We start from the raw sequence: 57671 nt of genomic DNA, 5'->3' as shown, positions 1-57671 counted from the left end.
CGTGAGTGATCGCCCCGTCGAGTCCTTCGGTGCTCCCGGAGGTGGGTGGATGGACGTCGATCCCGATGATGACGGGGGCGAACGCGTGCAGCTGCTCCGGTGGTCCAACGCGTATAACGGCGGTCAGTCCGACGCCGAAGCCCCGCTTTCCGCCGCCGCTGGCATCTTGATGCACGGTGGTGGAGTGCTTGTCTCGGGAGTAGTAACTGCCGAAGTATGCGGCTCCGCGCTGTTTGTCGGGTTTTATCCCCAGCCCAGCTGAGGGGCCGGCGAGGTCGAAGATCGTCTCGTCGGCCACGATGTCACCGACGGCCTCGGGTGGCTGCGGATCGACGATGGACCCGAAGACGATGCGATTTATGACCGTTCGCAGGCGTTCGGTGGCTTCTCCGCTCGCTGCGAGTTGTTCGGTGCTGCGGTGGGCGATGATGCGGCGGTGTTCGGCGTTGGTGATTCGTCGTGCTGGTTGGTCGGGGCTGGGATCCAGTGGTGCGAGGCGGCGGTTGAGCCAGGCGACGAAGCGTGTCCGCTCGCGGCGTTGCTCGGCGCGGTCGGCGAAGATGCGGGAGGTGTCTTGCCCTCCCATGCCGACTTCGGCGAGTTGTCGCGCGGTGAGGTCGCCGATGGCCTGTTGGATGGCCTTGTAGGTCGGGGTTCGCCCCAGCATCAACAGTCCCAGGGCTGCGACGAGCACGGCAGAGATGGTGTAGCGGATTCCGGTGCAGTCCTGTCCGCCGGCACCGCGATGTTGGGCAAAGAAATCGTCGATCATCTCCGCCGCTAGTGATCGCTCGATGATGACCTTGGCTTCACGAAAGAGGTTGTCTGACAGTCGGTATGAGCTTTCGAAGTCCGTGATCATGGTTCAGCCTTCCGTCATGAGGGCGATCGCGCGATGGATGCTGTAGATGGGGAGTTGGGTACGTTGATCGGCGAGGACCTGAACGTCGACCACGTCGGCGAGTTGCAGCAGAAGTGCTGCTGGGACGCGGTCGGCCAGGTCGAGGATCCAGCGGTTACGCAGCGCGGCCGCGCTGATGCTGCCGTGACCGCGGGCGCGGAGTTGCTCGCCGATGCGGTTGGTCGCGTTGCGCTCCACTTCTCCCTTCGCGGCCGGTAACAGGTAGTCAGATCCCTTGCTTTGGGCAAGGGTCAGCAGCCGGCGGGAGATGTCGGGATCGGTTACCGGAACGAGCCGTGTCCCGCCAGCTGTGTTCTGCAAGCGCACGATCGCGATGGGTCGACCCTCGATGGTCTCGCTCGTGATGGATGTGCCCCTCAAGACCTTGAAATCGGGCGGCCGCGCGCCGGCGCCGTAGCAGAGATCGAGTAGGAGAGTGAGGCGTCGTCGGAGCCACTTCGGCAGGGTCGGAGCCAGGGCGTACCAGTGACGAATGTCCTGCTGTGCGGCCGCGTCGATTCTTTTGCAGCGTGGGGCCGGCAAGGTACGTGCCTCCGGGTACTCCCGGGGGTGCACGAGTCGGCCGGCGTCATAGAGAATCCACCTGATGGTGCGCATGGACCGGTTGGTCTTCCGGGTGGCGATGTCCATGAGATGTCGGTCGACGTTGGCTCGGCGCAACGCTGTTCGGTAGTCGAAGGTGCCGACCCGTTCGGCCTCGAACGCCAGATAGCGGGCCAGATGCGCCACCGAGATGCGGTCGGTGGACAGCGCGAAGTCGCCCAGACGGCACCACAGGCGTTTGGCTGATTCCAGCGCGGGCACCAGGTAGCGCGGATCGACGCCTCTGATGGTGAGGCCCGCCAGCGCTCGATAGCGGTCCTCGTTGACGTCGTGGTGAAACGGCGCGAGTACGTGGCGTTGGCTGTCGGCCCGGTCGTGGTTGGCCCGCGCCACCGGCTTCGCTGGCTCCGGGTCGTCGGCGGCCGACGCCATGGCGGCGTGGCGGCCCATCAGCACACGCTCCGCGACACACCGGCGAAGCCGTTGACATGCGCATGCGAACACGATGAAATGAACAAAGTTCCTCCTGAGTGGATCTGGTGAAGGTTCCAAGGGAACGAGGTCGCCGCGAATTTGCGGCGGACGGAGAGCCGGGTTGCCGCCCGGCTTTTCCCGTTTCTTACGGGTTTCCGACGAAAAGTGCCTTACGTCAACAGTTTCTGGAAGCTTCTCCTCCTCACTTCGCGACTTCTGGATGGATCCTGGGCGCACCGCGGGCGGCGGCGCGATCTAGCGGCACAGGTCTATAGCGTCCTTGTCGCAGCCGTCGTGGCCGATCTGGATAAGACGTGACCCGGCCTCGGACAGCGAGACATCCCAGTGCTGCGCACGGTCGTAGATCATCTGGGCCACATGGGGTGGCAGCCGCAACTCGACCCGGACCCGCTCCCGCACTCTGGTGGGTGGTCTGTCCATTGCCCGCCTCCGCTCGATTGCCGGTAGAGCACCGGCACGGCCTGAAGCTAAACCGGTACTTGCGATAATCGCGGTAGCCAGCATCTGCGCGTGTCTGGGCATCCGGCGCATCCTGAACTCAAAGCGGCACCCGCCAATTTCCCTCTGCAGGAAAGGTTTCCACTAAAGGTAATGTCGGCAGCAGGCTGACGTGCAGCGGAGTCGAAAGATGCCGGTTACGAAATGCAACACTGCCCGCCGCAGCAGAAGCGGGACCCGGAGATATCAGATCCCAGCACCGCCGCCATAATGTGTTGTACATCACACTATGGTCAGTAGGGTCACGCGCCAACGGTTTTCCGCGGAGAACCGCCCTGTCCTAGACGCGTAGCCCCTCAGTTCCCGTTAGCGTCGCACAATCATCAACGCTGCTGATCGACCGTCATCCACAGCAGCACGTCAAGGATCCGCAGATTCGACACCGCAGCAGGCACATTCGGGACAGCGCTGCGGATCTGAGTCAACCAGGTCCATATCGCGCGATCGTCGGCGGCGAGGACCGCTTGGAACTGTCGCCAGTAGTCAGAGGTGTCCAGTCCGGTGGCCTGCTCGACGAAGCTGTCCCAGATGGGTATAAGCCGTGGACGTTTGGCTGCGATCAGCTTGCTGGTTCGGGTTCTGCCCATTCCGTCGTTGCCTCGGCGGAGCAATTGCCACAGCAGGCTGGCAGGCCCACCGGGCACAAGGTCGTTGGGGTCGATGGTGATGATGTCGACGTCCACCGGGATTTGGTGCAGCAGAGCGGTGATCTCGTTGGCGTCGCGGCTCAGGAGGCGGATCGCCGCTTGGGCAGGGATGTTCACGCTGAGCATCGAGGCGGCGGTGAAGTCCGCGGGTCCAATCGAATTGGGATCGCTGTTCAGCGCGGCCATTGCCTCGAACTGCGACCCTGAATAGGCCGGTCGTCCGGCAGCAGTGACAGCGTAGTAACGCGTTAACAGTTCGACGGCGTCGTCGGTACGGCGCTGCACCACAACTTCGGGCCACCGATGACGCCACTGCGTGTATTCGAACTCTGCCATTCTGGTTCTCCCCACAGACAACGCTCCGGTGGTAGGTAACCACGGCGGGCCGACACTGACGGGTCGGTTGCGTCCAGCAGAGTGGTGTACGAGTCGGACCTGATCAGCGGTACCGGCGTGTCGTAGCCGAGTGATTGAAGGTCATCGCGTGATTCTTCGAGGGACCGACCAAAGTCACTCGAGCAAAGAAGGAACACACGCGATGACCACTGCCCACAATATCGACCTGCCCACCGTGCTGGCCGAACGACTCACCACCACCCACCCCGACGTCCTGCGCGAGCTGCTCGCCACGTTCATCCACACCCTGATGGGCGCCGAAGCCGACGCCCTGTGCGGCGCCGGATACGGCGAACGCAGCACCGACCGCACGAACTCCCGCAACGGATACCGGCACCGCCAATTCGACACCCGCACAGGCACAATGGACCTCGCGATCCCCAAGCTGCGGCAGGGTTCCTACTTCCCGGAGTGGCTGCTGGAACGCCGCAAGCGCGCCGAGCGGGCCCTGACCACGGTCGTGGCGACCTGCTACCTGCTCGGGGTGTCCACCCGGCGAATGGACAAGCTCGTCGAAACCCTCGGCATCACCAGCCTGTCGAAGTCGCAGGTCTCGGTGATGGCCAAGGAACTCGACACCGCGGTCGAGGCGTTCCGCACCCGACCACTGGACGCCGGCCCGTACACGTTCGTCGCCGCCGACGCCCTGGTCCTGAAGGTCCGCGAAGGCGGCCGCGTCGTCAACGTGCACGCGCTGATCGCCGTCGGGGTCAACAACGAGGGCCACCGCGAAATATTGGGCATCGACGTCAGCACCGCCGAAGACGGCGCCGGCTGGCTCACGTTCTGGCGATCGCTGACCGCTCGCGGCCTCTCCGGGGTCAAGCTGGTCACCTCCGACGCTCACGCCGGGCTGGTGGCCGCGATCGGCGCCACCCTGCCCGGAGCTGCCTGGCAGCGCTGCCGAACCCATTACACGACCAACCTGATGGCGCTGACCCCGAAGTCGTCGTGGCCGTGGGTGCGTACCTTGCTGCACTCGGTGTTCGACCAACCCGACACTGAATCGGTTGCCGCACAATATGATCGGATCATCGACGCGCTGTCCGACAAGCTCCCGAAAGTCGCCGACCACCTCGAAGCTGCCCGCCCGGACCTGCTCGCATTCACCGCGTTCCCCAAGGCGATCTGGCGCCAAATCTGGTCGAACAACCCCCAGGAGCGACTCAACAAGGAAATCCGCCGGCGCACCGACGTCGTGGGCATCTTCCCCGACCGCAACGCGCTGATCCGCCTCGTCGGCGCCGTGCTGGCCGAACAACACGACGAATGGGCCGAGTCCCGTCGCTACCTCGGCCTGGACGTCCTGAGCAAATCCCGAGCCGCCCAGAACTCACCGACCGAACAGGAGGACGTGCCAGCGGCCCTGACCGCCTGAACCATCACCTCGAAGAATCACACGACGACGTCGTACACCACGTCCCGGGACTTGACCGACGGGTCTTTTCCTCATCGGCGCTGCGTCATGGTGATTTTGTTGCCCTCGGGTCCGAGGTGCGCACGAAGTTCGGCAGGTCGCAGGTCCACGGCGCTCCGACGGCGTCCAGCCGCGTAACGGTGGCCGAAATATCCTCGACCACGAAGCCTAGTTGCAACTGGCTCACCGGGCGCCGCGCAGTCGCCGGCCACAGCTGCAGCCCCAGTTCGCCGTCGTAATGGCGTGGCTGTTCCGGCTCCTCGAGGCAGTACAACGCCAATCCGATCGCTTCGTAGAATCGTGCGGCCGCATCGACGTCGCTGACGAACAGCGTCAGTTTACGAAGATCAACGGCCACGGGCGATGCTGAACCACTCGATCCGATAGCAACGGGGATTCACTTCAGGGTTCCCCTGTCTGCCGATCGCGATCGAGCAGCTGCCAATCGCTGGTCCAGGAAATCTTGGGCTGCTGATCCGCGTACATGGTTGGCGATCGCAGCCACCTCGCCCACTAGTGCCAGCGCCACCGCTTTCCACCGTCCAGCAGTGTCTATCTCGTCGACGACGGCGACGAAGTTGTCCACAGCACCGCAATGAAATGCCGACACCAACCGTCGTGCGGCGCTCCAGTCATCCCGCATCGGCGCCCCCTTTCCCCAGTGACCGCATCGGGCACCGTACCGGCCAGGACCGACAGACCTCCGAGCTCAGCTTTGCCGCGGTTGCTGCCTTGCGAGATATGCCTTGACTGCTGCACTACGACGATGGTCAGCCGGAACTACCCTGCCTGCCAGCTTGGCCGAGGCTTTCGTGGCTCGGCGGCCAGCGTTCCGAAGGGCCTCGTCCGACACGACCACCTTCTTCGGTGTTCGTTGTGCCACACAACACCTCTGTGAGTCAGTAGGAAGAGCCGACGTTACCCCTCGCGAACGAGCCCCGCTGCCCGACGGCACTCGTCAAGGACTCATTAGTCAAGGACTCATTACGAGTCACTCACTGAGCACCGCAATGGATTGCGGCTCACCGGCGATGCGTCTGACCGTCGCCCGCTGCGCTTCGGTCAGCATGTCCTCGGTATAGCCGTCGATCGCGAGAGCCCACCAGACCGTTGCGACGTTGGGGCAATTCGGGCAACAGCGGGGGCCGACGACGCCGAACTGGCCCATCCGCGGTGGATAGTCCCACCCGAGGTTGAATGCATCACCCGAGGTCAGGATTTCCTCGACCCCGCATACTTCGCAGATGTGCCGCCACTGCGGTTCGCTGTCACTCACATGCGTCAGTCTCACCCGCAGGGGTGACACGTGAAAGGCAGCGGCCGCAGCCCCCTGCTGTTCGCCATCCGGGTTCACGGCACGATCTGAATATCCGACTCGTATCTCCTACTCTCACAGCGGGATACTCGCTTGGCCTGTCGCGATAGTCTATCCCCGTCCGGTTACCTAAGGGCGGTAACACATCGCAACGACCGCCTCGCGCGACCAACGCCGGTACCCTGGGTTTCGGTTGAGGCAGTCACGAGCTAAGTCAGAAGGAGGTGGGGACGATGGCGTCCGAAACGCCTCCGACATCACGCGAGTGGCGGACATGGCCTGACATAGCCGAATTATTCGATGGGCCAGAAGATCCCGGCTGGAACGTAGACCATGACCGGGTTGATCACGACGTCCGCGATCCAGATAGCGACCATCGAAGCGGCACTTAATTGCGTTAAGTGACGCGAAGATGCTGTCACGGCCGTCGGTCGGTCCGTTGCGTCGACGTCGGCCATCCAGCGCACGTGGGCTCAAGACCCGGGGGCAGAATTGTGAAAGGCCTGTCGCCCCGGTAGTACAACGCAGTTCCGCGCGCAGCAAGCACCTCGTTTCGCATCGCTGTCGACAGTGGCCGTGGTGTGGTCACTGCGTGAACTTCGGGTATCGGTAGACGCTGGACCGCAAGACACAGGCTGTGTGGACGATTCGGGCTCGTGGAGTGTCTGCTTGGACGCCGACGGAGTCGACGCGGAAGATCATCCGCCCGCAATCCAGCAGTCTGGCCAGCCCAGGTCGACCGTCCCGCGCGCCCGGCATCTGATCAATCCAGATACGTTCCTGCGACATAAGGCATAGGGCGGACAGCTGCATCTTTGGTGACTGATGGAGGTTGGAAACGCGGGCGAATCACAGCAGTGCCATCGAAGCGTCACTTTTCCAGATATGTCGTTTGCTCTGCCCACATTAGAGCCTTGGCGGGTCAGATTTAACTCTAGCGCGTCTTGTTCGTAGGTCGGGCAACTGGTGGAGCGGATAGTTCTGAATCTCGCCGCGACGCGGTATACGCTCGGACCGACTGCTCGCAGCTTCACCAAGGACGTGCGAAACCTGAAGGGCGAGTGCGGGCGTCACCCCAACGTGAGCGCCTCAACTCCTCGACTAACAAGTCATAGCCGACGACCACCTCCGAAGTAGGCCGCGGCTCTTGACGGCGCAGCACCACGTCTGCGCTGTGCATCGGAGGCGCGCCAAGAAAGGCGTGAATTCGGGCCAACGTGGATGCCTTGTCTGAACAGATGTCCTCGTAGGTCACCTCTAGCATCCTGTCCCCGAAATCCGTTCGCACCTTGCTGATGAAGGCCGCAACGTTGTCGAAGTAGTCGAGGCACTCAGCCGCGCTGAGCGCGACGACAGGAGGGAGGGCGTAGTCCGCATCCAATAGGACCTGCCATACCCCTGTCGCTTCGGCCTGCTTCTTGGATCGAAGAGAGTCGAGCATGTTGGTCCTGACCAACAGGACCACCCTGAGGTTCGGCGTGGCCGACAAGTGATGCCACAGGTTAACTTCTGGCAGCATCTGCTCATCCAAGATTTTTAGACCGCGAGCATAGACCTCCCCCTTCTGGCCTCGGCCAGGTGCACGTCTCAAGGCCCAACGGACGAGAGCCCACGCCGTTGCGCCTGCAGGACGAGAATCGGGGGGCCAGCTGGTGTCGTCATTGTTGAGCACCTCCCCGTTGCTGATGATATTCGGGTGCCTGTTAAGTAGTTCCACCAAGTGCCATGATCCAGTTCGAGCCGTTGCGAGCACAACGAAAGGAACCGGAACCACCATGACCTCCTGCTCGATGTCTGACCCAGCGTGCTGATATGACAGGTTCAGCCAGGTCTGGCGGATACAGCATCCGAGCCGAGTGCCGCGTGATGCGGTATGGATCACACGTCGCGTTGTATCTCGTAGGCACGTTGCAGGGTGACATTAGCGACGTCGATGCCCTCGACCTCCGCCTCGGCGGCGTGGAACACAGCGTTCGGATTTTCGTGCCCCCGCATCATCTCGCAGACTCCATTCGCGACGACGAAGGAGCCGGCTTCCGCCTTGCCGCCTCGCTGCAATCGATTTCCGCCACTGACGGCGCCGAACTCGTAGTGCGCGTACGAGGGGGCCACAGATACTTTATCGATCTGAATATCACGCTGCCTACTTACCAGGACGCTGACGACTCCGCCGGAGCCATACCAATGGCAGCACATCGCGGTCGAACGCGTACTGAGAGCACCGTTAAAGTAGCCGTGGTTCCCCACGCCGAGGGGCCCGGCGGAGCCCAGTGGTGGCTCGGAGAAGTCACACGCCGACTCAGGACCGTTCGAGGAGCCGAAGTATGTGAGCTGCCACCATCCAGGGGCCCCGGAGGAGAGCTAGGCCTCTACGCTGCGCGAACCGATGCCGACTTCGCCGAAGCTGTCCGGCGCGCGACACGCGGGCTTGAACGCGCAACGCCCGATCTCGTCCTTATCAATACTATCGAGGGCTTGGCCACCGCGGAGGCATGCCGCCGGCTTGGCGTGCCGTACGCCTGGGCCATCCATGAGAGTTATTCCCCGCCCGTGCTTTGGTCGTCGGTTTTCGAGTTCGCTCCGCCCGGACCGACCGCAGTCAGAGCTTTAGACGAAAGCCTCGCCGGGGCCAGCCGACTACTATTCGTCTCGTCGGAGACTCGCGACCGGCTTTCCGCACGGCACGGTCATGCGACGGTTGTGAGGTTCGGGGTCGCAGCTCCAAAATTTCCGCACGCGCGTGTGGAACGTCAAGTGTGGGGGGTGCCTTCCGACGCTATTCTTGTTTTATCCGTGGGCACTATCGAAGAACGCAAGAACCCCGGTCTTCTCATCGCAGCCATGGGCAGGGCACGTCGAGCTCTGCCGAAGCTTCACCTACTTCTGGCAGGTCCCGGATCGATGGAGTACGGCATGTGGTTGAGAAGCTCCGCGGACCGAGTCGGTCTCGGAGACGGGTACACCCAGGTGCGCCAAACCGTGAGCGTGCAGGAACTCTTGCCGATGGCTGACCTTTATGTGTCGGCATCAGACGTGGAGTCTCGGCCCGTAGTCCTGCTGGAGGCAATGGCGGCGATGGTCCCGGTCGTAGCTGCCAACGCCTGCGGTGTGGCTGAAATCATTGAGGACGGCGTCGGCGGAGTCATCACTCCCCTCGGCGATCTCGGCGCCCTAGCCCGTGCAATCGTCACCCTCGGTTCTAACCAAGCTCTCCGCTACTCGCTTGCTTTCGAGGCCTATAAAAGGTCTCGGTCGATCCCGGCAGACTGGGCCGACAAAACTGTGGCAGCAGTCATGTCTGCGGTCGAGTGATGATCAGGAATCGACTGGGCGTTCGCGCCCAGTTCCGCCGTCGCCGTCGCAGGCTGGCCCTGGCCCTCCGCGTACTTGCGGTGCGGTGCCGAGTAAGGACACTGAAGCGGCCAGGGAAGAATCGCCAGCGTTCGAGAGTGAACGTCGCCGTCATTGTCAGGGACGGCGAACACTTCCTTGACATGTTCTGCGACCACTATTTACAGCTCGGAGTGGACCGCATCACCGTACTCGACAACGGCTCGGTCGACCAGACCGTGGCACTTGCCTCCCGCGCAGGCGACCGCGTCGAGGTGTTGCGCTGCCACCTCCGGTTCTCAAGCTGGGAGACAGCCATGAAGTCGTACCTGCTGAGACGCGCGGGGCGGAACCGAAACTGGGTCCTGCTCGTGGATATAGACGAGTTCTTTGACTATCCGGGAAGCGACGTCCTTCCACTCACGGACCTAGTGACCGAGCTGGAGTCGAAAGGATTCAGCACCATGACGACGCATCTGCTCGACGTTTACCCTGACGAGCTCAACCCTAACGACACCCGCGTCGACCCCGCGACGCACAGCAACTATGAGCTCCAGGATGTGGTCTCGGTGGACTACTCCGAGTTCGCCATCAAACATGAGTTGTGGGTCGACGACTCGAGAGCAGGCGGCTTGGTTTTCCAACTCAACGGGTTCAGGCACAAATTGCTGAAATTCGACCGCCCACTGTGGCTTACGAAGCACGCGCTCGTGCACCCGGTAGCGCGGGTCTACCTCAGTCATCCTCACTTGGTTCAAGGGGCCACAGTCGCGCCGACCAGTGGCGTTCTCGTCCATTACAGCCTGACCGGAGGCACGGTTGAGAAAGCGAGAGCAGCCATGGAACAACGCCGATACGGTTGGAGCGCGCAGGACGAATATTCTCATTATTTGTCTGTTCTCGACAGCCAAGACCGAGTACAGCTACGAAGTCGGTCCAGCAAGGTCTACGCGAGCGCTGACCAATTGGTGAGCGATCAATTCCTCCAGCTCGGAGTAGATACCGACGCGCTCATCCAAGAGCGCCGAGCCAACCAGGTACGAGACGAAGGAGAGCGCACCGATGGTTGACGTAGGTTTCCTCGGAGCCGGATACATCGCTCGTCGACACGCCGCTGCCGTCACGGCAGCGGGGGGCCGTGTGGCCCTAGTGCACGACGTGGACGGTGCGCGCGCCCGGTCCTTCGCCGACGCCCACGGAGCAGCAATCACCCCCTCTCTCGAGAACCTGATCGAGTCGGCACCCGACGCCGTGTTCATTTGCGTACCACCCGACAGCCACGGCGCATCTGAGAAGCTACTTGCCGACCACGGCATTCCCTTTTTCGTCGAGAAGCCCCTTGCTCCAGATATCGAGACGGCCAGCGCGATCGCGCTATCGGTAAAAGATGCAGATCTCCTCACCTGTGTCGGCTATCACTGGCGGCATATCGACAGGTTGACCGAGGTTCGTTCGCTGCTCGCAGAACGTCCGGCACATCTAGCCGTGGCACAGTGGCACGACGGATTTCCCCTCGTACCATGGTGGGGCTCACGGGCAAGATCCGGCGGTCAAATGGTCGAGCAAGTCACTCACCTGGTGGACGCTTGCAGGCTGCTCCTCGGAGAAGTGACGACGATTAGGGCCATGGAGTCCCCGGCATCTCCTGAGGCAGGGCGGCCGGCGGGGGCTGACGTGGCGAGCTCATCTGCCGCGCTGGCGAAGTTCGCCGGTGGGGCCATCGCGGTCTTCGCAAGCTCATGCACGATGCCCCGACGGCACAACGTAGCCATTGAACTCTTTTGCGAGGGACGCTCAATCTCCCTCTCAGAGGAAGCGGTGACGATCTCCGAGGGAGCGCAGAGGACCCAACTGACCGTGGACAACGATCCCTTCCTCACTCAGGCCGAGGCGTTCTTGGCTGCGGTCGGAGGTGGTCCGCGGGACTCTCTTGTGTCCTACGGCGAGGCCCTCCTGTCTCATGAGGTGGCGGTCATGATTTCGACCGCTGCTCAGGAGTAGATCGCGTGGAGATCGATACCGAATATGTAGTCGTGGAGGGACCAGGCAGGGTCGGCATTCACGCGGCCTCTGTTAGCACTTCACCTTCGACCATCCTCGTCACGACGTCCTTAAGTGGCATCTCCCTTGGAACCGAACTGGCGATCGTGTCGGGGGCACATCCAGCACACACCAGAGGGTACGACTGGCGTCGGGGTCTGTTCGGGGCGTCAGAAACTGTGGCGCCATACCCGATCGCCTCACTGGGCTACATGCAAACGGGAGTTATCACCTTGTCCGGCGACAGTGGCCTAGCCGTCGGTACTCGGGTCGCCATGGCCAGCGGTCACCGAACGGCCCACTTGGCGGTTGACGCCACGGGCCTTACGCCTCTACCAGATGAGTTGTCGAACGAAGCGGGCCTATACGTGTCCACACTCGGTCCTGTCGCAGCCAACGCTCTCCTCCATGCGGCGGTTGTCGAAGCTGGAAGGTCGGTCGACGACCTGGGGCGGGGCGTCAAAGGAAAACGAGTCGTCGTCCTTGGGGGCGGCGCGGTCGGCATCTTCGTGGCGTTGATGTCGGCCGAGCACGGCGCGTTGTCGGTTGTCGTCGTCGAGCGTGACCAATGGCGGAGGTCGGTGATCGAGTCGCTCGGGCTGGAGACCTTCGATGACTCTAATGCCGACGCTGGTGGTGAGTTCCGTACACGCTGGAGCAAGCACGCCGACACCCCGGGAGGGGCGGATGTCGCCTTCCAGACTCGTCCGATAGCGACGAGCGTTGGCGCGGCCCTCCGCTCCGTGAGGCCAGCGGGACTAGTAGTGGATCTCGCCTTCCACACCGGTTCCGCATCTGGGTTGTTCCTCGGAGAGGAGTTTCATCACGGATCGATGTGGCTGGTCTCCGCGCAAATAGACCGACTTCCCTACGGCACGGAGACCCTCTGGTCGCGCGGCCGCCTGGCGCGCGAGACTCTTCGGTTCCTCGCAGCTCATCCCGCGGCCGTTTCGGGACTCATCACTAAGCGCGTGCCGTTTGCTGAAGCTCCGGCCCTTTTTTCCGAGCTGTCGGCCAACAGCACACGCCAGTTGACGCCGGTGCTCACGTTTTAACCGCTCGGTGGATGATCGCGTCGAGCTCACCGAGCATGCGTTCGACCGTGAATTCTGAGGCGACACGCGCCCGTGCCGCCTTCCCACGCTTCCGGGCCTCGCTCCCGTCATCCAACACCTGGTCGATCAACGCCGCCTGAACTTGTGGACTGTGGACGGGATGTATCCAACCTTCTAATCCGTCTCTCACCAGATCGGGATTACTGGCCGCATCGGATGCGACGATCGGCTTGGCGGCCGCCATCGCCTCGAGGAGGGCGAAGCTCGCACCTTCAGCGATCGTCGGGTGCAGGACAATGTCTGCGCTCGCGATGAGGCCGTCGACGTCTTCGCACTGCCCGAGAAACCGGACCTGGTTCTCCACGGACAGCTCTCGGGCGAGATTTGACAACCTCTCGCGGTCGTATCCCTCGCCAGCGAGCCACAGCACCGACTCGTGCTGCAGCAGAGAGAGCGCTCGGATCGAGTCCTCTTGCGCTTTCCAACGTACGAGCCGTCCGATTTGGAGCAGGACGGGACGGTCGTGGGGCCGCTTGGCGGCGGCAATGTGAAGTACTTTCGTCCCGTTGGGAATCCACGTGATGGCGTCAATCGGGATGTCAAAGGTCGTTGCCAAAGCACGACGGTTCTGCTTCGACACCGCTACCCATTTCTGGTCGTACGAATTCAACAAATGGTGGGCGCGGTTACGCGCGGCGACAGGGAGCAACTCTTCCAGGTGCGCAAGCTGGAACACCACGGTGGTGGGGGCTATCGCTGCGGCGGCCTCCAAAAGGTCGAGAGGTTCAGGCCCCCCAGGCTCTGCGATAGGCATGGGAAGCACTACGACTACCTTGTCGGGCGCCAAATTGGTGAACAATTTACGGAACCGGCTGATCGGGTCGCGGCTGCCCTTTACGACGTCGAACAGCGCCCGCGGCAGCGGATCCAGGAGCGTACCCATCGTCGAGTCGATTACCGACTGGTGTGCGACAGTCACTTCTGCGCTCTGAGCAATGTGGAACGCAACTGACGCTACGTAACGTTCGCAGCCGCCTACACCCAATGATGGAACCACGATAAGAATGCGCACGATGCGAGGGTATCGGCGCTGAGTTTGCGGGGCGCGCCACCAGAGAGGAAGCCAACGAATGCCCAGCGGGGCTACTAGATTCGATCGATCGACTTCGATGCTTGGGATGGAACCACTCGTGCTCGTTGAGCCGAACATCGACCTAGGCAACGGCCACTGGGCAGACACGGTCGCGATGCTCGCGGCCTCAGCAGTGCAGCAGGGCCGAGCGGTCTTCGTCACAGCACCACGCCCTCCCATTGCGCCGCTAGCAGAGAAGCTGGAGCAGCTCGGCGTCCCGGTGACGACGCCGACTTCGCTCGGGACCCGAGGGCGTCTGTTAGGCCGGGTGGAGGCGTGGTTAGGCCGCCGCGAGGCTGTTCGCCGCAGCCGCGGTAGGCACGGCGCTGCTGAAGATCTCTGGCTAGTGCGCGTCTTAATCGACGAAATCCTGTCCTTACGGCTGGCCCGACGAGTTGGACCCAGCGACGCCACGGTCGTGCTGCTCACCGGTAGTAGTGCGTACGTCAGCCTCGCGGCCTTCATGTCTCGATGTCGACACGTGAGAGTGCTGCATGAGGTACGCACTCCGGTCGGCCGCTGGGGTGCGTATCTGTCCGCGTTGCGTCTCGACGTTGAGGCTCATGTCGGGATCGTCTGTCCGACCCACGGAGTCGCGGCCTCGCTTCCGGCCGTCCTTCGAGGATGTCGAGTCAGCGTTCGGCCCTTTGCTCTCAACGCCGCGGATCTCTACGTCACTGCCGAGGAGCGTGCGCATGAGAGGTCTCGGCGCGGTTTCAGCGACGGTGACCTCGTCGTCGCGGTCGTCGGAGGCTGGTGGCCCGCGAAAGACATGGACATCGTTATCGATGCTCTGTCCAAAGCAGCTCGACCAGTCCGAGCCGTGGTTGTTGGCCACCCTATCGACCGCCAGAAGCTAGAGCCAGTGGCGCGACACATGGGAGACCGCCTCTCGGTTGATGTTCGTCCCCTTCGGTTGGGGGATCTCCGTTCGGTCTACGCCGCGGCCGACGTCACTGTTGTCAGCAGGCACCCCGGAGTCGTCAAGGAGAGTGGCCTGGTCCTGGATAGCCTGCGCTACGGAGTGCATCTCGTCGTAAGTGACCACGACCCCGCCCTCACCGAAGCGCTGCACGGGCTGGATCACGTTACGCTCTTCCGAGCTGGCGACCCTGCGGATCTGGCGACTGCCCTCGACCTGCTTGCCGAAACGGGTACGCGGCGACCTAGCCCCAACGCGGCGACTCGGTTCGGACTCCTGACCGCCGCCGAAGCTATCGCCGCGTTCTGCTCATGGTCGGTTCGTGACAGGAATATCCACTCCGTACCTCCTCCGGACTACCTCGGCGAGTCCATGGAGCGCGAGGTCACATGAGCCTCGATCTTTACGACGAAGCTTACGCCTCGTATGAACGGTCACCCGTTGCGAGGAACCTGTTTAGCAGTGTGCTCGATCCCGATCTCCCGCCCGGAATCGAGCCGTACTCCTTCCTGACTCGTCTGACCTTGGACCTTGTGCAAGCACTCATCGGACAGGTCGAAGTGAACCGCCTTCTTGACCTCGGCTGCGGCAGAGGCGGGCCTGGGCTTTGGCTCGCTCAGCGGAGGGGCTGCGAATTACTGGGGCTGGATCGCTCCCGCGTTGCAGTAGCGGCCGCGACCTCGCGGCGACGCCTTTTCACCACTGCGCTCGGGCGGAAGCAAGCTTTCGTACAGGCTGACCTTGCGGCCCTACCCGTTCGCTCGGGATCGGTGGATGCGGTCGTCTGCCTCGACACCATCCAGACGTTCGATGAGCCAGGACCTGTGCTCGGCGAAGTCGCTCGTGTTCTCAGACCAGGCGGACGGTTCGTGGCCACGACTTGGCAAGCCGTCGACCTAACAGACGTGCGCGTGGCTCAGCGACTGCGAGTCGATCACGTCTGGGAGGCCGAGAGGCACGGTTTCAGCAGTACTCGAGCAGTCGAAATCCCGGAGGCTCACGCAAGAGAACTGGCTCTGGCTCGCGCTGCAGTCTCTCTGAGTCCCTCCCTCATCGAGCAGGAACTCATCCTGCGCCGAGTAGTCGCCGAGGCAATCGAGACACTTGCACAAGAAGGGCTGACGCGACGCATCCTGCTGACAGCAGACACCCCCGTCCCATCCGGTCTCGCTTAGCCCGCGCTTAGCCCGCCCCCCCGTCGGGTCTGGCGACGGTCCTCACTTGCGACAAACAAAGTTGCCGATGACCAGGCAGTCCAGGTCCGTCCGTCGAAAAGTCGCGACGGAGTCTCTGGGGGACGTGACCATGGGCTCCTTCTCGTCGTTGAACGAGGTGTTCAGGATGGCGAGTGAGGAGGTGATCCGCGAGTGCTCCTCTATTGCGCGGTGGTAGTCGGCCTGGAGTTCACGAGATACCGTCTGAGGCCGGATTGAGCCATCAACATGCAACGCCGCTGGCACGCTCGGCGCGAGTTCGCGCCGGAACCGGTCCGCCACGATCATGAAGGGCGCCAGGCGCTGAGACCTGAGTGCGGCAGCCGCATCTTCATCCCGGATCGCTGGAGCAAGTGGGCGCCACCGCTCCCGACGCTTTACATCGTTCAGCACGTTCTTCATCTCCGGCCGAGCGGAAGACGCCAGGATGCTGCGGTGGCCGAGCGCACGCGGACCGAACTCGGCTCGACCTTGCATCCAGCCGACGGTAAGGCCATCGGCCAGGAGGCCGGCCGCGGTGGCGCCGGGATCGTCTGTCTCGGTATAGGAGAGCTCCGCGAGGTCGAGTTCGGTCCTGATCAGTTCATTGGTGAATGCGGGCCCAAGCGATGTGCTCGTAAGGGTTCCCGGCGACGGTTCACCGAAGGCGTGAGCGGCCTCGAGCGCTGCCCCCAACGAGTTGCCGGCGTCGCCGGCCGCCGGCTGGACAAACAGGTCCTCAATCTGCGCCATTCGAGCGATCGATCCGTTCGCCGAACAGTTCAGGGCGACGCCGCCGCCAAGGCAGAGCTGCCCGTGACCCGTAGCCGCGACGAGCCGGGTCACCAGCGTCGTCATCGCAGCCTCCAGCGCGCGTTGGCCCGCCGCGGCCAGGTTGGAACCACGCTTTAGCCCTGGGACCTCGGCGACGTCGTTGATGAGACCTCGATCGCTATCCACGAACCCGGCAATAGAGCCCATCCAGTAGCGGAACACGTCCTCGGGCGTCGACCGCGTCGGGTCCCAGTAGTCAGCTTCGAGGCCTGCCAGCCGGGCACCGTCCTCGGACGTACAGTGTTTGAGCACTTCGTCGACCAGGTGGTCGCTTGCCGCTCCGTATGCGGCCAGACCCATGGTCTTCCCTTCAGCGAACGGACCAAGACCGAGCGTTTCCGTAAGCGCCGAATAGAAGTAGCCCAAGGACCGTGGCAACGAAAGCTGGTCGACCAGACTGATCTCTCGCCCTCGTCCGCAAGCAAGTGTTGTACTGACGCGGTCGCCCCATCCATCGGCGATCAAGATGCTGGCTTCGTCGAAACCGCTCATGCGGAAAGCCGCGCTTGCGTGCGCTAGGTGATGGGAGACGCATGCCACCTGTGGAATCCTCCGAACCCTGAGCGCTCGGAGTACTGAACGCACGCGTGGGCAGTCGTTGAGCGGAGTGTCAGGGTGGAACTGGAACGTCACCCGAGGGTTACCGCCGGGGTGTAGGCGGAGATAGCGAGCATTGTCGACCCACGGGACAGCGACGCAGTCGAGGTCGTCAGGTGAGAGGCCGCTGGCCTCGAGGCAGAATTGGGCGGATCTCACCGGCAGTGCTCCGACGGCGTGCTTCTGACGTGTCAGCCGCTCCTCTTCGACCATCGCAACGACCTGCCCGTCGACCACGATGCATGCAGAGGGATCGTGGTCGCCGGTGTTGAGGCCAAGAATGTTCACATCAGGCACCTCCATCCTTACGTTTCCATCTCTGACTGGCTACGTGGCGGGCAGACGACCTGGATCATCCATTCCCGCACGGAAATATCGCAAGGCGGGCATTTACGCGGTGGAACCGATTGATCATCCCAAAGGGCGAGAGGCCCCGGGTCGCAGATAACCAGTCGCTGGCAATTATTGCTCGCCTTCGACATGGCCGGTGCCACCGCTTCGCTGCAGCCCGCTGCGTTGTCACACCCATGTCCAAGATCCAAGGGTAGGGCCCACCCGTGGGCGCTCTTCTGCAACGCCGGGGATTGGACGGGCCGCTATGTGTCGGAGTTGTGGACTCAGGCAGCATGTTTGCACCGTTGGACTCGTGAAAGGAATCTCCATGAGCAAGATCCTCGTCACTGGCGGCGCCGGATTCCTGGGTTCGCACCTCTGCGACCGGCTTGTCGGCGACGGCCACGACGTGCTGTGCGTCGACAACTACTTCACCGGGTCCAAACGGAACATCGCCCACCTCATGGGAAACCCGATGTTCGAGTTGCTGCGGCACGACGTGACGTTTCCGCTCTACGTCGAGGTGGACCAGATCTACAACCTCGCATGCCCGGCCAGCCCGAGCCATTACCAGCACGACCCTGTGCAGACGACGAAAACCAGCGTTCACGGCGCCATCAACATGCTTGGGCTCGCCAAGCGTGTCGGTGCGCGAATCCTGCAGGCCTCCACTAGCGAGGTTTACGGCGATCCGCAGGTGAACCCGCAGCCCGAAGGCTACTGGGGTCACGTCAATCCGGTCGGCGTGCGCAGCTGCTACGACGAGGGCAAGCGTTGCGCCGAAACACTCTTCTTCGATTACTACCGGCAGCACGATGTGGGCATCAAAGTGATGCGGATCTTCAACACCTATGGCCCACGTATGCTCGCCAACGACGGCCGAGTGGTCAGCAACTTCATTGTGCAGGCGCTCCGTGGCGAGCCGATCACCATCTTCGGCGACGGACAGCAGACGCGCTCGTTCTGCTACGTAGACGACCTGATTGAGGGGATGGTCCGGTTTATGGAAAGCCCGCATACGTTCACCGGACCCGTCAACGTGGGCAACCCTGCCGACATCACCATGGTTGAACTCGCAGAGTCCATCATCGAACTCACGGGCACCGAATCGCAGCTGGTGTTCAAGGATCTCCCATCCGACGACCCCAAGCAGCGCCGACCAGACATCTCCCTCGCTAGGTCCGAACTTGGCTGGGAACCAAGCGTCCCACTCGGCCCGGGACTGACCCGAACAATCGAATACTTCAAGGAGGCGCTCTAGTGAAGCGCGACGGGGTCGACGGCACCATGCAAACTCGCGCCGTGAGTGTAGACCCCAACGCTCGTCCTACGTCGCTCAGCTGGAGGTCGGTTCCCACCCCACTAGCAGCTGCCACGTCATGGAGTCGGCCAGGTACTTCTTGAACTTGGCGAGCATGAAGTCCCGGTAGTTCAGGACGATCCGCAGAGGCCGAGCGAAAACTCCGAAAATAGAATATGGCCCCCGGCCATACCAGGGCCAAGCGCCGGGCCAGACCCGCTCGAAACACGGCGTCATCGAACGGCCGCCGACCGAGGTCAACTCCGAGGGCGTGGTGTACGACGTCGATCGGCTTGACCGTTTTCGAATCCAGATCCCTGTAGTGCGGTGCACATCGTCAGAGAGCAAGCCGTGGAACCCCTGTCGACACTCGACAGCCAATCAGGTGGCTGTCATGTCGGAAACTGTCACGCGGATCTGCGCGGCCAACAGATCGACGTCTGTGCGCCACCGCTGGTGGTGTGTGGCCCGATCGGAGCCACCTTGCTGCTCGGCGTAGTGCAGGTTGGCGGCGTGTAATTGGCGAAGTTGCGTCACGAGCTGCTCGCCGAGTTGCCGTTGGGTTGCGCCTTCGGCGGTCAGCGCGGTGAAGCCTTCAGCCAACGCGGCCAGGCGTGACAACCCCAGCACCGGCACCGGATCACCATCGGCGGCGTAATCGTTGGTGGGATACCAGTCTTCGAACACGGCGTCCCAGCGCGCCAGCATCTCATCGGAGGAGGCGCCGCCGTGATAGAGCGGCGTGAGCAGTTCGAGGAAGGCTTCCGGGGTTTCGGCGCGGCGGTCGACGTCGGGGATGACGACGCGCGGCGCAGCTCTGCCGCGCACCGGCATTGCGGTAATGGTGCAGATGGAGCCGGCACTGAGAACGTTGCCGCGGCTTCCGAGTTCGTCAAGGGCGTGACGCTGCAGGGTGGCCAGTTCTGCGGCGTTGATCGGCCACCAGTGGGGCATCTCCTGTTTGCGGAAATAGGCGGTCATGGTGAGCGCGCCGTCGCGGATCACCATCTGCACCAACGCGAAAGCAGGGAATACACTCATGGGGTCGTTGAGTTCGGCAGCTGGTTTGATGAGGACAATGACTGCCCGACTGGTCGTGTCGTTGGCTCGCAGGTTGCTTATGGCCGAGACGAATTGGCTGGGATCGCTGATCGTGGTGCCGCGGATCCGTTCGCCGTGGTTGAACGTCGCCGCGGCGCCGCGCACGGGGCGCGCCCACCAGTCGACGGTAGCGTGGAACCAATCTTGCATCGTTTGCCGTTGGTCGCCGGCCGCCCCGGTCGGCGAGGTGACGCCGATGGGCGGGTAGTTCTCGGGCAGCCTCAGAGCTGAGGGACCGTCGGCGAATCGGCATACCAGCGGGCGCGGCAGGGCGGTGAGCTGGCCTTGGATGGCCAGGATTTTGTCGTAAACGGCTTGTGCGGTCGGGCCTTCGAGCACCCCGAACCGGATTGCGTCGTCGTTTCCCACCGAATGGGTCTCAGAGGCCAACGATTCCAGAACCATGGGCACGCCGGCGCGTCGGCTCGGCACGAGGGTCGAGGTGATGTCGGCCAAGCGCGGCATCGCGGCGTCGATGGTGATCAGTCGTCCGACGGGATTGGAGGCGGGTTGGCCGTGCCCGAGGGTGGGCGCACTGACCACCAGCAGGCGGTGGGAGGGGGAGCCCGGCGCCGCCCCGAAGGGCACGAAGATGTCTTCGAGTACCCGCTGTTCGTGTTTGTGGCCGTGCAGCAGCAGGTCGAAGTCGTTGCCCGCCAGCCATTCCCGGCACTCACCGAGGTTGGCGATCCCTTCGAATGGCTTGAACTCTTCGGCATCGCTGACCGGACGAAGTTGATGGTGGATCGCAGCGATCATCACAGGGGCCGGTGCTCCTGATTCCAGGATGCGTTGCCGCTCGCGGCGTGCGAGCTGGGAGCAGACTTTGCGTTGTAGGGCGCTCAGGCGGGGCACGTCATGAAGACCGCGGCGCTCCCAAGCGGTGTAGAGCGTGCGCACGGCATCGCCGGGGTGACCCGGGGTCGCCATGAGCGCACGGATCTCGTCGAGTACGGCGGCCACGGCGGGTTCGGTGTCGGTCTGGACACCGCACATGTCGCTGGTGTTCATGCCGATGACGATGAAGCTGTAATCGGGTGCGACCAGACAGGGTTCGGCAGGAGCGTGGTCGGGGGTGACCAGCAGGCCTGCGCTGCCGATGTCTACTCCATCGAGATAGGCTGTGCGGTAGCCGAAGTCGCGCAGTTTGAGGAAGCGCTCATAGCGTGGCGGCGAGTTCGGCGCCGTGCCCCAGACCACGTCATGGTTGCCGGGCACGACCAGGATCCGGTCGGGCGGTGGTAGCACCGCACCGAGTTCGCCGAGCACTTCGGGCAGCAAGTCGATGCCATCTTGGCTGCTCTGCACCGTGACGTCGCCGGTGATGACGACGGCGTCGATGGTTTTCGCCTCGGCCAGCAGGGCCGCTCCCAGGGCGGAGAGGCTCTCCCTGATGGCCGCGGTGCGGCGCTGGCGCTCCTCGGGCAGCACAGCGCTGAGCTTGTAGTCGCCGGTGACGTCGCTGTCGGCATCTGCACCAGCAAGGTGCAGATCGGACAGATGCAAGAGGGTCCCCACAGGGGGCAACAGTATGTGGTGGGCATCGCGGCGGAGCCGATTTTTGATGATGGCCCGGCCAAGCCACGACCTACGCCGGTGTCGCGGCCGCGGGCCGGCGTCGTGAACAGTGCTGCGGGCACCGATGGGCGTCGCAGCGGGGATTGTGCGCACGCGATTGTTTTCTGCGGCTGGCGCGAAGACCGGGGCGTTCGGGGCGATCCGAGGCCTGGTCGTCTCAGATGGTGAGGGGTGCGGTCGGCATGAGCCACTGTCCGGTGAACAGATCCCGCAGCACGGGCAGGTGCTGGTCGCTGCGCACCGAGGTCGCGGCCGGATGGACGAGGCGGCCGCGGCGCATCCCCAGGCCGTCAAAGGCGCTGTGGTGCAAGGCGATGACGTGCTCGGCGCGGCCTCCGGCGAGGAAGTGGGTATCAAGAATCCTCAGCCGCCTCTTGAAATGGTGGGTGAACAGGTCCGCGGAGGTGATCTCGCCGTACTGCAGTGACACGATCCCCGGCTTGTCGGGAGGGAGTTGGCTGGCGGCCTTGGTTCGCGCTGCCAGCGACACGCGAGATGGGTCGTCTTCGCGGGCACTGACCACGACGAGGAGGCGAATACCTCCTGGCGTGGCGTGGCCGGCGACATGGCAGTTGGGTCCGTATCGGTTGCGAACCAGTGTGGCGATGTCCTCGACGCCGGTCAGGGGTGAGCCGTTGGTCGCGGGGGTCGACAGCACCGACGGTGCCAGGACGTCGCGGTGGACGGTGTATCCGCGCCCGCCGATCCGCCGACCGACCTGTGTGGTCATGCATTGACGCATGTGGCCGACAATGGCCAGGTGTTCAGGCCGCGCCGCGGGGAGCCGGTCGGCCATCGTGACGACCACGGCTTCGGCGCCGCCGGCGGGTGCGGCAGACAGTTCTGGCTGCGCCAATCCCGCGAACCGGTAGAAGTCGCGGCGGTGGATTTTGCGCCCGGCGTCCGCCGAGATGGTCTTGCACTCGATGGAGATCGTAAGGCCGTCGCGAACCGCATCAAGGTCGTGGCGCGCCGTTCCCTCCATGTCGGCGAATCGCACTGTCCATCCGGCCGCCTGCAGCTGTACGGACATGCTGATCTCCTGGTACAGATCGGCGAAGCCGCTGTTGAGGCCGCCTCCCAGACGCCCCATGAGCACCCGTTGAGCGGGTGGCGACAGGGCCCGTGACGTCGCCACCGTCGCCTCGGCGAATTCGAGCGCTGCCACCGACCGCCGCGTCAACGTCTCGGGCAGCCGGCCACGGCGTTGCAGGTCCATCCAGCATCGGGCCCACTCCATTTCCACCCAGTAGTGGTCGTCGACGATCTTGAGGTCATAGGCCGCGCTGGTCGTCAACAGCGTGTCTGCTCGGCGCTGCCAGCGGGCGGTGTCGAGGAGGGAGATCAGCGCCGCGAGCGCTCTGGACCAGGTGGCGAGACGACGCTGGTCCACCGGCCTGCCGTGGGCGGGCAATGTGTGCTCGGTGCTCACCTGGCCAGTGTGACGGCAAGAACCGACAGTGTCGCCATGCTTGACATCAATGTCAGAAAAGCTGACACTCGTTATATGCAGGATGACGCTAGCGGTTCGATTTCGCAGGACCTTTCCCATCTGTTCGGACCGTCGGCCCGCGTGCCGGCGGCCTTGCCGCCGCAGCCGGTGGCGGCCGACGTGACCGATGTCAGTGCCACCGATGCGGCGTTGGCGGTGATGGACGTCGCCGTGCTGACCGAAGGCAGCGAGGCGGAGGTCGCGCGCCATGTCCTCGAGCTGGTGGCGGCGAGCCTGCGGCGCCCCGTCACTGAGATCCTCGACGGACAGCAGTACACCGAGCACCTCGAGATCGCACTCGATTCGATGACGGCCGTATTCGTCTGCAAGATCATCGCCGACGCACTCGGTCCCGCACAGATGGACGGGCCACGCGGCAACTGCCAACCCAATGATTTCGCAAGCACGGCCACCGTGGCGAGGTTGGTGTGCAGGTTGCGGCGCGAGCGAGTGCTCGCATGAGGCCGCTTCCGGAGTGCTCATCGCTGGAGCAGGCCTGGATCACGGTTCTCGATGCCGCCCGGGTGGCACCGCGGGGTCAGTTGCTGCACACGGTGGTCCCCATCAGTTTCCCCGGTCTCGCCGACCCGGCGGTGGTCGCGCTCAACGACGCAATGTTGGCTGCCAAGGGCGAGCATCCCGTCGATCGGGTCGCGTCCACGGTATTTCCGTCGAGCAGCTACGCCGACCCAGGGTTCACCTATCACCCGACGATGTCGTCTGAGCAGCTGGCCGTCCTCGACTCGGCGGCGGCCGACCTCTATAGCCGATACCGGACGATGCTCCCGTGGTTGCAGACCTTTGATGGCAACAAACACGGCACCTACTTCGGGCGGCTGGTGTCCTGGCCCGGCAAGGACGGCGACGGCTACAACCAGCTCGAGGCACGGGTTCGGCAGTTGCGCGGCCGCCGCAAGCTGAAATGGTCCTCAACCAACGCGGCCGACCTGACGACCGACGATGCCATCGATGTCCAGGGCGGCATGGGGCTGCGCGAGTACGACGCTCACGACGAACGACCATTCGGGTTCCCCTGTTTGGTGCACCTGGACATCAGCGTCGTCCAAAGCCGGTTGAGCCTGCTCGCCGTCTACCGAAATTGGCACCTCATCACCAAGGCCTTGGGCAATCTCATCGGCTTGAGCCGTCTGCACCACTTCCTGGCCCAGCAGACCGGCTACCCGGTGGGGGAATTGATGGTGCACGCCACCGTGGCCGATGACCAACACGACCTGTTCACCAAGACGGCGATCACCACACTGCTCGACCGTGCACACGCTCACCTCGCCTCCTCCGACCGCGAGCCGCGACCGGGGGTCAACGGCGAACCCACTCTCTCCACTGCTTCCCTGGCTTCCCCGACCGGAGTCGGCAACGGAGGCTCGCAGTGAACGCGCCGCGTGACCCGTTGGCCGAACACCAAGTCGTAGGGGCACGCCTACGGGAGGCACGCCTGGCCGTCGGCCTCACCCAGGCCGACACCGCCACGGCCCTCGGCATCAGCCGCCCCGCGGTCGCAGCACTGGAAAAGGGCACCCGGAAAGTCTCTGGTCTGGAACTGCGTCGGCTGGCACGGCTCTACCAACGCAGCGTGGGCTGGCTGCTGGGGGACGACACTGAGCCGGCCGCCACCGATGCGGTGCTGCAGCGTGCGACGGCCGAGCTCAGTCAACATGACAAAGAACAGGTACTGCGCTTCGCGCAGTTCCTCGCCGCTCAACCCGCGGCGCCGGAGGATGGCACAAGCCCGCGGCCACGACCTCGTCCACCGAGCACTGGAGACCGGCGATGACGCGGCCCAAGCGCATCGACGCTCTGGTTGCGGCCGCTGATACGCTGCACGCACTCGACATCGATCAGGAACGCGCTGTCGATCCGTTCGGCGCGATCGACAGACTCGGTCTGGACCTCGTCATCGCCAAGCTCGACAACCTATTGGGCGCCGTCCTGCCTGACGGTCACGGCGGTGTGCTGATCACCTCGGAACGCCCCGTCGGGGTGCAGCGGTACACCGCCGCCCACGAGATCGGGCACTGGATTCTGCACAGCGACCACCTGCGCCTCGACGGTGCCAGCGAAGTACTTGGCAACCCCACCGCCGAGTGGGAACGACAGGCGCAGCTGTTCGCCGCGTATTTCTTGATGCCGCCGCCGTTGATGGAGGCCGTCGTCGCCCGCCACGGAGTCAAGCGCGGAAACGTTCGCCCCGAACAGGTTTACCTGATCAGTCGTGACGCGGGGGTCAGCTATGAGGCCGCCATCCACCGACTGACCACCATGGAATTGATAAGCCGCAGCGAAGCCGCCGCCCTGCACCGCGTCAGCCGCCTCGACGCCCTCAAAGGCGCCTTCGACGGGCACCGACCCCTCGACGGTTATGCAGAGATGTGGAGTGTCGATGAAACGTTGAACCAAGTCACTCTGCCGGTACGCGAAGGCGACGACGTGCTGATCATGCTGCCTGAAAACCGCACCACCGGGTGGCGGTGGCTTGACGAAACGGCACTGCGTCTCCGCGGAGCGGCCGTGCGTCGACCCAGGCCCGCGGCCCCCCGCCCCGTGGACGGAGGTCATCGCGACCAGCATGCAGACGCCGTAGCTCACTTCGATACGGTGGTGGCAGCTTCCGCCGGTGACGCCCAGCCCGAGCCGTACGCCGACATCGAGTTCCCCCTGACGATCGTCGAGGATGATTTCCGGGTTCGGGGCGACGTGCGAACGCCACGCGAACTCGAACGCCGGCGGCGGGATCTCGCCGGTCGCGACGCCGCGATGCCGACCGGGGAGCCACCGTCCGTTCTGGTCGGCCAAACCGGTCAACGCACCGTCGCGGTGCATTGCGCAGAGCCCGGCCAGTGGAGCTTGGACCTGCACTACACCCACGCCTACGACCCGGCCGCGCCCTCGGCCGCGCACTATCAGCTTCGGGTAGACGTGGAACCCACACCCAATCACGAGTATCGGTTGCGGCGTCTGGCTGCCGACCTCGACACCCGCTTGCCCGGCGATCCGGCCGACGACGCCGTCTTCGAGGTCAAGCCGTGACTACCACTCACAAGAGTCTGTCGCGTCGCCGCGCAAAGGCTCTGCAGCGGTCGGCGGTCGACCTCTCCGACCGAGTCAAGAGTGCGGTGATGAGCCAAGGCCCGCGTCCCACATGCCTGCCGTGCGCGTTGGCCGCCGCGCACGAAGCCGAGCATCCATCGGGCGGGTTTCACGCCGCTATCGAACCTGTGTGGTGGGACCTGAACAATGCAGGCCGCGCCGGGCCCGACGGCGCTCTGCTTCGCGACGCGGCCGACAGCGTCACCCGCGTCGGTCACTGCCCGGCGGCTCTATGGCCCTATAACGAGACGTTGAGTTATCTCACCGAGGATCCCCCGCCAGCAGCAGGCGCCCCTCCTTGGAACGTGGCCTTGGTCACCATATTCAAGCCAGCCCATGACGGCGTGGAAGACGACGTTGAGGACGCCCTGGCCGCAGGGCATCCCTTGATCGCCATCATCGAAGTGACCGCGGCGTTCATGACTCCCCAACCGCCAGACGGCTTCGTGCCAGTGCCGCCGATCCGTACGGCGTCCGGTGGCTATCACGCGGTGCTGATCGTCGGGGCGTGGTCGGATCCCGTGCACGGCCGCGTCCTTCTAGTCCGCAATTCCTGGGGCGAGTACTGGGGTGCAGGCGGATATTGCCTCCTGCCCGTGGATTATCTGAAGAACTACTGTGTTCAGCTCGCCCGGCTGGAGAGTGTGCATGTCTGATCGATCCCTGACTTTCGACGACTATCAACACCTTGCGACGCTCACCGACAAACTTCCCGCTGACGACGAGGACCGGCTGATGCTGCCGCTGCTGGGACTGGTCGGCGAAGTCGGCGCGCTGGCCTCGGAATGGAAGAAACGCCGCCGTGACAGCACCGGATACCACGCGTTCACCGATCAGGTACGCGAAGAACTCGGTGACGCGTTGTGGTACATGGCCATCCTCGCCGAACGGGCAGGACTGCAACTCTCCGACCTCGCCCAGGCCAACCTCGACAAGGTTTCCGATCTGTTTGGCGCCGGTGAGACGTTGCAGCACCACTACGACGACGGCTGCCCCGAGCCGGAACGGCTGCCGCGCCAGTTGACGGTGTCTTTCCGCGAGACAGGCGTCGTCCGCGGTAACCAGCAGGTGCCGGGAATTCACGTCGAAGTGCTCGGCACCGGCGTGGCGATCGGTGACCCACTCGATGACAACAGCGACGTCGAGGACGACTACCGCTACCACGACGTACTGCACCTCTCCCACATGGCGGTCCTCGGGTGGTCACCAGTCATGCGCGCAACGCTGCGTCCGAAGCGTAAACGCCGCTCCAGCCGCGCGGACCGCGTCGAAGACGGAGGCCGAGCGATCGCCATCGAGGAGGGCCTGACCGCAGCAGTCTTCGCCGAAGCTCGAGGTCACTCGTACTTCGCCACCGCCGACCGCGTGCCCGGGGCGCTGATCAAATCGTGCCGCGCGATGACCTCACACCTGGAAGTCGCCGATCGCAGCGCCGGAGACTGGCAGCGAGCCATCCTCACCGGCTACCGAGCTTTCAACTATCTCGTCGCCAATCGCGAAGGAATCGTGATCGCCGACATGGATGCTCGCACGCTGACCTGCGAGGCGCTAGAAGGCTGAGCTGCCTAGGGCTTCGGCGGCGACGCTGGCAGCACCGGACGTCCTTCATTGATTCCCCACTTCGGGGGGAACCACGCCGACAACGGTTGGGGCAGGAAGGTGTACCGCTGCTTGATGCGGCTGCGTCCCGAGATTCCCGCCACGTCCGGATGCGCGACGCGGGCATACTTGTCGACCTCACAGAACAAGTTCTGGCAATCAATGAGCTGCAACGGGCGACCGCGCAAGCCGTTGAAGCGCAAACCGAGCCGTGCGAAGTGCTCATCTTGGCTGTCGGTCATGTATCGAATGATCTCGGACTCAATGCCGGTAGCGGCGGGACCGAAACACTTGCGGATGCCGTCTCGGGCGCCGGGGCCTGGCATAACAAAGTCGTTCTCGCTGAAATCAAGGGCACTCGTGTAGTTGATGTCAATCAAAAACTGATAGGCCAAGAAGTCACCGATCGCGGGGTACCCACGCAGCACCTCGAAGGCATCCTGCATCGATGCGGCATCACCCAGCCGCTTGTGTACGCCGTCGTCGATCATGTGACGCAGCAGCAGCAGGTGATTGGTGTGCTTGCGTGCAGCGCCCATCGCCGGCGGAGGCACCACGTACGCAGCGGAATACAACCGTTGCCCTTGGCTGAATGCCGCTCCCAACACCTCGTCGTACGCCACGACATCAAAAGTCTCCCAACAGACTTCACCCAGCGCACCCTCGAGGAGCTGCCAGGTTGAAATCTTATTGAACATTTTGAACAGCAAAGTGCGGAAGACGAGATTGCGATCGTCTTGCCGGCCGGCGTACGCAACTCGGTTCAACAGGAATTGACTGACACGATCGGTCGCGCGATAGCAGTTGGTGAATCGGAACACCCGCAAGATCGGGTCGTCGGTCCACGGGCCCGGCGTACCGCTGCAGCGCGCCTCATACAACGCTTGGCGCTTGGCAGCAAAGGTCCAATAGGTATCGAACACAGGCGAGACCGGCAGGACCCGGCCGTTCACCAACACGGTTTTTATCGACCGACTTCGCGGGGTAGCTCGCACGAACGACACGTCGCTGTCGAAGAGTCCCGCTTGACTCGTCATGCCGGAATCACCCGCACCTAGTCGAGGATGGCGCAAGTGCGCAGCGCGTTGATCCCGCGTCCACTGCGATACCTTTTCCGGTACGTTGTTTCATAAAATGAGCGTAGGGCATCAAACGGCACTCGGGAGGTTGGCGTGGCCGGGCAGCAAGCCGGTGCGTCGGCGCGTCGGGGCCGGCCACCACGAGCCGAACGTGCCGAAGCAACGGGGTACCGCGCAACCGAGGCGCTCCGCCGGGAGATCGACGTCGCCCGTGGATTCACCGGCGCGAAAAGCACCCAGACATTCATCGACGAAGCCGTACGTGCGTATCTCCTCCATTTGCGTGCCACCATGCCGAACTATTGCACCGCCGCCCAAGCGCTGGACGCCGAACTGCGCCAGGGCGCATCGAATGTGGCGTCGCTTGATCAGAACCGCCGAGGCTAATCGTCGTGATGCGGTACATAGGTGCGGGACCCGCGCAGACGCGGTCCCGCCCACCGCTTACTTTCTTTCGCCGTTCGCTGGTGGTCATCGCGATGGGCGCTACGAGCAACCCGACTCTTTAGTGTCAGGTCGGCATTCGGGTCGACCAAGTTGCCCTTCGGGCTTGCACGAGGATTGGCGCCTATCGCAGTTGGCACATGGGCAGCAGATTGCTGAGCGTACGCAAATTGGCTCGTCGTCCTAATCAGCCCGCACCCCGCGGAATCGGGGACCTGGGCGACCAAGTCCCAAGGCTCCCGCCTCTGCGCAAACCAGGGTTGCAAATAGCTCAAACACAAAGGTCACGACCCATTTCTGGTTCGTGACCTTTGTGGTCGCGGTTCGTAGAACCGCTCAGTGTGGGCGAAGGGGGACTTGAACCCCCACGTCCCGAAGGACACTGGCACCTGAAGCCAGCGCGTCTGCCATTCCGCCACTCGCCCGAAACAACCGGGGGAGCCTATCACGCAGGCAACCCCGGGTTCCAACCGTACGTCGGCGGGTACCGGAACTCCAAAACGGCTGCTCGCGGCGCTGTGACCAGTGTGGATGCAATTCTCAGAGTTCTGAGAGTCACGACGGGGTACAGGTGGCCGATAGCATGCATGCAAGCATCGCTGCCAGCCGACACGCTGGCGGTTTTTTCACTGTCGAGGAGGCGAGCGGGACCATGGGTCTTGTCGAGCGATTCGAGCGCAAGCTCGAGGATTCGGTCGGCAACGCCTTCGCGCGGGTCTTCGGCGGGTCGATCGTTCCCGCAGAAGTCGAATCGCTTCTGCGGCGCGAAGCCGAAACAGGGGCCCGCGAAGTGCACGGCGGCTACGTTTTGGCGCCGAACGACTACGTCATTACCCTCAGTGTGCCTGACTATCAGAAGGTGAGTGCCGACCCGGACATCACCCCGACTACGTTCGCCAAGCACCTGGAGGGCTTCATCCATGAGCAGGGATGGCAAACGTATGGTGATGTGGTTGTCCGATTCGAACAATCGCCCAGCCTGCACACCGGACAGTTTCGCGCGCGCGGTGCGGTCAATCCCGACTCGACCTCGGATGCACCGGCCCCACCACCTCGAGATCACTCGTCCCACGCAGAACCAGGAGTACGACCGATGAGCGACAATCCGACCTATCGCGGCGGCCAGGGGCCGGGGCGGCCCGGGGATGACTACTATCCCCGTCCCGATGAGGACCGCTACCCCCGCCAGGACGATCGCGGCGGCTACCCGCCCGAGCAGGGCGGCTATCCCGCCGGCGAGCACGGTGGTTACCCGCCGGCCGATCAGGGCGGCTACCCGCCCCACGGCGACCAGGGCTACCCCCAGCGTGGCGGCTACCCCGATCAGGGTGGCTACCCCGACCAGGGCGGCTACCCGGCGTCGTCGTACGACCAGCGCCCGCCCGCCGGTTACGGTCCGCCGCAGGGCGGCTACCCCGACCAGGGTTACCGACAGGGACCCGGCGGTTACGGCCCGCCGCAGGGCGGCCAGCAGGGTTACGGAGCCCCGGGACCCCAGGGTGGCGCTCCGGCCGGTGACTACGACTACGGGCGTCGCCCGTCCTACCCCGATCAGGGTGGCTACCCGGACCAGGGCGGTTACGGCGGTGGTTACGGCCGTCAGGAATACGGTCAGCCCGACTACGGCCGCTACGGCGAAGCCCCGGCCGGTTATGCCGATCAGGGCTACGGCGACCAGGGCGGCTACGGCGGCGAGCAGGGCGGATACGGGGCCGGTGGGTACGGCGGCGGCTACGGCGCGACCCAGGGCGAGTACCCGTCGGCCGGATCGACGGTCACCCTGCAACTCGACGACGGCAGCGGGCGCACCTACCAGTTGCGTGAAGGCGCCAACGTCATCGGCCGCGGTCAGGACGCCCAGTTCCGGCTTCCCGACACAGGTGTGTCACGTCGCCATCTCGAGATCCGCTGGGACGGCCAAGTGGCGCTATTGTCAGACCTCAACTCCACCAACGGCACCACGGTGAACAACGCGCCGGTCCAGGAGTGGCAGCTGGCCGACGGTGACGTCATCCGGCTGGGACACTCTGAGATCATCGTTCGCGTTCACTGAGGATCGTCGCGCAAGGACGGCGGTGACGTGGCCATCACGTCCACCGCCGTCTGCGCATGGAGGCGGCGCCGAACGGTCGGCAACGGAGAGGACGTCAGATGCAGGGGCTGATACTGCAGCTGACGCGCGTCGGTTTCCTGCTGCTGCTGTGGCTCTTCATCTGGTCGGTGCTGCGCATCCTGCGCACCGACATCTACGCGCCCACCGGCGCGGTGATGATGCGCCGCGGCCTCGCGCTGCGCGGAACACTGCTGCCGACCAAGGATCGCAGTGTTCCTCGCCAGTTGGTCGTCACCGAGGGCGCGCTCGCCGGCACCCGGATCCCGTTGGGCACCCAGCCGGTGCTGATCGGGCGCGCCGATGATTCCACGCTCGTGCTGACCGACGACTACGCCTCGACGCGCCATGCCAGACTCTCGCCACGAGGTCCGGAATGGTACGTAGAGGACCTAGGATCGACCAACGGCACATACCTCGACAGGGCGAAGGTGACAACGGCAGTACGAGTTCCGATGGGCACACCGGTGCGAATCGGCAAGACGGTGATCGAGCTGCGCCCGTGACCCTTGTCCTTCGATACGCCGCCCGCAGCGACCGGGGATTGGTGCGCGCCAACAACGAGGACTCCGTCTATGCGGGGGCCCGCTTGCTGGCGCTCGCCGACGGAATGGGCGGCCACGCCGCCGGCGAGGTCGCCTCACAGCTGGTGATCGCCGCGCTCGCGCATCTCGATGACGACGAGCCAGGCGGCGACCTGCTCAGCAAGCTCGATGGCGCGGTGCGCGAAGGCAACTCGGCGATCGCCGCGCACGTCGAAGCCGATCCCGAGCTCGACGGCATGGGCACCACGCTGACGGCAATCCTGTTCGCCGGCAACCGGCTTGGCATGGTGCACATCGGGGACTCCCGCGGATACCTGATGCGCGACGGCGAACTCACCCAGATCACCAAAGACGACACCTTCGTCCAGACCCTCGTCGACGAGGGCCGCATCACCGCCGAAGAGGCCCACAGTCATCCGCAGCGGTCGCTGATCATGCGCGCGCTCACCGGACACGAGGTGGAGCCCACGCTGATCATGCGGGAGGCCCGGGCCGGTGATCGCTATCTGCTGTGCTCCGACGGGCTGTCCGATCCGGTCAGCCACGACACCATCGCCGAGGCGTTGCAGATCGCCGATGTCGCCGAAAGCGCCGACCGCTTGATCGAATTGGCGTTGCGCGGCGGCGGACCGGACAACGTCACCGTGGTGGTGGCCGACGTCGTCGACGTCACCAATCACGACTTCGGTCAGACCCAGCCGATCCTCGCCGGAGCGGTGTCCGGTATCGACGACCAGAGCGCACCGCCCAACACCGCGGCCGGTCGCGCCTCGGCGTTCAACCCGAAGCGCAACGCCGCCAAACCCGTTGTGCAGCAACCGGAAGAGCCACCGCCACGCCCGCGCTCACGACGCCGCATCTACTTGGCGGTGGCTGTGCTGGTGTTGGCGGTGCTAGCCGGTTTGGCGGTCGCACGGGAAATCGTCCGAAACAACTACTACGTCAGCGAACACGACGGTGTCGTCTCGATCATGCGCGGTGTTCAAGGCTCCTTCCTCGGAATCTCCCTCCAGGAGCCGTATCTGCTGGGCTGTTTGAACGCCCGCAACGAATTGTCTCTCATCAGTGCCGATCAGCCGCAGGACAATCTCGGCTGCCGCCCGCTGGCCGTCGGCGACATGCGGCCCTCCGAGCGTGCGCAAGTGGTCGCCGGCCTGCCGTCGGGCACGCTCGACGATGCCATCGGCCAGATCGAGGAACTGTCGCGCAGTTCGGTGCTCCCGGTGTGCGCGCCGCCGACCCCCGCAACGTCGAGCCGTACCACGCCGCCGCCCTCCCCGCGGCCTTCGACGACCGCCGCGCCGGGAAGTCCTGCACCGAGCGCGAATCCGAGCACGCCGACAGCGACGCCCGCGCCGGAGACACCCCGCACCGTCACGTCGTCGCCCGTGCCGGCAACCACGCCGATTCCGTCCCCGACACCGTCGCCCACCGTGACGGCGCTGCCTCCCCCACCGCCTCAACCGGGAACGAATTGCCGGGAAGTGGCATGACGACCCAACCGCAGTCCCCGGTTGCGGTGACGCCGGCCCTGCCGAACCGCCGCAACGCCGAACTCATCCTGCTCGCCTTCGCCGCGTTCATCACCACCGTGGCACTGCTCCTCGTGGAGGCCAACCAGGAACAGGGCCTGCGGTGGGACCTCGCGCAGTACACCGTCGCGTATCTGGCGCTGTTCGCCGGGGCGCACCTGGCAGTGCGGCGCTTCGCCCCCTACGCCGATCCGCTGCTGCTACCCGTCGCCGCACTGCTGAATGGCCTGGGGCTGGTGATGATTCACCGTCTCGACCTGGCCGCCGGTGAACCCACCGCACGCGGGCTGGGCGGTACCGCCAACCAGCAGATGCTGTGGACCCTCGTCGGCGTCATCGGGTTCTCGCTCGTGGTGATCTTCCTCAGCGATCACCGGCTGCTGTCACGCTACGGCTACGTGTGCGGTCTCGTCGGGCTGGTCCTGCTGGTCATCCCCGCACTCCTGCCCAGCTCGATGTCCGAGCAGAACGGCGCCAAGATCTGGATTCGGCTGCCCGGCTTCTCGATTCAGCCCGCCGAGTTCTCCAAGATCCTCCTGCTGATCTTCTTCGCCTCAGTGCTGGTGTCCAAGCGCAATCTGTTCACCAGTGCGGGCAAGCACGTTTTGGGCATGGACCTGCCCCGGCCACGTGATCTCGCCCCGCTGCTGGCCGCGTGGATCGCCTCGATCGGTGTGATGGTCTTCGAAAAGGACCTCGGCACTTCACTTCTGCTCTATGCGTCGTTCCTGGTGCTGGTCTACATCGCCACCGAACGGTTCAGCTGGGTGGTGCTGGGGCTGTCCCTGTTCGCCGCCGGAAGTGTGGTCGCGTACTACGTCTTCGACCACGTCCGCGTGCGGGTGCAGACGTGGCAGGACCCGTTCGCCGATCCCGACGGCGCCGGCTATCAGATGGTGCAGTCGCTGTTCAGCTTCGCCACGGGCGGCATCTTCGGAACGGGCCTGGGCAACGGACAGCCCGGCACCGTTCCCGCCGCGTCCACCGACTTCATCATCGCCGCCGTCGGTGAGGAACTCGGGCTGGTCGGCCTCGCAGCGGTGCTGATGCTCTACACCATCCTCGTGATCCGCGGCATGCGCACCGCGATCGCGGTGCGCGACAGCTTCGGCAAGCTGCTTGCCGCCGGTCTGGCCGCCACCCTCGGCATCCAGCTGTTCATCGTCGTCGGGGGCGTCACCAAGCTGATCCCGCTGACCGGCCTCACCACCCCGTGGATGTCCTACGGCGGCTCCTCGCTGGTGGCGAACTATCTGCTGCTCGCCATCCTGGTCCGCATCTCGCACAGCGCGCGCCGCCCGTTGGATGGCCGCGGCACTCCCCCGGGACCGATCGCCGCGGCAAGCACCGAGGTGATCCAGAAGGTATGAACACCTCACTGCGCCGGATCTCCGTCATGATCATGGGTCTCGTTGTGCTGCTGCTCGCCAACGTGACCCTGACCCAGGTGTTCACCGCGGACGGATTGCGTTCGGACCCCCGCAACCAGCGGGTGCTGCTCGACGAGTACGCCCGCCAGCGCGGCCAGATCTCGGCGGGAGGCCAGCTGCTGGCCTACTCGGTGTCCACCGAGGGCCGGTACCGGTTCCTGCGCACGTACCCCAACCCGCTCACCTATGCGCCGGTGACCGGTTTCTATTCGCTGAGCTACTCGAGCACCGGGCTCGAGCGCGCCGAGGACACCGTGCTCAACGGCTCGGACCAGCGGCTCTTCGGACGCCGCCTGGCCGATTTCTTCACCGGCCGCGATCCCCGCGGCGGCAACGTCGCGACGACGGTCCGGCCCGAGGTGCAGCAGGCCGCCTGGGATGCGATGGACAAGGGCTGCAACGGGCCGTGCAAGGGCGCCGTCGTCGCTCTGGAGCCCTCGACGGGCAAGATCCTCGCGATGGTCTCGGCGCCGTCGTACGACCCGAACCTGCTGGCCACCCATGACGTGGACGAACAGGCGCAGGCCTGGCAGCGCCTGCGCGACGACCCGAACTCGCCGCTGCTGAACCGCGCGATCTCCGAGACCTACCCGCCGGGGTCGACGTTCAAGGTGATCACCACCGCTGCGGCACTGCAGAACCGCGCCACCCCCGACACTCAAGTGACCGCCGCACCCCAGATCGCGCTGCCCGACAGCACGGCGACGCTGGAGAACTTCGCCGGTTCCCCGTGTGGCGGCGCACCGACGACGACGCTGCAGTACGCCTTCGCGCACTCCTGCAACACCGCGTTCGTCCAGCTCGGCATTGACACCGGCGCAGACGCACTTCGCGACACCGCACAGAGCTTCGGGGTGGACGCCCCTCCGGCGCCGATTCCGCTGCAGGTCGCCGAGTCCACGCTGGGTCCCGTTCCCGATGCCGCCGCGCTGGGGATGTCGAGCATCGGCCAGAAGGACGTCGCGCTGACTCCTCTGCAGAACGCAATGGTGGCCGCGACCGTCGCGAACAAGGGGGTCACGATGCAGCCATACCTGGTCGACAGCCTCAAGGGCCCTGACCTGTCGAACATCGCCACGACGGCCCCCACCGAAGTGCGGCGAGCGATACCCGAACCGGTCGCAGATACACTTACGAACTTGATGGTCGCCGCCGAGCAGGTGACTCAGCAGAAGGGAGCCATCGCCGGCGTGCAGATCGCATCCAAAACCGGCACTGCGGAGCATGGCACTGACCCGCGCAATACGCCGCCGCATGCCTGGTACATCGCCTTTGCGCCTGCTCAGGCACCCAAAGTGGCGGTGGCGGTACTGGTCGAGAACGGCGGTGACCGCCTCGATGCCACCGGCGGGGCCGTGGCAGCCCCGATCGGACGCGCGACGATCGCGGCGGCCCTGAGGCAGGCATCGTGACGAGTGTGAAGCGAGAAGCAAGATGAGCCCCCGCGTCGGAGTGACGCTGTCGGGGCGGTATCGGCTGCAGCGGCTGATCGCCACCGGCGGCATGGGCCAGGTGTGGGAGGGCGTGGACTCCCGGCTGGGTCGCCGTGTCGCGATCAAGGTCCTCAAGGCCGAGTACTCCGAGGACGCCGAGTTCGTCGAGCGGTTCCGCGCCGAGGCGCGCACCGTGGCGATGCTGAATCATCCGGGCATCGCCGGGGTGTACGACTACGGCGAGACCGACATGGACGGGGAGGGCCGCACCGCCTACCTGGTCATGGAGCTCGTCAACGGTGAACCGCTGAACTCGGTGCTCAAGCGGACGGGTCGGCTGTCGCTGCGGCACGCGCTCGACATGCTCGAGCAGACCGGCCGGGCCCTCCAGGTCGCCCACACCGCCGGCCTGGTGCACCGCGACGTCAAACCCGGCAACATCCTGATCACCCCCACCGGCCAGGTGAAGCTGACCGACTTCGGCATCGCCAAGGCTGTCGACGCGGCCCCGGTGACCCAGACCGGCATGGTGATGGGCACCGCGCAGTACATCGCCCCCGAGCAGGCCCTCGGCCACGACGCCACCGCTGCCAGCGATGTGTACTCGCTGGGAGTCGTTGGCTACGAGGCAGTTTCGGGCAAGCGGCCGTTCACCGGCGACGGTGCGCTGACTGTGGCGATGAAGCACATCAAGGAGACCCCTCCCCCGCTGCCCGCCGACCTGCCGCCGAACGTGCGCGAACTCATCGAGATCACGCTCGTGAAGAACCCCGGCCAGCGCTACAAGTCCGGCGGACCGTTCGCCGACGCCGTCGCCGCCGTGCGCGCCGGCCGGCGCCCGCCCCGGCCCAATGCCGCACCGTCGATCGGACGCGCCGCGCCCGCAGCGGTCAAGCCGACCATCGCCCCCACGCCCGCGCAACCGACCGGGCGTGCACCCGCGGCGACGTCACGCACCCGCACCACGGGCAGCCACCACCGCTCCGCCCCGCCGGCGCGCCGCACCTTCTCGTCGGGCCAGCGGGCGCTGCTGTGGGCCGCCGGTGTGCTCGGCGCACTCGCGATCGTCATCGCGATCCTGATCGTGCTCAACGCCCAGGACCGCAAGGACCGCGCCCCCGCGCCGGCCACCGTGACCGAAACCCCGTCCGCGACCACCGAGACACCCGCTGCGTCGCCGCCACTGGCGTTCGACGACGACGGCGTCGTCCGCATGTGGGTAGCCCGTGCCGTTCAACCCGCGCTGCCACCGGCCGCGCCGCACCACCGAGAACTGCGATGACGACGCCTCAGCACCTGTCCGACCGCTACGAAGTCGGTGAGATCCTCGGCTTCGGCGGTATGTCCGAAGTCCACCTGGCGCGCGATCTGCGGCTGCACCGCGACGTCGCGATCAAGGTGTTGCGCGCCGACCTCGCCCGCGATCCGAGCTTCTACCTGCGCTTCCGCCGCGAAGCGCAGAACGCGGCGGCACTGAACCATCCCGCGATCGTCGCCGTCTACGACACCGGTGAGGCGGACACGCCGACCGGTCCGCTGCCCTACATCGTGATGGAGTACGTCGACGGCGTCACCCTGCGCGACATCGTGCACACCGAGGGCCCGATGCCGGCCCAGCGCGCGATCGAGGTGATCGCCGACGCCTGCCAGGCGCTGAACTTCAGCCACCAGCACGGCATCATCCACCGCGATGTCAAACCGGCCAACATCATGATCAGCAAGACCGGTGCGGTGAAGGTGATGGACTTCGGCATCGCCCGCGCCATCGCCGACGCCGGCAACCCCGTCACGCAGACGGCGGCGGTGATCGGCACAGCGCAGTATCTCTCTCCCGAGCAGGCGCGCGGCGTGAAGGTCGATGCCCGCTCCGATGTGTACTCACTCGGCTGCGTGCTCTACGAAATGCTCACGGGTGAGCCACCTTTCGTCGGTGATTCGCCGGTCGCGGTGGCCTATCAGCACGTCCGCGAGGACCCGGTGCCGCCGTCGGCGCGCCACGCCGACATCTCCCCCGACCTCGACGCCGTCGTCCTCAAGGCACTGTCCAAGAATCCGGACAACCGCTATCAGACCGCCGCCGAGATGCGCGCCGACTTGGTCAAGGTGCACAGCGGCGAGCGACCCGAGGCCCCGAAGATCTTCACCGACGCCGAGCGCACCTCGCTGCTGTCGGCGACGCCGTCACGCACCGGCCCGGTGTCCCACCAGCCGCGCTACCAGCCGAAGGAACGTTCCGGATCGGTGGCCCGCTGGTTGGTGGCGGTGGCCGTGCTCGCCGTGCTGACCGTCGTCGTCACGATCGCGATCAACGCGTTCGGCGGGGAGACCCGCGACGTGCAGGTGCCCGACGTGCGGGGTCAAACCTCCGACGACGCCATCGCCGCGCTCCAAAATCTCGGGTTCAAGACCACCGTGGCGAAGAACGCGGATTCTGAGGTGCCACCCGAGCACGTCATCAACACCGACCCGGCCGCGAGCGCATCAGTGGCCGCCGGTTCCGAGATCACGGTGAACGTGTCGTACGGCCCGCAACAGGCGGAGGTCCCCGACGTGTCGGGTCTGAGCTACGGCGACGCCGTCAAGAAGCTCACCGACGCCGGATTCAGCCGTTTCCGGCAGACCACCTCCGCGTCGCTGCCCGAGCAGAAGGACCGGGTGCTCTCGACGGTGCCGCCGGCCAACCAGACATCGGCGATCACCAACGAGATCGTCATCGTGCTGGGCAAGGGCCCGGCGACCGCCGTCGTGCCCGATTGCACCGGCCAGACCGTCGAGGTCTGCCAGCAGGTGATGACGGCATCTGGCTTCACCAAGAGCGTGCCGGTTCAGGTCGACAGCACGGTCCCGGCCGGGCAGGTGGTGGGCACTGATCCGGCCACCGGCCAGACCATTCCGCAGGACACCGTGATCCAGATCCAGGTGTCGCGCGGCAACCAGTTCGTGATGCCCGACCTCACGGGCCAGTTCTGGACCGATGCCGAACCGCGGCTGCGCGCGCTGGGCTGGACGGGCGTACTGGACAAGGGCGCCGACGTGCAGAACAGCGGACAACGCACCAACGCCGTCGTGTCGCAGACCCCGCCCGCGGGCTCCGCGGTGAACTACAGCGCCAGGATCACGCTGAACTTCGCGTCGTAGCGGCCGCCACGGCCGTCGCGACCTCGTCCTCCAGGCGGGCCACCAGGGCCTCGTCGGGGGCGGTGCCGCAGTCGGCGAGCCAGTTGGCCAGCATGCGGTGGCCGCCTTGGGTCAGGATCGACTCCGGGTGGAACTGCACACCGTGGATCGGCAGATCGACGTGGCGCACGCCCATCACCACGCCACCCTCGGTGCGCGCGATGACCTCCAGATCGGCCGGCATGGTCTCCGGCAGGATCGTCAACGAGTGATAGCGCGTGGCGACGAACGGATCCGGCAAGCCCCGGAGGACGCCGCGATCGGTATGGAAGACCGTGCTGGTCTTGCCGTGCAACAGCTCGGGCGCACGGTCCACGGTCCCGCCGAACGCGACCCCGATCGCTTGATGTCCCAGGCACACGCCGAGCAGGGGAGTGGCAGCCGCCGCGCAGGCGTGAACCAGGGGAATCGAGGCTCCGGCCCGCTCCGGGGTGCCGGGGCCGGGGCTCAGCAGCACACCATCGAATTCGTCGGCCACCGCGGCGACCGCCGCATCGGAGGAGAGGCGTTCGTCGTCGTTGCGCCAGACCTGCGCGTCCACCCCGAGCTGGCCCAGATACTGGACGAGGTTGAACACGAAGCTGTCGTAGTTGTCGACGACGAGAACCTGCATGCGCCCAGGATACGGCCGAACGTCAGTACCCCAGAGGTCCGATCGGTTGGGCGTACTTCATCGTGATCGGCGCGGTGTAGCCGACCAACTCCACCTCGCGCGCCTCTTCCTGGTAGCCGAGGCCGAATCGGACCGCGTACTGCTTGTACAGCGTCACCAGGGGCGCCTCGGACAGCGCGCGCTGCATCGCCGCCGCATCGCCGACCGCGGTGACCACATACGGCGGGCTGTAGGTGCGGCCGTTGAGCAACAGGGTGTTGCCGACGCAGCGCGGCGCTGAGGTCGCGATCAACCGCTGGTCCTGCATCTGGATACCCTCCGCGCCGGCACTCCACAGCGCATTGAGAACAGCCTGGATGTCTTGCTGGTGAACCACGAGGTCGTCGGGCGACGCATCGCGCGGAAATCGGCCCTGGGCGTCACGCTGGGCGTCGTTGAGGGTGACGACGAGGCCAGGGCCGCGCATCGGGGTCAGCCCGCCGTCGGGGGCCAACGCGTCGGCGCGGCCGGAGATGGCGGTCAGCGCCGCCGCCGCGCTGGGGGAGCCGCCGTGATGGTTCTCGATCTGCGGGGACAACGCGTCGCGCTCGGCGGTCAGCCGATCCACCGACTGCTGCGTCTCACGGACCAGGTCGACCAGCCGCGGCGCATCACTGCGCCGGATCTCATCGCCACCGGACACGCTGTAGGTCGCGCCGAGGAGGAGACCGGCAGCGGCGCACACCACGGGAACACCCACACGCCAAGCAGAACGCGAACGAACAGTTCGGTCACGGGCATCCATCGGTTGCGTCTCTCCAGGAGTCGAGGCTGATCGCGGCTGCGTTAGGCTCTCTCGTACATATCGTCGCACCGAATCGTCCGAAGGTACCCATGCCCAAGTCCAAGGTCCGCAAGAAGAACGACTTCACCATCAATCCGGTGAGCCGGACGCCGGTCAAGGTCAAGGCCGGTCCGTCGAGCGTGTGGTTCGTGGTGCTGTTCTGCGGCCTCATGCTGATCGGTCTGGCATGGCTGATCGTGTTCCAGTTGGCCGGCAGCGGGCCGGATGTGCCGAGCTTCCTGCAGTGGATGAGCAACCTGAACGTGTGGAACTACGCCATCGCATTCGGCTTCATGATCACCGGTTTGCTGCTCACGATGCGCTGGCGGTGACGCGGCCCCGCACCCGCCGTCGTGTGTCCTTGGTTGCCGGCCGTTCGACCGCCCGCAACCTGCGCTTCACCAGATCACATCGATGTTATTCATCCCCATTGGGGATAGCACTTGTGGATAACGAAGTAAGCCCCGGTAGGAGGGTGTGACTTGCCCACCCAGCAAACATCGTGGGGTCCACCGACGGCAGGCATCATCGGGGCCGCCGGAGTGGGTGTTCTGCTCGCTGTCGGCGTTGTGACGCTGGTCACAGACCTGCCGGGGCGGATTCTGATCGGCACTGCCGCGATCGGTTTGCTCACGTTTGCCGCGCTGTCGTGGCGCGCTCGTCCAAAACTGGCAATCGACTCCGACGCTCTGATCTACCGCGGTTGGGTCACCACACGGCGGCTCACCCGCCCCGATATCAGCCTGATCCGCATCACGGAGTTCCGCCGGATTGGCCGCACGGTGCGGCTGCTGGAGATCGACACCACCGATGACCGGCTCCTGGTGCTGAGCCGGTGGGACGTGGGAACGGACCCGCTACGGGTCCTCGACGCGCTGACCGACGCCGGCTTCGCGCGCGGCGCCGGTCGCTAGCCGTCTAGGAGATGGTGACCGACTCGATGACGACCGGATCGGTGGGGCGATCGCTGCGGTCGGTGGCCGTGGTGGCGATGGCGTCGACGACCTTCTGCGACTCCGGATCGACGACCTCACCGAAGATGGTGTGGCGACGGTTCAGGTGCGGTGTCTTGCCGACGGTGATGAAGAACTGCGAGCCGTTGGTGCCCGGTCCGGCGTTGGCCATCGCCAGCAGGTAGGGCTTGTCGAACTGCAGCTCGGGGTGGAACTCGTCGGCGAACTGGTAGCCCGGGCCGCCGCGACCGGTACCGGTCGGGTCGCCGCCCTGGATCATGAATCCGTCGATGACGCGGTGGAACACGGCGCCGTCGTAGAACGGTCCCGACGAGCCACCCGACGCATTCTCGGTGCTGTAATCCTTGGTGCCCTGGGACAGGCCGACGAAGTTGGCCACGGTCTTGGGGGCGTGGTTACCGAACAGCGCGATCTTGATGTCGCCGCGGTTGGTGTGCAGGGTCGCGGTCGCGGTCTGAATAGGGCTCGTCACGGAAAGCCAGTGTGCCACGCGCCTCTGACGGCCAACCCGGCAGCGTGGGGTTGGCGGAGATGGCAGGCTGAGGCTCGTTGTCATCCGGTGCCGAGAAAGGTGGGCCATGAGCTCCAAGACCCGAGTCCGATTGACCCCGAGCCAGCGGCTCAGCCGAGGCCTGAAGTACTCGACGGTCGGGCCCGTGGACGTCACCCGCGGCGCTGTCGGCATCGGCGTGAACTCCGTGCGCTCGTCGGCGTCGTGGGTCGGCCAGAAGTACCGCAGCAGCCAGGTCGCCCAGCAGCTGAAGGACGAGCTCGTCGCCGCTTCGGAGGCGGTGGCCAACCTGCCGGAGACCCTTGAGAAGGTGCGCGCGCCGAAGCGCCGCCGCCGGCCCCGCCTGCTTGTGGTCGCCGTCGGGGCGGCCGTGCTCGCCGGGGGAGCAGCCGCCTTCTCGATCGCCCGCCGCTCGACGCAGCCCGAACCCTCGCCGCTGCCCCCGAGCGTCGAGGTCACCCCCAAGCCGTAGGCCGAGGTAGCGCGCCGTGACCATCTCGGTGTTCGACCTGTTCTCGATCGGTATCGGACCGTCGAGCTCACACACGGTGGGCCCGATGCGCGCAGCACGCCGATTCACCGAACGGCTGCAGGGATCGCTGGCCGACGTCACTCACGTGCGCGTCGAGCTGTTCGGATCGCTCGGCGCGACCGGGGCCGGGCACGGGACTCCCGGTGCAGTGGTCCTCGGGCTGGAAGGTGCTGAGCCCGAGACGGTCGATCCCGAGCATGTGCGGGTGCGGGCCGAGGAGATCCAGCGAGACGGCCGGTTGCGTGTGGCGGGGGAGCACCCGGTCACCGTCGAGATCGTGATGTCGTTGCAGGCGATGGCCTTTCACAGCAACGGCATGGTGTTCACCGCGTTGGCGGCCGACGGCGCCGCGGTGGATTCGCACGTGTACTACTCGGTCGGGGGCGGCTTCATCGTCGACGAGGAGGACACGGGGGCGTCAGCCGTCGGAGTCTCCGTGCCGTTCCCGTTCCGGACGGCTGCCGAACTCGTCGCGCTGTGTGACGAACAACGTTGTCGCATCAGTGATCTCGTCATCGCCAACGAGCAGGCCCTCGGCGACGGTGGTCAGCTCCGGGACGGGCTGCTGCGCATCTGGCAGACGATGCAGGAGTGCGTGGCGCACGGCTTGACCGCCACGGGGACGCTGCCGGGCGGGTTACGCGTACGCCGGCGCGCGGCCGCCTTGGCCGCGGCCCTGGAGGCCGATCCGTCTGATCCGCTGTACGCGATGGATTGGGTGACGGTATACGCGCTGGCGGTCAACGAGGAGAACGCGGGCGGCGGCCGGGTCGTCACAGCGCCGACGAACGGCGCGGCCGGGATCATCCCTGCGGTGCTGCACTACTACTGGCGCTTTGTGCCCGGAGCCGACGACGACGGCGTCGTGGAGTTCCTGTTGACAGCGGCCGCGATCGGGCAGCTGTTCAAGACGAACGCGTCGATCTCGGGCGCGGAGGTGGGGTGTCAGGGCGAGGTCGGCTCGGCGTGCTCGATGGCCGCAGCGGGACTCGCGGCGGTGATGGGCGGTACCCCGGCGCAGGTGGAGAACGCCGCCGAAATCGGGATCGAACACAACCTCGGCCTGACGTGTGACCCTGTCGGGGGACTGGTACAGATCCCGTGCATCGAGCGCAACGCCGTCGCGTCGGTCAAGGCAATCACCGCCGCGAGAATGGCGCTGTTCGGTGACGGCACCCATCACGTCAGCCTGGACACCGCGATCAAGACCATGCGGGACACCGGCGCCGACATGGCCGACAAGTACAAGGAGACGTCACGCGGGGGACTGGCGCTCAACGTCGTGGAGTGTTGAATTGTGGAGCCTAGGAGATTCGAACTCCTGACATCTGCCTTGCAAAGGCAGCGCTCTACCAACTGAGCTAAGGCCCCTCGTCAGGAAGGTGCATCGGGGAGGGTGTGCCAGATTTCGGGGCTGTGCTGGGTCCGCCACACCACCAGGGCGGCGGCCGCGGCAATGCCGGCCACGAGGATCAGCATCACCTTCATCGATGTAGACCTTTCCGTGGGGCTAGGAGGACTCGAACCTCCGACCTCTTCGTTATCAGCGAAGCGCTCTAACCGCCTGAGCTATAGCCCCGTTGCACCGCAATCAATCGCACGGCCGAGCAGCGAGATTACCTCACCGACAAGCCGACTCCCAAACCAGCTCAGTCGCGGTCGGCGAGCGTGACCTCCACACCGCCGACGAGGTCGGTGGTCAGGTTGTAGATGAACGCCCCGATCGTTGCGGCCGCGGCCAGCAGCACGATGTTGACCAGGCCGATCAGCGCCGCTCCACCGAAGATCGTGCTCGCCGACACCAGCTCGCCACCCGAGCTGCCGCTCGCGCTGGTGAGCAGGTCACCGACGTTGCTGTTCAACTTGCTCCACACGCCCATGCCGCCCAGCACGAGGTACAGGAACGCCACCGCGATCATCCACACGAAGAACAGCGCCACCGACAGCACCAGCGACACCTTCAACGCGCTCCACGGATCCACGCGGCGGATCTGCATGCTCGCCCGCACCGGACCGCTGTGCGGCCGTGGACCCACCTGCACAGCCCTGCTCGCCGGAGCCTTCTGCGGCGGCTTCGCCGTCGATTCGGCCGGCCGCTCGACGGGCTTACGCTGCTGCGCGGACCGGGGCGGTCCCGACAGATCGGGGAGCTCGCTCGCATAGGCGCGCCCACCCTGAGTTTCGGTGCGGGTCGGCGGTTCCGGGCGATGGACGTCGGTGGCGGTGGCCTCGGTGCGGTTGCCCTCCGATCGCGCCCCCGCCCGCTGCGGGTCGGGACGGTCGCTGTCCGGACGCCCGTCGGGACGGTCCCCTCGCGGCGCCTGGTCGCTGTCGGGGCCACCGGCGATGAAGCGGTTCAGCCGCGCGTCCAGCCCACCCTGCGCGTCCGGCGCCTGCTGCTGACGGGCCCGCGCCTGCGGGCCCCGCTGCCACGGCGGCACATCGCTGTGCTCGGCGGACCGAGTCGGTGCCTGCGGCGGCGGACCGCTGTGGCTCGGTGCCGGCGCGCCTGGCGCCGACCCGTTGCCGGTCCCGCCGGACGCCTCACCCGCACGCGGGTGCCCCGGCTCGTTCGGTGAGCTCACTGACCGCTCCTCACTGCTCCGTCGTCGGCTCGTCGCCGATGTCGGTGTCGACCTCGTCGGTACCGTCGCCCTCTTCGGCGTTGCGGGCGATGGCGATCAGGGTGTCGCCGTCACCGAGATTCATCAACCGGACGCCCTTGGTCTGGCGGCCGGCCTTGCGAACCTGTCGCGCGGCGGTCCGGATGACGCCGCCACCTGAGGTGATGGCGTACAACTCGGTCTCGTCGTCGACGATCAACGCGCCCACAAGAGTGCCACGACGCTTGTCGAACATGATGGTCAGCACCCCCTTGCCGCCGCGGCCCTGGACGGGGTACTCGTCGATGGCTGTGCGCTTGGCGTAGCCACCCGATGTCGCGACCAGCAGGTACGTATCCGGCTGCACCACGTTCAGCGACAGCAGCGCGTCGTCGCCGTTGAACCGCATCCCCTGTACGCCCGAGGTGGCACGACCCATCGGCCGCAGCGCTTCATCGGTCGCGGAGAATCGAATCGACTGGCCGTTGGCCGAGACGAGCAGCAGATCGTTCTCGCTGGAGCAGAGCACCGCACCGACGAGCTCGTCACCGTCGCGCAGGTTGACCGCGACGATGCCACCGGACCGGTTCGAGTCGAAGTCGACCAGTCGCGACTTCTTCACCAGCCCGTTGCGGGTGGCGAGCACCAGGTACGGCGCGTCTTCGTAGGTCTTGAGCTGGATGACCTGGGCGATGCGCTCCTCCGGCTGGAACGCCAGCAGATTCGCGACGTGCTGTCCCCGCGCCGTGCGGGACGCCTCGGGCAGCTCGTACGCCTTCGCCCGGTACACCCGGCCCTGCGTGGTGAAGAACAGGATCCAGTCGTGGGTGGAGCAGACGAAGAAGTGGTTGACGATGTCGTCCTGCTTGAGCCCCGCGCCCTGGACGCCCTTGCCGCCGCGCTTCTGGCTGCGATAGAGGTCGGTCTTGGTGCGCTTGGCGTAGCCGGTCTCGGTGATCGTGACCACGACGTCCTCGCGCGCGATCAGGTCCTCGTCGGCCACCTCACCGTCGGCGGCGATGATCCGGGTGCGCCGGTCGTCGCCGTACTTGTCGACGATCTCCTTGAGCTCGTCGCGCACGATGGCGCGCTGCCGCTCCGGCTTGGCGAGGATGTCCTCGAGGTCGGCGATCTCCGCCTCGATCTTCGCGAGGTCGTCGATGATGCGCTGACGCTCCAGAGCGGCCAGGCGCCGCAGCTGCATGTCCAGGATCGCCTGGGCCTGGATCTCGTCGACGTCGAGCAGCTCGATCAGGCCTTGGCGGGCGACGTCGACGTTGGCCGACGCACGGATCAACGCGATGACCTCGTCGAGCGCGTCGAGCGCCTTGACCAGACCGCGCAGGATGTGGGCCCGTTCGTTGGCCTTGCGCAACCGGTACCGCGTACGTCGAACGATGACATCCAACTGGTGATTGACGTAGTGGCGAATCAACTGGTCCAGGCGCAGGGTGCGCGGCACCCCGTCCACGATGGAGAGCATGTTGGCGCCGAAGCTGGTCTGCAGCTGGGTGTGCTTGTAGAGATTGTTCAGCACCACCTTGGCCACGGCGTCGCGCTTGACCTCGACGACGATCCGCAGACCCACCCGGTCGCTGGACTGATCCTCGATGTTCGAGATGCCGGTGAGCCTGCCGTCACGGACCTGCTCGGCGATCGAGGTGATGAAGTTGTCGTGGTTGACCTGATACGGCAGCTCGGTGATCACCAGCGAGGTCCGCCCACGCGAATCCTCTTCGACCTCGACCACACCGCGCATCCGGATCGATCCGCGGCCCGTGTGGTAGGTGTCCGAAATGCCCTGCGAGCCAACGATCAAGCCATGCGTCGGGAAATCGGGTCCCTTGACGCGCTCGCACACCGCGGTGAGCGTGGCTTCCTCGTCGGCCTCGTGGTTGTCCAGGCACCAGTAGACGGCGTCGGCGAGCTCACGCAGGTTGTGCGGCGGCATGTTGGTGGCCATGCCGACCGCGATGCCGCCGGAACCGTTGGCGAGCAGGTTCGGGAACCTGCTCGGCAGAACCGTCGGCTCCTGTACCCGGCCGTCGTAGTTCGGAATGAAATCGACTGTCTCCTCGTCGATTTCACGCAGCATCTCCATCGCCAGGGGAGTCAGCCGCGCCTCGGTGTTGTGGCTGACGAAACCGTTGGTGATGAAGGAGTGGTCGTCGGTATCGACGCGCAGGCTGTACACAGGCTGCACCCCGGCGTCGGTGACTGACGCCACCCGTGCGTAATAGAACCGACCGTCGGTGAGGTCGACGGCAATGGTCCTCACCTGTGGGTCACCAATGTGACTCAGAATCTCATCGCCGTCTCGCCGCCACCTGGAGATGCGATCCACGGCGTGCTTGAGGAGCCACTCCTTGTCAATCCAGCGACTTCCGCACTCCCTGCGTATGAAAGATGCGAGGCCGGGGACCTGGTCCCCGTCGAGGCCAGCAGCCCGCTCAGGTAGCGCTTCCAGCAAGCCAACCAACTTCCGCTGCTTGGCCCCACCGAATCCGACTCGAGCACTGAAATCTTCGGCATGTGCTCGATTGGTAATCGCAACCTTGTGCTCGCCCCTTGCGTGCAGATAGCGACGTGAAATCACGCCGAACTCCAGGAGCATCTGCTGGACGTCCCTCGCCAGCTGCCCGCTGCGCGTGGCGTACGACACCTGGATCGTGTTGCGCGGCAGCGCTGAACAGGAACCATCGCCCTCGAACAGAGCTTGTAGGAACGCCCTCTTCACGGCTGCTGGCGAATTCCACAGCCAATTGGGTACGGCTTTCGCAGCAGAACGCTGGCCGACAAGCTGAGCAAGGCGGCTTTGCCGCAACGACGAGAGGTTCTGGACGTCCAGTTCGAGCAATTGCGATCCGGACGCGATCTGCCGTTCATAGACGTATCGGGCTCCGCCTACCACCGAGTCGTAGGCGGCGACAACCATATTGAAGTAGTCACGATCGAGATTGTTGAAGCCAGCGCGGGTCTCACTGACGAAGCCCTCGCTGATGAACGCGCCGAGGAGCAGCGCTTCCATGACGTCGTGCCATTCGCCCGGACCGAACTCAACCGGGGGCGTCCTCTGCAGGACCACTCGATCGTTCGGAGAGATCTCCTCGATCAACTTCCACAACAGCGTCGGCACGCCACCAACGTCGACGAGACATAACAGCGGGTGGTTCGCCGTACCGGTGACCTCGTACCCTTCGGCGGTTCTGACGGTGAACGTCTGGTGTTCACCCGAATGGAACAGCTTGTCGGCCACCACAGGATTGCCGTGCCGATCCAGAACCTTCATCTCGACGTCATTGTCGGAATTCGGTCGCGCACCCGGAACTACATCGCCTATGCGCACCGTCTGACCGAACGGCATGCGCACCTGCGCGTCTGCGGTGACGCAGTAGCGCATCGCGGCCGGGGGATCGTTACCCGGCGAGCCGAAGTTGCCCTGCCCGTCGACCAGTGGATACCGAAGCGACCACGGCTGCGCCATCCGGACCAGGGTATCGTAGATCGACGAATCACCGTGCGGGTGATAGTTACCCATCGTCTCGGCGACCGATCGGGCGGACTTCGCGTGGCCGCGGTCGGGTCGGAAGCCCGAGTCGAACATGGCGTACAGGACGCGGCGGTGCACCGGCTTGAGGCCGTCGCGGACCTCGGGCAGTGCGCGGCCGACGATCACGCTCATCGCGTAGTCGATGTAGCTGCGCTGCATTTCCTGCTGGATGTCGACCGGTTCGATCCGGTCGCCGGCTTCGTCGCCGGGCGGCAGGGTGGTGTCAGTCATGGAGTTTCCTCAGCTGTGAGAGTTAAACGTCAAGGAAGCGAACGTCTTTGGCGTTGCGGGTGATGAAGCTGCGTCGAGCTTCGACGTCCTCGCCCATCAGAATGGAGAACAGCTCGTCGGCCGCGGCCGCGTCGTCGAGCGTCACCTGCCGCAGCACTCGCACCGACGGGTCCATCGTGGTCTCCCACAGCTCCTTGGCGTCCATCTCGCCCAGACCCTTGTAACGCTGGATGCCGTCTTCGGCGTTGATCCGCTTACCAGCGGCACGGCCCGCCTCGAGCAGCCCGTCGCGTTCGCGGTCCGAATACGCGAACTCGGGCTCGCTACGCTGCCACTTCAGCTTGTACAGCGGCGGCTGCGCCAAGAAGATGTGCCCGTTCTCCACCAGCGGCTTCATGAACCGGAACAGCAGCGTCAGGAGCAGCGTCGAGATGTGCTGACCGTCGACGTCTGCGTCGGCCATCAAGACGATCTTGTGGTAGCGCAGCTTGGCGAGGTCGAACTCGTCGTGGATGCCGGTGCCCAGCGCGGTGATGATCGCCTGGACTTCGGTGTTCTTCAGGACGCGGTCGATGCGGGCCTTCTCGACGTTGATGATCTTGCCGCGCAGCGGCAGGATCGCCTGGAACATCGAGTCGCGACCGCTCTTGGCCGAGCCGCCGGCCGAATCACCCTCCACCACATACAGTTCCGACTTGGTGGGATCCGTCGAGCGGCAGTCGGCGAGCTTGCCGGGCAGGCCGCCGATGTCGGTGGCGCTCTTGCGCCGCACCAGCTCGCGCGCCTTGCGCGCCGCCATCCGCGCCTGCGCGGACGAGACTGCCTTGTTGACAACCGTTTTCGCCTCGGCCGGGTTCGCCTCGAACCAGTGTGTGAGCTGTTCGTTGCAGATCTTCTGGACGAACGACTTCACCTCGGTGTTGCCGAGCTTGGTCTTGGTCTGACCTTCGAACTGCGGCTGCGACACCTTCACCGAGATGACGGCGGCCAACCCCTCGCGGATGTCGTCTCCGGTGAGGTTCGGGTCCTTCTCCTTGAGCAGCTTCTTGTCTTTGGCGTACTTGTTCACGACCGTGGTGAGTGCGGCCCGGAAGCCCTCTTCGTGGGTGCCGCCCTCGTGGGTGTTGATCGTGTTGGCGAAGGTGTGGACAGACTCGGAGTAGCCGGCGTTCCACTGCATCGCGATCTCGACCTCGTGTCCGGGACCCTTGCCGTCGAAATCGATGACGCTGGGCTGGATCGCGGTCTTGGTGCGGTTGATGTGTTTGACGAAGTCGACCAGGCCGCCGGGGTAGTGGAACACCCGGTGCTTGACCTTCTGCGGGGCGGCTTTCTCGGCGGCCTTCTCCTCGGCGGATTTCGGCGCTTCGGCGTGATCGCTGACGATGTCGTCGACGACCTCTTCCGGGGCGACCCGCTCGTCGGTCAGCTCGATGGTCAGCCCTTTGTTCAGGAATGCCATCTCCTGGAGGCGCCGCGCGATCGTCTCGAAGTCATAGGTGGTGGTCTCGAAGATGTCCGGATCGGCCCAGAACCGGATCGTGGAGCCGGTCTTCTTGGACGGCTCGCCCTTGCGCAACGTGCCGGGCACCGACTTGTCATAGGTCTGATGCCATTCGAACCCGTCCTTGTGGATGTCGGCTTCGAGACGTGTCGACAGCGCGTTGACCACCGAGACGCCCACGCCGTGGAGGCCACCGGAGACCTGGTAGGCGCCCTCTTCGAACTTCCCGCCGGCGTGCAGGACGGTCATGACGACGTCAATGGTCGGGATGCCGGTTGCGTGCATGGCCACGGGGATCCCTCGGCCGTCATCGGTGACCTGGACGCCGCCGTCTTCGAGGATGCGTACGTCGACCTTGGTGGCGAAGCCCGCCATCGCCTCGTCGACGGCGTTGTCGACGACCTCCCAGATCAGGTGGTGGAGTCCACGCTCACCGGTGGAGCCGATGTACATACCTGGCCGCTTGCGGACCGCTTCCAGACCCTCGAGAACTTTGATCGAATCGGCGCCGTACTCGGTGGGACCATTGTTCTTCTGGGCAGCCACGTTGAGCGGGTCTCCTTGGGTCTTGGGCAGGCGGAAGCCTGCACGGGGAATCTGACGACCCCCTCGCGGATCACCTGGATAGTCTACCGAAACATGGCGTCAGGGCTGACACTGGAACTGCGTTTTGACACACCTAATCGCGCCGTGCGTCGATTTTTCCGACTCGAGATAGGTCCAGACGCTTCGCGCGGCTGCTGATCACGTTCTCGCGGCTCTCAGCCATAGGTGTCACGCGGGCCCCGCCCCTGCACCCGGTAGGGACCTTTCCGCCAGGATGGACCCACCGGACCGACGATCTTGAGACCGGTGACGACGCCGTCCCCGACGGCCGCGGCGATCTTTGCCAGCAGTTGCGCCTGCACCATCCGCAACTGTGTGGCCCACGCCGTCGATTCCGCCGTCACGGTGAGAACGCCGTCGGCCAGCGACGCCGGTACCGCATGGTCGGCGATCTGGGCACCGACCACTTCATGCCACCTCCCGAACACCGCACCCTCGGCAACTCGGCCGTTCCAGCCCCGGCTGCGCGCCACATCACTGGTCGCCGCACCGAGGGTCTGGGGATCCCGCACATCGGGGCCGGGACCGGACCACCGGCGCCGGCTCGACGAGCCTGTGCGCCGAGGCGCGGGTGCCTGACGGCCGCGCCCGACGTTCTTCCCCTGCTCTCGCGCGGCGCCGCGAGCCTCCTCGAGAGCACGCCGGACCAGGTCCATTCCCTTGAGATGGGCCAGGTGAGCCGGCGGCTCGATGGGATCCTCTGCGTCGGTCATGACATCACCTCCGATACGCGGCCCTCGTCACCGTCGCGCATCGTGATCTCGATGCGTCGCGCATCCCACTCGCGCGGAATGTCTTCGGGCACTGCCGCGGTCACCAACACCTGCTCGGCGGTGGCCGCGACCCGGGCGAGAGCGTCCCGACGCGCGGTGTCGAGCTCGGCGAACACGTCGTCGAGGAGAAGCACGGGGTCTCCTCCCTCTCTGCGAAGAAGTTCGTACGCCGCCAGCCGCAGCGCCAACGCCATGGACCAGCTCTCGCCGTGACTGGCGAAACCCTTCGCCGGCTGATCGCCCAACCTCAGATCCAGATCATCCCGGTGGGGTCCGACAAGACACACGCCCCGCTCCAGTTCGGCATCGCGACGCCTGCTCAACGCGTCCAGCAATGCCGCCTCGAACACCTCGATGTCCGTATTACCCACGGCAGCTTCGGCTTCCACCACATCCACACCGCTGCGGTATCGCACAGCCGCGGGCCTCGACGCCGGCGCCAGCAACTGGTACGCCTTCTCCACTTCGGGCGCCAGCTCGTTGACGAGCTCCACCCGCGCGGCGATCAGCGCAGCCCCGTGGGCGGCGAGGTGACCGTCCCACACGTCGAGCGTCTCCAACGCCGAGCGGTCACCTCGGAACCGGGCACCGGAGGCCGTCTTGAGCAGTGCCGTGCGCTGCCGCACCACTTTGTCGTAGTCCGCGCGTACGCCGGCGATGCGGGGTCGACGAATCGTGGCCAGATCGTCGAGGTAACGCCGGCGCTCGCCGGGATCCCCTCGGACGAGCGCCAGGTCCTCCGGGGCGAACAGCACCGCACGCAGCACACCGAGGATCTCGCGGGCCGACCGGACGGGGGAGCGGTTCAGCCGCGCCTTGTTGGCCCGGCCAGACGTGATGTCCAGGTCGACAGCGAGTTCTCGTCCATCGCTGACGACGATGGTGGAGATCACGGCACGATCGGCGCCCGCGCGGATCAGCGGCGCGTCAGTGGCAACGCGGTGCGAACCAAGTGTCGACGAATACCACAGCGCTTCAACGAGATTCGTCTTACCGAAGCCGTTGGATCCGACGAAGACGGTACGGCCGGGGTCGAGTTCGATCTCCACCCGCGGCCAGGACCGGAAATCCGTCAGTGCGAGGCGACGTACGTACACCGGTTCGCCTCGCTCACCCGGACTCGCTCACCCTCTTCACCGCGTGCCCGCCGAATTGGTTGCGCAGCGCTGCCACAGCCTTCATCGTCGGCGAGTCGTCCTGACGGGACAGGAACCGCGCGAACAGTGACGCCGCGATACCCGGAACCGGTACCCGCAGTCGGATGGCCTCCTCGACCGTCCACCGACCCTCACCGGAATCCTCTGTGTAGCCGCTGATCTCGTTGAGATTCGGGTCCTCTTTGAGAGCCTTGGCGAGCAGCTGCTGCAACCACGACCGGACCACGGTGCCATTCGTCCAGGCCTGATACACGGCCTGGGGATCCTTCACCAGATCTTCGGCGGCCAACATCTCATAGCCCTCGGCGTAGGCCGTCATCAGCGCATACTCGACACCGTTGTGCACCATCTTGGCGAAGTGCCCCGCCCCGACGGGGCCGGCGTGCACGAATCCGTCTTCGACCGGTCCGGGCGGGCGCAACGTGTCGAAGATCGGCATGGCCCGCGCGATATCGCCGTCGCTGCCGCCCACCATCAGCCCGTAGCCTTCGGTCAAACCCCAGATACCACCCGAGACGCCGGCATCGATGAACGCAATACCCTTCTGCGCCAACAACTCTGCGTGCGGCTTGTCTTCGGTGTAGCGGGAATTGCCGCCATCGATGACGAGATCGCCCTCCGAAAGCACACCGGCCAATTCCGTGATGGTCTGATCGGTGATCGGACCGGACGGCACCATCACCCAGACCACGCGCGGAGCCTGCAGCGCCGACGCCAGGTCCTCCAGCGAGGCGACATCGGAGACCTCGGGGCGTGGATCGAACCCGATCACCTCGTGCCCGCCGTCACGCAAGCGCGACCTCATGTTGAAACCCATCTTACCCAGGCCGATGAGACCCAGCTGCATGTCCGCGCCCTTCTGTCGTCAGTGCGTGCGATCAGCCGGGGAGACGAACCGGCATCAGCAGATAGACGTAGTCCGTCTGTGCCGCCGGATAGGGTCCCGCCCCGTCGCTACTCGAATCATCCTGGCCTGCCGGGCGAAGAACCGCAGGGCGGCTGGGAGTGGTGAAACCGAAAGTGACTCGCTCGGCGTGCAGGGAGCCCAGCCCGTCGGTCAGATACGTCGGATTGAATGCGATGGTCAGCGGCTCGCCGGAGAACTCGACCGGCAGATCTTCCTCCGCCCGGCCGACATCGTCGGCGCCGGCCGAGAGCCGCAGTACGTCATCTGCGAATTCCATTCGCACCTGCGCGCCACGGTCGGCCACCAGGGCGACACGCTTGATCGCCTCGGTCAGCTCGGCGACACCGATGGTGGCCACCGCGGTGTGCTCGGTCGGCAGGAGCTGGCGGAACTTCGGGAATTCGGCGTCCAGCAATCGGGTGGTGCTGCGCTTGCCCTTGCTGCGAATTCCGAGCAGGCCCTCTTTGCCCACGGTCGGGCCGCTTCCCAGCGACAAGTGGACCTCGTTGCCGTCGGTTCCCGCCTTGGCAGCCTCTGCAAGTGTTTTCGCCGGGACCAGGACAGCCGCCTCCACGCCGGGGGTCGCCGTCGACCATGTCAGTTCCCGCACCGCGAGCCGGAACCGGTCGGTGGCGGCCAACACGACCTTCTCCCCGGAGATCTCCACGCGGATCCCGGTCAGCATCGGCAGCGTGTCATCCCGACCGGCAGCCACGGCGACCTGGCCGATGGCCTCGGCGAACAGATCTGCCGAGACCACACCGGTCTCGTCGGGAAGCGTGGGCAGCGTCGGGTAGTCCTCGACGGCCATCGTCGGCAGGGAGAATCGGGCACTGCCGCAGGTCAGCGCGACGCGGGTGCCTTCCACGCTCACGTCGACCGGCTTGGCGGGCAGCGCGCGGACGATGTCGGAGAGCAGCCGACCCGACACCAAAACGCTTCCGGGAGAGGCGATTTCGGCGGCGATCTGCACTTCGGCCGAGACCTCGTAGTCGAATCCGGAGATCGTCAGACCCTCGTCGGATCCGGTCAGCAGCACACCGGCGAGGACGGGCACCGTCGGCCGGGACGGAAGGTTACGGGCCACCCAGGCGACCGCGTCGGCGAACTCCTCGCGGCTCAGCCGGAACTTCAAGTCCGTCAGACCTACCGTTGACGTCGACACGTTGGTTGCGTCCCTTCGATGTACACCCCGATGAAGCCATGTTCAGCGATTTCTCCGACGGGCACACCGCGCCGCTACGACACGCTGCGACGACCGGAACGGCTGTCGATGAACCACCGTAGAGCTTTCCGCTCCAAGTTGAAAGCTAAACGATCGGGCTGACAACGCGCCGCGAACAGGCGCTACGAAGCCGTCCACCGTGTGCTTTCCCCAGGACCCTTCTTCTGAGAAGAATTGATAGAGAGAAATGAGCAGTAGTACTAGGTGCTGTGCAATCTGGGGATACGGGCGGCTTCCCGCAGGCCAGTGCCACTGCGCGGTTGTGGGGGAGCTGTGCATGGTCGGTGCGGTCTCGAGGGCGGGCTGGGGATGAACGGCGATCTGGGGAGAAACCCCCCGATCTGCGGCCGTGTTGGCAACAGGTTGTGCACAGGTGCTCCCCAGGGCGCTGCTGTGACTGGAGGTGCCAATGAGGGCAAAGTTTTTTGGTTCTGAGGACATGACAACAGGGCCGCGCGGACGCGGCGACGGGCAACCAGGGGTGTGCGACGATCAGCGCTTGGCGCGCTGCCGAATCCGTGTCGTCAGTTCTTTCACGTGATCGAAGACCTCACGCCGCTCGGCCATCTCACCGCGAATCTTCTTCTCCGCGTACATGACCGTGGTGTGGTCGCGACCGAATGCCTGGCCGATCTTGGGGAGCGAGAGATCGGTGAGTTCACGGCAGAGGTACATCGCGATCTGCCGGGATTGAGCGAGCGCTCGGGTCTTACCGGGGCCGCGCAATTCGTCGATGCTGGTCTCGAAGTACTCCGCGGTCGCGGCCATGATCGCAGCGGTGCTGATCTGCATCGTCGAGGAATCGGAGATCAGATCACGGAGCACGATCTCGGCGAGTGACTTGTCGATCGAGGTCTTGTTCAGCGAGGCGAATGCCGTGACACGGATGAGTGCGCCCTCGAGCTCGCGGATGTTGCGTTCGATGCGGCTGGCGATCAGCTCGAGCACGTCGTCAGGAACGTCGAGCCGATCCATCTGCGCCTTCTTGCGCAGAATTGCGATTCGGGTCTCGAGCTCCGGCGGCTGCACATCGGTGATCAGGCCCCACTCGAAGCGAGTGCGCAGCCGGTCCTCCAGGGTTGCGAGCTGTTTGGGCGGCCGATCGGAGGAGATGACGATCTGCTTGTTCGCGTTGTGCAGGGTGTTGAACGTGTGGAAGAACTCTTCCTGGATGCCGTCCTTGCCCTCGATGAACTGGATGTCGTCGACCAGCAGGACGTCGATGTCGCGGTAGGTGCGTTTGAACGACGCACGGCGATCATCGCGCAGCGAGTTGATGAAGTCGTTGGTGAATTCCTCGGTGGAGACGTACTTGACCCGCATCCCGGGGAACAGTCGTTGGGCGTAGTTACCGGCGGCGTGCAGCAGATGCGTTTTGCCCAAACCGGATTCGCCCCAGATGAACAGTGGGTTGTAGGCGCGGGCCGGCGCCTCGGCGATGGCGAGCGACGCGGCGTGGGCGAACCTGTTGGAGGCGCCGATCACGAACGTGTCGAAGGTGTAGCGACGATTGAGGTTGATCGCGGTGGCATCGTCGGTGCTCGCGTTGGCTCCCCGGTTGGCGAAGAAGCTGGGCCAGTTCTCCTCGGCGCTCGCCCTCGCAGCGAGGTCGTCGTCGACGAGATCGTCGTCACTGTCGGCAACTGCCACAGGGGCCAGGGCCGGAGTGGCCTCGGGTTCGGGATCGGCGATGCGGACCCCCAACTCGACTCGCTGGCCGAGCTGCCGGCTCAGGGCGGCGATGATCGGTTCGCGGAGATGACGCTCGATCTCGTTCTGCACGAACGGGGTGGGCACCGACAACAGTGCGAATCCCTCAGTGATGACGAGTGGCTGCACGAGTTTGAGCCAGGCCCGCTGCTGAGGGGTCAGGGTTCCGTTGGCAGATCCGCGCTCACCGTTGAGTTCGGTGACGACGTTGTTCCAGATCGAGACAAATGGTGGGTCGGGGTCGGCTGACAAGAACACCCACCCCCTACCGGCCGACGCGACGTCGGCTACACCTCGAGGACGAACTGTCCACAAAGTTATCCACAGGCTGTGGAGATGCAGGAATTCGTCGTTGTCC

The 57671-nt window shown here is 65.2% G+C and carries 51 protein-coding genes and 3 tRNA genes (1 of these 54 running past the window's edge); 26 read left to right on the top strand and 28 right to left on the bottom strand.

The window, feature by feature from the left end; all coding sequences use genetic code 11:
* From ACZ50N_RS00270 to ACZ50N_RS00255, 4 genes are all read right to left on the bottom strand, one after another.
* Positions 1 to 862, bottom strand: partial view of a hypothetical protein gene (locus tag ACZ50N_RS00270; RefSeq protein WP_464474295.1) — the 5' portion only. The gene continues 917 nt to the left of window position 1, outside the view; 862 of the gene's 1779 nt are visible here — the first part of the coding sequence; it begins with the start codon at positions 860 to 862; the stop codon falls past the left edge of the window.
* Positions 863 to 865: 3 nt separating this feature from the next.
* Positions 866 to 1897, bottom strand: coding sequence for a hypothetical protein (locus tag ACZ50N_RS00265; protein WP_464474294.1), 1032 nt, complete (start codon positions 1895 to 1897; stop codon positions 866 to 868).
* A gap of 297 nt (positions 1898 to 2194) precedes the next feature.
* The gene (locus ACZ50N_RS00260; RefSeq protein WP_024445149.1) at positions 2195 to 2380 is read right to left on the bottom strand and encodes a hypothetical protein; all 186 of its coding nucleotides are present in this window, start codon (positions 2378 to 2380) and stop codon (positions 2195 to 2197) included.
* Positions 2381 to 2781: 401 nt separating this feature from the next.
* Positions 2782 to 3441 carry a DUF6308 family protein gene (locus tag ACZ50N_RS00255; protein ID WP_464474293.1) on the bottom strand — a complete coding sequence of 220 codons (660 nt, stop codon included), beginning with the start codon at positions 3439 to 3441 and terminating at the stop codon, positions 2782 to 2784.
* A 202-nt stretch (positions 3442 to 3643) separates the two neighbouring features.
* On the opposite strand from ACZ50N_RS00255, the gene ACZ50N_RS00250 reads away from it, so the two are divergent.
* Positions 3644 to 4879, top strand: coding sequence for an IS256 family transposase (locus ACZ50N_RS00250; protein WP_464473616.1), 1236 nt, complete (start codon positions 3644 to 3646; stop codon positions 4877 to 4879).
* Between the two features lie 85 nt (positions 4880 to 4964).
* Here ACZ50N_RS00250 and ACZ50N_RS00245 read toward each other — a convergent pair whose 3' ends face one another.
* From ACZ50N_RS00245 to ACZ50N_RS00225, 5 genes are all read right to left on the bottom strand, one after another.
* Positions 4965 to 5276 (bottom strand): VOC family protein, encoded by a 312-nt coding sequence (locus tag ACZ50N_RS00245; RefSeq protein WP_464474292.1) that lies wholly within the window; start codon positions 5274 to 5276, stop codon positions 4965 to 4967.
* Between the two features lie 39 nt (positions 5277 to 5315).
* Complete coding sequence (locus ACZ50N_RS00240) at positions 5316 to 5561, bottom strand: hypothetical protein (RefSeq protein ID WP_464474291.1); 246 nt, start codon at positions 5559 to 5561, stop codon at positions 5316 to 5318.
* Between the two features lie 348 nt (positions 5562 to 5909).
* Positions 5910 to 6194, bottom strand: a complete 285-nt coding sequence (locus tag ACZ50N_RS00235; RefSeq protein WP_464474290.1) for a hypothetical protein — start codon at positions 6192 to 6194, stop codon at positions 5910 to 5912.
* Between the two features lie 1069 nt (positions 6195 to 7263).
* The gene (locus tag ACZ50N_RS00230; RefSeq protein WP_464474289.1) at positions 7264 to 7764 is read right to left on the bottom strand and encodes a sulfotransferase; all 501 of its coding nucleotides are present in this window, start codon (positions 7762 to 7764) and stop codon (positions 7264 to 7266) included.
* A gap of 347 nt (positions 7765 to 8111) precedes the next feature.
* Complete coding sequence (locus tag ACZ50N_RS00225) at positions 8112 to 8345, bottom strand: hypothetical protein (RefSeq protein ID WP_464475751.1); 234 nt, start codon at positions 8343 to 8345, stop codon at positions 8112 to 8114.
* A 72-nt stretch (positions 8346 to 8417) separates the two neighbouring features.
* Between ACZ50N_RS00225 and ACZ50N_RS00220 the strand changes: the two genes are divergently transcribed.
* From ACZ50N_RS00220 to ACZ50N_RS00205, 4 genes are all read left to right on the top strand, one after another.
* The gene (locus ACZ50N_RS00220; protein WP_464475738.1) at positions 8418 to 9545 is read left to right on the top strand and encodes a glycosyltransferase family 4 protein; all 1128 of its coding nucleotides are present in this window, start codon (positions 8418 to 8420) and stop codon (positions 9543 to 9545) included.
* 137 nt (positions 9546 to 9682) lie between these two features.
* Positions 9683 to 10633 (top strand): glycosyltransferase family 2 protein, encoded by a 951-nt coding sequence (locus ACZ50N_RS00215; protein WP_464474288.1) that lies wholly within the window; start codon positions 9683 to 9685, stop codon positions 10631 to 10633.
* Positions 10626 to 11564 (top strand): Gfo/Idh/MocA family protein, encoded by a 939-nt coding sequence (locus ACZ50N_RS00210; protein ID WP_464474287.1) that lies wholly within the window; start codon positions 10626 to 10628, stop codon positions 11562 to 11564. The genes ACZ50N_RS00215 and ACZ50N_RS00210 overlap by 8 nt, the downstream gene beginning before the upstream one ends.
* Before the next feature lie 407 nt (positions 11565 to 11971).
* On the top strand, positions 11972 to 12658 hold the full coding sequence (locus tag ACZ50N_RS00205; RefSeq protein WP_464474286.1) for a zinc-binding dehydrogenase: 687 nt from the start codon (positions 11972 to 11974) through the stop codon (positions 12656 to 12658).
* Here the strand turns inward: ACZ50N_RS00205 and ACZ50N_RS00200 are convergent.
* Positions 12648 to 13730 carry a glycosyltransferase family 4 protein gene (locus ACZ50N_RS00200; protein ID WP_464474285.1) on the bottom strand — a complete coding sequence of 361 codons (1083 nt, stop codon included), beginning with the start codon at positions 13728 to 13730 and terminating at the stop codon, positions 12648 to 12650. The genes ACZ50N_RS00205 and ACZ50N_RS00200 overlap by 11 nt on opposite strands.
* Before the next feature lie 106 nt (positions 13731 to 13836).
* Between ACZ50N_RS00200 and ACZ50N_RS00195 the strand changes: the two genes are divergently transcribed.
* Both ACZ50N_RS00195 and ACZ50N_RS00190 read left to right on the top strand, forming a co-directional pair.
* Positions 13837 to 15105 carry a glycosyltransferase gene (locus ACZ50N_RS00195; protein ID WP_464474284.1) on the top strand — a complete coding sequence of 423 codons (1269 nt, stop codon included), beginning with the start codon at positions 13837 to 13839 and terminating at the stop codon, positions 15103 to 15105.
* Complete coding sequence (locus ACZ50N_RS00190) at positions 15102 to 15887, top strand: class I SAM-dependent methyltransferase (RefSeq protein WP_464474283.1); 786 nt, start codon at positions 15102 to 15104, stop codon at positions 15885 to 15887. Before ACZ50N_RS00195 ends, ACZ50N_RS00190 begins: the two co-directional genes overlap by 4 nt.
* Positions 15888 to 15929: 42 nt before the next feature.
* On the opposite strand, the gene ACZ50N_RS00185 is transcribed toward ACZ50N_RS00190, so the two are convergent.
* Complete coding sequence (locus ACZ50N_RS00185) at positions 15930 to 17633, bottom strand: carbamoyltransferase family protein (RefSeq protein WP_464474282.1); 1704 nt, start codon at positions 17631 to 17633, stop codon at positions 15930 to 15932.
* A 364-nt stretch (positions 17634 to 17997) separates the two neighbouring features.
* Between ACZ50N_RS00185 and ACZ50N_RS00180 the strand changes: the two genes are divergently transcribed.
* Positions 17998 to 18930 carry a UDP-glucuronic acid decarboxylase family protein gene (locus tag ACZ50N_RS00180; protein WP_464474281.1) on the top strand — a complete coding sequence of 311 codons (933 nt, stop codon included), beginning with the start codon at positions 17998 to 18000 and terminating at the stop codon, positions 18928 to 18930.
* Positions 18931 to 19350: 420 nt separating this feature from the next.
* On the opposite strand, the gene ACZ50N_RS00175 is transcribed toward ACZ50N_RS00180, so the two are convergent.
* Together ACZ50N_RS00175 and ACZ50N_RS00170 are read right to left on the bottom strand one after the other, a co-directional pair.
* Positions 19351 to 21588 (bottom strand): metallophosphoesterase, encoded by a 2238-nt coding sequence (locus ACZ50N_RS00175; RefSeq protein ID WP_464474280.1) that lies wholly within the window; start codon positions 21586 to 21588, stop codon positions 19351 to 19353.
* 217 nt (positions 21589 to 21805) lie between these two features.
* On the bottom strand, positions 21806 to 23080 hold the full coding sequence (locus tag ACZ50N_RS00170; protein ID WP_464474279.1) for a hypothetical protein: 1275 nt from the start codon (positions 23078 to 23080) through the stop codon (positions 21806 to 21808).
* A 36-nt stretch (positions 23081 to 23116) separates the two neighbouring features.
* Between ACZ50N_RS00170 and ACZ50N_RS00165 the strand changes: the two genes are divergently transcribed.
* From ACZ50N_RS00165 to ACZ50N_RS00140, 6 genes are all read left to right on the top strand, one after another.
* The gene (locus ACZ50N_RS00165; RefSeq protein ID WP_464474278.1) at positions 23117 to 23602 is read left to right on the top strand and encodes a hypothetical protein; all 486 of its coding nucleotides are present in this window, start codon (positions 23117 to 23119) and stop codon (positions 23600 to 23602) included.
* On the top strand, positions 23599 to 24531 hold the full coding sequence (locus tag ACZ50N_RS00160; RefSeq protein WP_464474277.1) for a thymidylate synthase family protein: 933 nt from the start codon (positions 23599 to 23601) through the stop codon (positions 24529 to 24531). The genes ACZ50N_RS00165 and ACZ50N_RS00160 overlap by 4 nt, the downstream gene beginning before the upstream one ends.
* Complete coding sequence (locus tag ACZ50N_RS00155; protein WP_464474276.1) at positions 24528 to 24932, top strand: type II toxin-antitoxin system RelB family anti-toxin; 405 nt, start codon at positions 24528 to 24530, stop codon at positions 24930 to 24932. The genes ACZ50N_RS00160 and ACZ50N_RS00155 overlap by 4 nt, the downstream gene beginning before the upstream one ends.
* Positions 24929 to 26185 carry an ImmA/IrrE family metallo-endopeptidase gene (locus tag ACZ50N_RS00150; RefSeq protein ID WP_464474275.1) on the top strand — a complete coding sequence of 419 codons (1257 nt, stop codon included), beginning with the start codon at positions 24929 to 24931 and terminating at the stop codon, positions 26183 to 26185. The genes ACZ50N_RS00155 and ACZ50N_RS00150 overlap by 4 nt, the downstream gene beginning before the upstream one ends.
* A gap of 89 nt (positions 26186 to 26274) precedes the next feature.
* A complete protein-coding gene (locus tag ACZ50N_RS00145; protein ID WP_464474274.1) occupies positions 26275 to 26901 on the top strand; it encodes a C1 family peptidase in 627 nt (208 codons plus the stop codon).
* On the top strand, positions 26894 to 27805 hold the full coding sequence (locus tag ACZ50N_RS00140; RefSeq protein ID WP_464474273.1) for a nucleoside triphosphate pyrophosphohydrolase family protein: 912 nt from the start codon (positions 26894 to 26896) through the stop codon (positions 27803 to 27805). The genes ACZ50N_RS00145 and ACZ50N_RS00140 overlap by 8 nt, the downstream gene beginning before the upstream one ends.
* 5 nt (positions 27806 to 27810) lie before the next feature.
* On the opposite strand, the gene ACZ50N_RS00135 is transcribed toward ACZ50N_RS00140, so the two are convergent.
* A complete protein-coding gene (locus tag ACZ50N_RS00135; protein WP_464474272.1) occupies positions 27811 to 28881 on the bottom strand; it encodes a nucleotide kinase domain-containing protein in 1071 nt (356 codons plus the stop codon).
* 135 nt (positions 28882 to 29016) lie between these two features.
* Here ACZ50N_RS00135 and ACZ50N_RS00130 point away from each other — a divergent pair, with 135 nt between their 5' ends.
* The gene (locus ACZ50N_RS00130; RefSeq protein ID WP_464474271.1) at positions 29017 to 29310 is read left to right on the top strand and encodes a hypothetical protein; all 294 of its coding nucleotides are present in this window, start codon (positions 29017 to 29019) and stop codon (positions 29308 to 29310) included.
* Positions 29311 to 29709: 399 nt separating this feature from the next.
* Here ACZ50N_RS00130 and ACZ50N_RS00125 read toward each other — a convergent pair.
* A tRNA-Leu gene (locus tag ACZ50N_RS00125) sits at positions 29710 to 29792 on the bottom strand.
* Between the two features lie 227 nt (positions 29793 to 30019).
* Here ACZ50N_RS00125 and ACZ50N_RS00120 point away from each other — a divergent pair.
* The 7 genes from ACZ50N_RS00120 (at position 30020) to pknB (ending at position 39555) form a co-directional block, all read left to right on the top strand.
* Positions 30020 to 31420, top strand: coding sequence for an FHA domain-containing protein (locus ACZ50N_RS00120; RefSeq protein WP_133412721.1), 1401 nt, complete (start codon positions 30020 to 30022; stop codon positions 31418 to 31420).
* A gap of 98 nt (positions 31421 to 31518) precedes the next feature.
* Positions 31519 to 31983: an FHA domain-containing protein FhaB/FipA gene (locus tag ACZ50N_RS00115; protein ID WP_046366399.1), complete on the top strand. Its 465-nt coding sequence runs from the start codon at positions 31519 to 31521 to the stop codon at positions 31981 to 31983.
* On the top strand, positions 31980 to 33515 hold the full coding sequence (locus ACZ50N_RS00110) for a PP2C family protein-serine/threonine phosphatase (protein ID WP_464474270.1): 1536 nt from the start codon (positions 31980 to 31982) through the stop codon (positions 33513 to 33515). The genes ACZ50N_RS00115 and ACZ50N_RS00110 overlap by 4 nt, the downstream gene beginning before the upstream one ends.
* Positions 33512 to 34924: a peptidoglycan glycosyltransferase RodA gene (locus tag ACZ50N_RS00105; protein WP_464474269.1), complete on the top strand. Its 1413-nt coding sequence runs from the start codon at positions 33512 to 33514 to the stop codon at positions 34922 to 34924. The genes ACZ50N_RS00110 and ACZ50N_RS00105 overlap by 4 nt, the downstream gene beginning before the upstream one ends.
* On the top strand, positions 34921 to 36396 hold the full coding sequence (pbpA, locus tag ACZ50N_RS00100) for a D,D-transpeptidase PbpA (protein ID WP_133412720.1): 1476 nt from the start codon (positions 34921 to 34923) through the stop codon (positions 36394 to 36396). The genes ACZ50N_RS00105 and pbpA overlap by 4 nt, the downstream gene beginning before the upstream one ends.
* A 22-nt stretch (positions 36397 to 36418) precedes the next feature.
* On the top strand, positions 36419 to 37699 hold the full coding sequence (locus ACZ50N_RS00095) for a protein kinase domain-containing protein (protein WP_464474268.1): 1281 nt from the start codon (positions 36419 to 36421) through the stop codon (positions 37697 to 37699).
* Positions 37696 to 39555 carry a Stk1 family PASTA domain-containing Ser/Thr kinase gene (gene pknB / locus ACZ50N_RS00090; protein ID WP_464474267.1) on the top strand — a complete coding sequence of 620 codons (1860 nt, stop codon included), beginning with the start codon at positions 37696 to 37698 and terminating at the stop codon, positions 39553 to 39555. The genes ACZ50N_RS00095 and pknB overlap by 4 nt, the downstream gene beginning before the upstream one ends.
* Here the strand turns inward: pknB and ACZ50N_RS00085 are convergent.
* Entirely contained in the window at positions 39533 to 40207 is a 675-nt protein-coding gene (locus ACZ50N_RS00085; RefSeq protein ID WP_464474266.1) for an aminodeoxychorismate/anthranilate synthase component II, read from the bottom strand. The genes pknB and ACZ50N_RS00085 overlap by 23 nt on opposite strands.
* 22 nt (positions 40208 to 40229) lie before the next feature.
* Entirely contained in the window at positions 40230 to 40991 is a 762-nt protein-coding gene (locus ACZ50N_RS00080; protein WP_464469336.1) for a DUF881 domain-containing protein, read from the bottom strand.
* Positions 40992 to 41080: 89 nt separating this feature from the next.
* Between ACZ50N_RS00080 and crgA the strand changes: the two genes are divergently transcribed.
* Together crgA and ACZ50N_RS00070 are read left to right on the top strand one after the other, a co-directional pair.
* A complete protein-coding gene (gene crgA / locus ACZ50N_RS00075) occupies positions 41081 to 41362 on the top strand; it encodes a cell division protein CrgA (protein WP_046365546.1) in 282 nt (93 codons plus the stop codon).
* A gap of 150 nt (positions 41363 to 41512) precedes the next feature.
* Complete coding sequence (locus ACZ50N_RS00070) at positions 41513 to 41944, top strand: PH domain-containing protein (RefSeq protein WP_464474265.1); 432 nt, start codon at positions 41513 to 41515, stop codon at positions 41942 to 41944.
* A 4-nt stretch (positions 41945 to 41948) separates the two neighbouring features.
* Here the strand turns inward: ACZ50N_RS00070 and ACZ50N_RS00065 are convergent, their stop codons facing one another.
* Positions 41949 to 42494: a peptidylprolyl isomerase gene (locus ACZ50N_RS00065; protein WP_172835723.1), complete on the bottom strand. Its 546-nt coding sequence runs from the start codon at positions 42492 to 42494 to the stop codon at positions 41949 to 41951.
* Positions 42495 to 42582: 88 nt separating this feature from the next.
* Between ACZ50N_RS00065 and cwsA the strand changes: the two genes are divergently transcribed.
* Together cwsA and ACZ50N_RS00055 are read left to right on the top strand one after the other, a co-directional pair.
* Complete coding sequence (gene cwsA, locus ACZ50N_RS00060) at positions 42583 to 42987, top strand: cell wall synthesis protein CwsA (RefSeq protein ID WP_464469334.1); 405 nt, start codon at positions 42583 to 42585, stop codon at positions 42985 to 42987.
* 16 nt (positions 42988 to 43003) lie between these two features.
* Positions 43004 to 44341 carry an L-serine ammonia-lyase gene (locus tag ACZ50N_RS00055; protein WP_464474264.1) on the top strand — a complete coding sequence of 446 codons (1338 nt, stop codon included), beginning with the start codon at positions 43004 to 43006 and terminating at the stop codon, positions 44339 to 44341.
* Positions 44342 to 44345: 4 nt separating this feature from the next.
* On the opposite strand, the gene ACZ50N_RS00050 is transcribed toward ACZ50N_RS00055, so the two are convergent.
* The 10 genes from ACZ50N_RS00050 to dnaA form a co-directional block, all read right to left on the bottom strand.
* Positions 44346 to 44418, bottom strand: a tRNA-Ala gene (locus ACZ50N_RS00050).
* Positions 44419 to 44552: 134 nt separating this feature from the next.
* Positions 44553 to 44626: transfer RNA gene (locus tag ACZ50N_RS00045), tRNA-Ile, on the bottom strand.
* Positions 44627 to 44696: 70 nt separating this feature from the next.
* Positions 44697 to 45632 carry a DUF3566 domain-containing protein gene (locus ACZ50N_RS00040; protein WP_046676566.1) on the bottom strand — a complete coding sequence of 312 codons (936 nt, stop codon included), beginning with the start codon at positions 45630 to 45632 and terminating at the stop codon, positions 44697 to 44699.
* A gap of 10 nt (positions 45633 to 45642) precedes the next feature.
* Positions 45643 to 49431, bottom strand: a complete 3789-nt coding sequence (gene gyrA, locus ACZ50N_RS00035) for an intein-containing DNA gyrase subunit A (RefSeq protein WP_464474263.1) — start codon at positions 49429 to 49431, stop codon at positions 45643 to 45645.
* Positions 49432 to 49453: 22 nt separating this feature from the next.
* Entirely contained in the window at positions 49454 to 51481 is a 2028-nt protein-coding gene (gene gyrB / locus ACZ50N_RS00030) for a DNA topoisomerase (ATP-hydrolyzing) subunit B (protein ID WP_046365065.1), read from the bottom strand.
* A 215-nt stretch (positions 51482 to 51696) separates the two neighbouring features.
* On the bottom strand, positions 51697 to 52254 hold the full coding sequence (locus tag ACZ50N_RS00025) for a DUF721 family protein (RefSeq protein WP_046365064.1): 558 nt from the start codon (positions 52252 to 52254) through the stop codon (positions 51697 to 51699).
* The gene (recF, locus tag ACZ50N_RS00020) at positions 52251 to 53411 is read right to left on the bottom strand and encodes a DNA replication/repair protein RecF (protein WP_046365063.1); all 1161 of its coding nucleotides are present in this window, start codon (positions 53409 to 53411) and stop codon (positions 52251 to 52253) included. Before recF ends, ACZ50N_RS00025 begins: the two co-directional genes overlap by 4 nt.
* A 13-nt stretch (positions 53412 to 53424) precedes the next feature.
* Complete coding sequence (gene gnd / locus ACZ50N_RS00015; protein WP_046365062.1) at positions 53425 to 54318, bottom strand: phosphogluconate dehydrogenase (NAD(+)-dependent, decarboxylating); 894 nt, start codon at positions 54316 to 54318, stop codon at positions 53425 to 53427.
* Positions 54319 to 54349: 31 nt separating this feature from the next.
* On the bottom strand, positions 54350 to 55543 hold the full coding sequence (dnaN, locus tag ACZ50N_RS00010) for a DNA polymerase III subunit beta (RefSeq protein WP_073683224.1): 1194 nt from the start codon (positions 55541 to 55543) through the stop codon (positions 54350 to 54352).
* Between the two features lie 552 nt (positions 55544 to 56095).
* Entirely contained in the window at positions 56096 to 57565 is a 1470-nt protein-coding gene (gene dnaA, locus ACZ50N_RS00005) for a chromosomal replication initiator protein DnaA (RefSeq protein WP_046365070.1), read from the bottom strand.
* Between the last annotated feature and the right edge of the window lie 106 nt (positions 57566 to 57671).

This window comes from Mycolicibacterium obuense (genome assembly GCF_055397605.1).
This window is presented reverse-complemented; position numbering and strand designations above follow the sequence as displayed.

Coding starts and splice junctions, on each gene's coding strand:
- ACZ50N_RS00080 (WP_464469336.1), bottom strand. CDS start 40,991: ATGGATGCCCGTGACCGAACTGTTCGTTCGCGTTCTGCTTGGCGTGTG.
- cwsA (WP_464469334.1), top strand. CDS start 42,583: ATGAGCTCCAAGACCCGAGTCCGATTGACCCCGAGCCAGCGGCTCAGC.
- ACZ50N_RS00135 (WP_464474272.1), bottom strand. CDS start 28,881: ATGACGAGTCAAGCGGGACTCTTCGACAGCGACGTGTCGTTCGTGCGA.
- ACZ50N_RS00190 (WP_464474283.1), top strand. CDS start 15,102: ATGAGCCTCGATCTTTACGACGAAGCTTACGCCTCGTATGAACGGTCA.
- ACZ50N_RS00255 (WP_464474293.1), bottom strand. CDS start 3,441: ATGGCAGAGTTCGAATACACGCAGTGGCGTCATCGGTGGCCCGAAGTT.
- ACZ50N_RS00165 (WP_464474278.1), top strand. CDS start 23,117: ATGCTTGACATCAATGTCAGAAAAGCTGACACTCGTTATATGCAGGAT.
- ACZ50N_RS00150 (WP_464474275.1), top strand. CDS start 24,929: ATGACGCGGCCCAAGCGCATCGACGCTCTGGTTGCGGCCGCTGATACG.
- ACZ50N_RS00095 (WP_464474268.1), top strand. CDS start 36,419: ATGAGCCCCCGCGTCGGAGTGACGCTGTCGGGGCGGTATCGGCTGCAG.
- ACZ50N_RS00140 (WP_464474273.1), top strand. CDS start 26,894: ATGTCTGATCGATCCCTGACTTTCGACGACTATCAACACCTTGCGACG.
- ACZ50N_RS00105 (WP_464474269.1), top strand. CDS start 33,512: ATGACGACCCAACCGCAGTCCCCGGTTGCGGTGACGCCGGCCCTGCCG.
- ACZ50N_RS00115 (WP_046366399.1), top strand. CDS start 31,519: ATGCAGGGGCTGATACTGCAGCTGACGCGCGTCGGTTTCCTGCTGCTG.
- ACZ50N_RS00085 (WP_464474266.1), bottom strand. CDS start 40,207: ATGCAGGTTCTCGTCGTCGACAACTACGACAGCTTCGTGTTCAACCTC.
- ACZ50N_RS00260 (WP_024445149.1), bottom strand. CDS start 2,380: ATGGACAGACCACCCACCAGAGTGCGGGAGCGGGTCCGGGTCGAGTTG.
- ACZ50N_RS00120 (WP_133412721.1), top strand. CDS start 30,020: ATGGGTCTTGTCGAGCGATTCGAGCGCAAGCTCGAGGATTCGGTCGGC.
- ACZ50N_RS00025 (WP_046365064.1), bottom strand. CDS start 52,254: ATGACCGACGCAGAGGATCCCATCGAGCCGCCGGCTCACCTGGCCCAT.
- ACZ50N_RS00240 (WP_464474291.1), bottom strand. CDS start 5,561: ATGCGGGATGACTGGAGCGCCGCACGACGGTTGGTGTCGGCATTTCAT.
- ACZ50N_RS00265 (WP_464474294.1), bottom strand. CDS start 1,897: ATGGCGTCGGCCGCCGACGACCCGGAGCCAGCGAAGCCGGTGGCGCGG.
- gyrA (WP_464474263.1), bottom strand. CDS start 49,431: ATGACTGACACCACCCTGCCGCCCGGCGACGAAGCCGGCGACCGGATC.
- ACZ50N_RS00210 (WP_464474287.1), top strand. CDS start 10,626: ATGGTTGACGTAGGTTTCCTCGGAGCCGGATACATCGCTCGTCGACAC.
- ACZ50N_RS00160 (WP_464474277.1), top strand. CDS start 23,599: ATGAGGCCGCTTCCGGAGTGCTCATCGCTGGAGCAGGCCTGGATCACG.
- ACZ50N_RS00145 (WP_464474274.1), top strand. CDS start 26,275: ATGAGCCAAGGCCCGCGTCCCACATGCCTGCCGTGCGCGTTGGCCGCC.
- ACZ50N_RS00195 (WP_464474284.1), top strand. CDS start 13,837: ATGGAACCACTCGTGCTCGTTGAGCCGAACATCGACCTAGGCAACGGC.
- pbpA (WP_133412720.1), top strand. CDS start 34,921: ATGAACACCTCACTGCGCCGGATCTCCGTCATGATCATGGGTCTCGTT.
- ACZ50N_RS00220 (WP_464475738.1), top strand. CDS start 8,418: ATGGCAGCACATCGCGGTCGAACGCGTACTGAGAGCACCGTTAAAGTA.
- crgA (WP_046365546.1), top strand. CDS start 41,081: ATGCCCAAGTCCAAGGTCCGCAAGAAGAACGACTTCACCATCAATCCG.
- pknB (WP_464474267.1), top strand. CDS start 37,696: ATGACGACGCCTCAGCACCTGTCCGACCGCTACGAAGTCGGTGAGATC.
- gnd (WP_046365062.1), bottom strand. CDS start 54,318: ATGCAGCTGGGTCTCATCGGCCTGGGTAAGATGGGTTTCAACATGAGG.
- ACZ50N_RS00180 (WP_464474281.1), top strand. CDS start 17,998: ATGAGCAAGATCCTCGTCACTGGCGGCGCCGGATTCCTGGGTTCGCAC.
- ACZ50N_RS00250 (WP_464473616.1), top strand. CDS start 3,644: ATGACCACTGCCCACAATATCGACCTGCCCACCGTGCTGGCCGAACGA.